Below are 57,671 nucleotides of genomic sequence, written 5' to 3'. Positions count from 1 at the left end.
GGCGGCCACGGCGGCCAGCCGCTCGGCCGGTTCGCGCTCCTCGGCGAGCGCGCGTTCGACTCCGTGCAGATAGCCGTCGGTCTCGCGGCGCAACAGGGCGCGGGCGAGGCCTTCCTTGCTGCCGAACTCGTTGTAGAGGGTCTGCCGGGACACCCCGGCGACGGCCGCGACGTCGACCATGCGCACACCCGGCCAGGGGCGCCGGGCGAGCGCCGTGTAGGCCGCGTCCAGTAAGGATTCCCGTGCTGCGGGCATCGTCGCCTCCCCGGGCCGATGCGGCTTTCGGTTGCCAGAGTTGACGCGCTCGGAGGCACTGTCAATAGCTCCGGCGTGAGCCCGCGCACCCCAGTGCGATATGGCGCTGTGGCTCGGGTGGATCGAGATCGATACTGTTCACCCATGCCCGACTACCACGATGATCTGCGTCTCGCCCATGTCCTCGCGGACGCCGCCGACGCCCAGACCATGGACCGGTTCAAGGCCCTCGACCTCAAGGTCGAGACCAAGCCGGACATGACGCCGGTGAGCGAGGCCGACAAGGCGGCCGAGGAGCTGATCCGCTCCCAGCTCCAGCGCGCGCGGCCGCGGGACGCGATCCTCGGCGAGGAGTACGGCGTCGAGGGCACGGGGCCGCGCCGCTGGGTGATCGACCCGATCGACGGCACCAAGAACTACGTACGCGGTGTTCCGGTCTGGGCCACGCTCATCTCTCTGATGGAGGCGGTCGAGGGGGGCTACCAGCCGGTGGTCGGCGTCGTCTCCGCGCCCGCGCTCGGCCGCCGCTGGTGGGCGGCGAAGGGCGGCGGTGCCTACACGGGGCGCAGCCTGACCTCGGCGACCCGGCTGCATGTGTCGAAGGTCTCCCGGCTCGCGGACGCGTCGCTGGCGTACTCCTCGCTCTCGGGCTGGGAGGAGCAGGGCCGCCTGGACGGCTTCATGGACCTGACCCGCGCGGTCTGGCGCACCCGTGGCTACGGCGACTTCTGGCCGTACATGATGGTGGCCGAGGGCGCGGTCGACATCTGCGCGGAGCCCGAGCTCTCGCTCTGGGACATGGCGGCGCCCGCGATCGTGGTCACGGAGGCGGGCGGCAGCTTCACCGGCCTCGACGGCAGGCCCGGCCCGCACAGCGGGAACGCGGCGGCGTCGAACGGCCTGCTCCACGACGAGCTGCTCGGCTACCTCAACCAGCGTTACTGATCCCGAACCGACCGCGCACGCCCCCTTGTTGGCCGCCGCTGCGGCTGCGACATTGAGAGTCCCCCCACTTGTGAACTTGTGAAATAGTTCTCCAAGTCGGTGGCGGAGGCAATCCTTCGCCCACCGGGAGGTCACCGTTTCACCAAGGAGGTGGCTCACGCCCATGCTCGTCCGCGACGCCATGAGCACGGTGGTCCTGACCATCGGCCCCACCCATACCCTGCGCCAGGCGGCCAGGCTGATGTCCGAGCGCCGCATCGGCGCCGCCGTCGTCCTCGACCCCGACACCTGCGGGCTCGGGATCCTGACCGAGCGCGACGTCCTCAACTCCCTGGGCCGCGGCCAGAGTCCGGACACCGAGATCGCAGGCACCCACACCACGACCGACGTCGTCTTCGCCACCCCGGCGTGGACCCTGGAGGACGCGGCGGACGCCATGGCGCACGGCGGCTTCCGGCACCTGATCGTGATGGACGGGGGCGAGCCCACGGGCATCGTCTCGGTCCGCGACATCATCCGCTGCTGGGCACCGGTCCGGCGTGCGGCGGCACAGGAGCTGGCGGTCTGAGGGGGCCGGGAAACGGCGGCGGGCCGGACCCCCGGGGGAATCCGGCCCGCCGTCACTCTTCGGCAAGAGGCACTGGTCAGCCGCGCAGGGCCTGGACCGCGGCCTCCAGCCGCTTGCCGAAGTCACCGTCCGCCTGGCGGAAGTTGTTGATCGCGCGCTCGGCGATCTCATCGCGCGAGACCTTGGCGATGAAGCCCGACAGGTTCTCGATCAGGCGGTTCTTCTCGTCCTCGGACATCAGGCGGTAGAGGTTGCCCGCCTGCACGAAGTCGTTGTCCTCGGCGTGCCGCGGCGTCTCGTGGTTGCCGGTGCCGCCCGTGACGGGGACGGACTGCCACAGCGGCCGGTCCGTCTGGAACGGGCCGCCGAAGCTGTTCGGCTCGTAGTTCTTCGCGCCCTTGTGGCGGCCGTCGTACAGGAAGCCGTCGCGGGAGTGGGTGCGCGCCTCGGTGGCGTGCGGGCGGTTCACCGGCAGGTGGTCGGCGTTGATGCCGACGCGGTAGCGGTGGGCGTCGCCGTACGCGAAGAGGCGGCCCTGGAGCATCTTGTCCGGGGAGGGACCGATGCCCGGCACGAAGTGGGCGGGACTGAAGATGGCCTGCTCGACCTCCGCGAAGACGTTCTCCGGGTTGCGGTTGAGCTCCAGCTTGCCGATCTCGATGACCGGGTAGTCCGCGTGCGGCCACACCTTGGTGAGGTCGAACGGGTTGAAGCGGTACGTCGCCGCCTCGGCCGCCGGCATGACCTGCACGCCCACGGTCCAGGTCGGGTACTCGCCCCGCTCGATGGCCTCGCGCAGGTCGCGCTGGTGGGAGTCGGGGTCCTCACCGGCGAGCTTGTTGGCCTCGGCCTGGGTGAGGTTCTTGATGCCCTGGTCGGTCTTGAAGTGGTACTTGACCCAGAAGACCTCGCCGGCCTCGTTGTTCCACTGGTAGGTGTGCGAGCCGAAGCCGTCCATGTGGCGGTACGACGCGGGGATGCCGCGGTCACCGAAGAGCCAGGTCACCTGATGGGTGCTCTCCGGGCTGAGCCCCCAGAAGTCCCAGACGTTGTCCGCCTCCTGCGAGCCCGTGTAGGGGTCCCGCTTCTGGGTGTGGATGAAGTCGGGGAACTTGATGGCGTCCCGGATGAAGAAGACCGGGGTGTTGTTGCCGACGAGGTCGTAGTTGCCCTCTTCGGTGTAGAACTTCAGCGCCCAGCCGCGCGGGTCGCGCACCGCGTCGGCCGCGCCGAGGTTGCCCGCCACGGTGGAGAACCGCAGGAACGTCTCGGTCTGCTTGCCGACCTCGGAGAGGAAGTTCGCCCGCGTCCACTGCGAGACGTCACGGGTGAGCGTGAAGGTGCCGTAGGCCCCCGCGCCGCGTGCGTGCACGACGCGCTCCGGGATCCGCTCGCGGTTGAAGTGGGCGAGCTTCTCCAGCAGCAGCTGATCCTGCACCAGGACCGGCCCGCCGACGCCCGCGGTCTCACTGTTCTGGTTGTCGGCTACCGGCGCGCCGGCCTCCGTGGTGAGCGGTCCCTGCGTCACGTGCGCCTCCTGCGTATTCAAAACCTGCGGGTCCTGTCCCTTGGCCAATGCCATACCTGATCCTACAATGGACACTGTCTAAGTCAAGCAATCATCCAAAGTCACACCCGTTCGGGACTGGCTCCCCTGCCTGTTAGGCTGGTTTTCATGAGTGACCTGTTGGAACGACTGCGCGGACGCGGCTGGCGCATGACCGCACAGCGGCGCGTCGTGGCCGAGGTCCTCAACGGGGACCACGTCCACCTCACGGCGGACGAGGTGCACGCCCGCGCCGCGGACAAGCTGCCCGAGATCTCCCGGGCGACCGTCTACAACACCCTGGGCGAGCTGGTGAGCCTCGGCGAGATCCTCGAAGTCTCGACGGACCGCCGCGCGAAGCGGTACGACCCGAACGCCCACCGCCCCCACCACCACCTGGTCTGCGCCCGCTGCGGCGCGATCCGTGACGTGCACCCCACGGGCAACCCCCTGACCAGCCTCCCCGACTCCGAGCGCTTCGGCTTCACGGTCGAGGGCGTCGAGGTCACCTACCGCGGCGTCTGCCCTAGCTGCGCGGCGGCCTAGCGCTTTTGCGTACGCCCCCGAAGGGCCCGGCACCGAAAGGCGCCGGGCCCTTCGGCGTGCGGCTCCACGGTGGCCGATCCCGGCCGGGACCTTCCGGAAACTGACGGTGCGTCATATGGTCGGCGGCGCCCGGACCATCCGCCCGCACTCCGCGAGGAGGCCCCGTTGAGCCCCGTGGGAGACCCGCACCCCAAACTGGAAGCACACGCACTGACCAGGACCTTCGGCCGCGCCGCCAAGGCGGTGCACGCGCTCGGACCCGTGGACCTGAAGATCGCCCCCGGCGAGTTCACCTGCGTGGTGGGCCCCTCCGGCTGCGGCAAATCGACCCTCCTGCGCATCGCCGCCGGCATCCTGCGCCCCAGCGGCGGCAAGCTGACCATCCGCACCAAGGCACAGCACCCGGCGGCGATGATCTTCCAGGACTACGGCATCTACGACTGGAAGACCGTCCAGGCCAACGTCAGATTCGGCCTGGACATCCAACGCGTCCCCCACGAAGAGGCCGACGCCAGAGCCACGCACTGGCTGAGCCGCATGGGCCTCGCCGACTTCGCGGACGCCTACCCGGCCGCCCTCTCCGGCGGCATGCGCCAACGCGTCGCCATCGCCCGCGCCCTGGCCGTGGAGCCCGAGATCCTGCTGATGGACGAGCCGTTCGCGGCGCTCGACGCCCAGCTGCGCACGATCCTCCAGGACGAGCTCCTCGCCCTCACCCAGGCCACCCGCACGACCACCCTCTTCATCACGCACAGCCTCGAAGAGGCGATCGTCCTCGGCGACCGCGTCCTGGTGATGTCGGCCCGGCCCGGCCGCGTCATCGCCGAGCGCCGCCCGCCGTTCCCCCGTCCCCGAACCGGCGAGGTCCGCGCGACCGGCGAGTTCACCGCGCTGAAGAGCGAGTTGTGGCAACTGCTGCGGGACGAGGTCGGCACGGAGGCGGCGGCATGAGCCGCCTCACCGGCGACCGCACCGGCAAGACCTCACGAGTCGAGCGGGAAGAGCGGGAAGGGCGCGACGAGCGGGACGAGCGGGACGAGGAAGGCGTACTGGTCAGAAGGCCGGGCCCGCACGAACTGCGCCCCGTGCGCACCCACCGCAGACGACGCGCCCTCGAACTCGCGCTCGCCGTCGGCGTACCGCTCGCCCTGGTCCTGCTCTGGCAGCTCGCGGCCGTCAGCGGCTGGATCGACGACCGCGTCTACCCCGCGCCCCAGACGATCATCGAGGACGGCTGGCGGCGCGCGGCGGACGGCGACCTGTGGCCGGACGTGTGGGCGACACTCAAGCGCGTACTCGCCGGGTACGCCGTCGGCACGGTCGCGGGCTATGCGCTCGGCCTGCTGATGGGCTCCCTCTCCCTGGTGCGCGCCGCCCTCGAACCGACGCTGGACGCTTTGTACGTCGTACCGAAGCTCGCGCTCCTGCCCGTCTTCCTGAACATGTTCGGCCTCGGCGAGGGGCCGCAGATCGCCCTGGTGGCGACCACCGTCTTCTTCTTCGTCTGGATCTCGACGATGGCGGCGGTCCTCGCCGTGCCGTCCGGGCACCGTGACGCGGGCCGCGTCTTCGGCGCCTCGCCGTGGCAGATGTTCCGCCACGTCCTGCTGCCCGCGTCGCTCCCCGCGGTGCTGGTCGGCGCCCGGATCGCCGCCGGGGTCGCGGTCCTGGTGATCGTCGCCTCGGAGCAGATCGCGGCGGCCGACGGCCTCGGCCACCTCATCTTCGACTCCCGCGCGCTCTTCCAGAACGACGTGATGTTCGTCGGCATCGTCTGTGTCGCCGTGCTCGGCGTGGTCTTCTCCGAGCTGGTGCGCGTCGTGGGCCGGTTGCTCACGCCCTGGGCCCCGCGCGACCGGGGCCGGAGCCAGTCATGACAACGACGTCCGTACGTCGGTACGTCTGTACGTCCGTATGTCCATGGGGATCTGCGCCCGGGACGAGTACCGGAGGCACCATGCGCCCTCGCACCACCGCGCTCACGCTGCTCCTCACCGGCGCCCTGCTCGCCGCGTCGGCCTGCGCGAAGGAGGACGACACGGGAGCGTCCGCCCCTGCGAAGCCCCGCACCGTCACCCCGGTCTCCGGCTGCGGCAAGGGCAGCTGGACCGACCCCGCCGACCTGGCGCCCGACCGCGAGCCCGCACGCTGCGCCCCGGGCACACCCGCGCCCAAGCCGCTGCCCGAGGAGCGCCGCCTCACGATCGCGACCGGCACGCTGAGCGCCGAGTACGTCGCGCCGCTCCAGATGGCGGTGGACAAGGGCGAGTTCGAGAAGGAGGGCCTGGACGTCGAGCTGAAGGTCCTGCCCACGCCCGACGCGCTCCCCCTCCTCGCCAAGGGCGACCTCGACGCCCAGTGGGCGGCCCCCGAGGCCGCCGTGATGAACGGCATCACCAGCGGCTTCGACATCAAGTGGACGGCCGGCAACTTCTCCCCCGACCCCCGTTCCAAGAGCGGGCTGTGGGTGAAGCTCAAAAAGGGCGAGAGCGCCGCCCACGTCCCGATGGCGGGCCGCAAGATGGGCACGATGATCGGCAAGGGGTCCGTCATCGCGTACCCCATGAACAAGGCCCTGAAGAAGCACGGCGGCGGCCTGGACGAGATCCGGTTCCAGCAACTGGGCTCGGCGGACGTCCTCACCGCCCTCCGGCAGGGCGGCACCGACTCGGCCTGGCTGCTCGACCCGGTGTGGCGCAAGGTCGACGGCGACAAGCGGTACGCGTTCCTCGGCGGCCAGCCCCAGGGCGAACCGCTGGGCGGCCTCCTCTTCGGGCCGAACCTCCTCAAGAAGGACCCGGACGCGGGCGTCGCCCTGCTGCGCGCGTACATCAGGACGGTGAACACGTACTTCGCCGGCGACTACAAGGCCGACAAGGCCTTCGCCGGGGAGCTGGCCGAGCTGCTCAAGACGGACGAGGATGTCCTGCTCGCCACGCCGTCCCTGCGCATGGACTGGGAGATCCGCGCGGGCACGACGGACCGCCTCCAGGACGCCTACCGCGCGGAGGGCGTCTCCGAGGGCGACAAGGTCCCGGAGGAGCAGGTGGTCGACCGCGAGCTGTACGAGGAGGCGGTCGGCCATCAGTGAGGGCGCATGCCGAAGGCCCGGAGTCCATTCGGACTCCGGGCCTTCGGTTTCAGTAGCGGGGACAGGATTTGAACCTGCGACCTCTGGGTTATGAGCCCAGCGAGCTACCGAGCTGCTCCACCCCGCGTCGGTGAACCCAACAGTACGTCAGGGCCACGACCAGCGCAAATCCGTTCCGCGACGGGCCCGCGGGCCGGAGGTTCCGCGTCACCGGCGGGGCAGCTAGGCGGAAAACCCTGCTACAGCCGTTCAGCGACAGGCCCACGGGCCGGAGGTTCCGGGGCTCTCGCGGGGCAGCTACGCGGAATGCCGCAGCCCTTCCGCCACAGGCCCCTAGGCCGGAGATTCCGCAACGCCGACGGGGCAGCCAGGCGGAAAACTCCCGCCGCAACCCTTCCGCCACAGGCCCCCTGCCCAGAGACTCCGCAACGCCGACGGGGCAACTACGCGGAAAGCTCCTGCCGCAGCGCCTCGCGCAGGCGTCCCGCCCGCTCGGAGACCTCCGCGGGTCCGAGGTCGACCGCTCGCGACGCCCACCGCTGGCCCTGCGCCAGCTGCCCGCGCCGGGCGTAGAGGAGGGCGAGCCGCAGGGCCGCCCTGCCGTGTCCCGCGTCGGCGGCCCGCGTCCACCAGAGCGCGGCCTCGGGCTCGCTCCCCTCGCGGGCGAGCAGCAGCCCGAGGTTGAACGCGCCGTTGCGGCTGCCGGCCTCGGCGGCCTTGCGGTACCACCGCGCGGCCTCGACGACGTCGCCCCGCCCGGCGGCCAGCATGCCCACGCGGACCTGGGCCCGGCGGTGGCCCTGCTCGGCCGCCCGCTCGTACCACTCCTCGCACTCGGTCTTCTCCGCCGCGGGCTCGCCGAGGGCGGGCGGCGCCGCCGCGGGCGCCGCGCGTCCAGCAGCGTCCCGAGCCGGTACGCCGCTTCCGCGCTGCCGCCCCCGGCCGCGCACCGCAGATGCCGCTCGGCCTCCTGCTCGTCGCCCTCGCGCAGTCGCGCGGTGCCGACCTGGAGGGCCGCGTCGGTGTGCCCGTCGGCCGCCGCGCGCTCGTACCAGCGCAGGGCGGAGGCCTCGTCGCCCCTGCTCGCGTACAGGATGCCGAGGTTGAACGCCGCGTCGACGCTGCCCGCCTCCGCGGCCTTGGAGAACCACGGCTCGGCCCCGGCCGCGTCCCCGCCCTGGAGCAGCAGCACGGCGAGCGCGTTGGCGGCCTCGCGGTGCCCGGCGTACGCGGCGCGGCGGTACCACTGGTCGGCCTGCGCGGTGCGGCCCTGCTCGGCGCAGAGCAGCCCGAGGTTGTACGCGCCGTTCACATCGCCCGCGTCCATGGCGGCGCGGTACCACCGCTCGGCGGTCTGCGTCTCCCCGCGCTCGGCGTGCAGCGCGCCCAGCGCGTTCGCGGCGTTGCCGTCGCCGTCCTGCGCGGCCTTGAGCCACCACACGGCGGCGCTCTCCTCGTCCCCCGCGTCCCGCAGCAGGAACCCGAGGGCGCAGGCCGCCCGGGGCTCACCGTCCTTGGCGGAGTTGAGGTACCAGCGCCCGGCCTCCTTCAGCTCGCCGCGGTGCTCCAGGATCGCGCCGAGGTGCAGCGCGGCCCGCCGGTGCCCGCGCGCGGCGGCCTGGCGGTACCACTGCTCGGCCTCGCGGGGTGCGCACGTCCTCCCCGCGGCGCGCGCGGCACGGCGGACCGGCAGGGCTCGCCGCACTCCGCGGGCTCACCGCGCTCCGCGGCGGCCCTGCGGTCGAGCGCACGGGCCAGGCGGTACGCGGCCTCGCGGTGGCCGCGCTCGGCGGCGACCCGCATCCAGCGCTCGGCGCCGACGTCACCGCGGTGCTCCAGGAGGTCGGCGAGCGCGTACGCCCCGAGGGTGTGGCCCTGCTCGGCGGACTGGCGCAGCCAGTACTCGGCGGCGGGCTCGTCGCCGCGCTCGCGGTGGTAGCGGCCGAGCGCGTGCGCGGCCGCGGCGGAACCGGCGACGGCGGCGACCCGCCACCAGCCGGCCGCCTCGTCCGCGTATCCGCGCTGGTGAAGGAGGACGCCGAGGTTGTTGGCGGCGGCGCGGTCACCCTCGGCGGTCGCCGCGCGCAGCAGGGATTCGGCTCCGTCGAGGTCACCGCGGCGCAGCAGAAGGCTTCCCAGGACGCTCATCGCGTCGACATCCCCGGCCTCGGCGGCCAGCCGATGGCGCATCTCTTCGGCGGCCGTCCCGGGATCTTCCTCCCGGTCGACCGCCTGCACAAACCGCCCTGTATCCAACAGAGTTGCCTTGTCCCCCATAACGTCCATCGTCGCACCACCTGCAACCTGGGTATACCTGATATACCGCAGCCAGTGAGGTCACTTCAGCGTTTTGTCGACATGCCCACAGAGAGATAAGTGAAACACAGATCCCCCAACTCTCCCCCGTCACCGCGCCGTTCACATGACTTGGCATAGGACACCCGCACAAGACGGCATCGGCCCACGGCACACGACGAAGGCCCGGATCCATAAGGATCCGGGCCTTCACCTTGCAGTAGCGGGGACAGGATTTGAACCTGCGACCTCTGGGTTATGAGCCCAGCGAGCTACCGAGCTGCTCCACCCCGCGCCGTTGTGTTCAAACCGTACCACGGCGCGGGGTGCCCCTCTGACCAGCTGCTCAGCCGCCGCTGCCCGCTTCCTGATCGCCGCCCTTGTCGGCGCCGTCGTCAGCGTTCTTGTCAGCGGCCTTGTCGGTCTTGCCACCGTCGCCGTCGCCGGCCTTGTCAGCGCTCTTGTCGGCGCCCTTGTCGGCAGCCTTGTCGGCGTTCTTGTCGGCGTTCTTGTCGGCGTTCTTCTCCGCCGCCTTGGCCGACGCCTCCTCGGCCCGCTCCAGTGCTTCCTGGAGGCGGTCCTGAGCCTCGCCGTACTTCTTCCAGTCGCCTTCCTTCATGGCCTTCTCGCCGTCCTCGAACGCCTTCTGGGCGTCATCGAGGGCGGCCTGGACCGTCGGGTCGTTCGTCCTGGGCGGCTTGGTCGGCTCGTCCGTGTCCGCGTCCCCGTCCTGGTCCTGGGCCGGCGGCTTCGTGCCGCCCGCCGCGCCGAAGACCTGATCGAGGCCCTCGCCCAGGGAGTCCGCGAAGACGGTCTCCGTGCCGTACGACACGGCGACCTTCTTCAGCAGCGGATACGCCGACTTGCGGCCCTGTACGTAGACGGGCTCGACGTAGAGGAAGCCGTCGTCCAGTGGCACGGTCAGCAGATTGCCGTAGAGGACGTCGGAATCGGCGCCCTTCATGTCCCGGACGAAGTTACCGACCTCCGTCATGGAGTTCAGCTTGTTCTGCACCTGTTCAGGGCCGTCGACGTCGCCGGTCACTCTCAGCAGCTTCATCTGGCCGTAGTTCTTGCTCCTGGCGTCGGCGTCGACCGTCATGAAGGCCCGCAGGTTGGGCCGCTCACTGGGGGTGAACGTCGTCGTCAGCGCGAACTGCTGCTGGTCCTGGCCCGGCGCCTTCAAGGACAGGTAGTACGGCGGGACCGCGCTGTCGTCCTTCTTCGTCGGGTCGTTCGGCACCTGCCAGGCGTCACTCGCGTTGTAGAACTGGCCGGGATCCGTGACGTGGTAGAGCGTCAGGAGCTCACGCTGCACCTTGAACATGTCCTGCGGGTAGCGCAGGTGGTCGTTGAGCGCCGCCGGGATCTCGCTCTTGTCCTTGACGGTGCCCGGGAACGCCTTCTTCCAGGTCTTGAGGACCGGGTCCTTCTCGTCCCAGGTGTAGAGCTTGACGTCGCCGGTGTACGCGTCGACGGTCGCCTTCACCGAGTTCCGGATGTAGTTGACCTGGTTCTGCTGGGCGATCACCGTGCGCTGGCTGTCCGCCTGCGACAAGGAGTCCGCCGTGGTGTCACCGAGCGTGGTGCGCGAGGCGTACGGATAGCCGTTGGTGGTCGTGTAGGCGTCGACCACCCACTGGATGCGGCCGTCGACCACCGTCGGGTAGACGTCGCCGTCGATCGTCAGCCAGGGGGCAACCGCTTCGACGCGCTCCTTGGGGGTGCGGTTGTAGAGGATCCGCGAGCCCTCGCCGATCGCCCCGGAGTACAGGATCTGCGGCTCCCCGAAGGACACCGCGTACGCGGCCCGGTTGATCGGGTTGGAGAGGTTGACCCCGCTGTCGCCCTTGTAGCTGTACGTCTTCTGACCGCCGCCGTCCTCCTCGTAGTCGAGCTCCTTCTGGGGCCCGCCCACGATCGAGTACTGCGTCGTCTTCTCGCCGTAGTAGATCCGCTGCTCGTACTCGCCGAGGTTGCCCTTGGTCGGCAGGCCGGACTCGGTGAACGCCGGGGCACCCTTGGAGCCCTTCTTGGTCTCCGTGCCCTTGGCGGCGACGACGCCATAGCCGTGCGTGTACGCGAAGTGGTCGTTGATCCAGTTCCGCTTGTCGAGCTTGTTCACGTTCAGCTCGCGCAGGCCGACGATGGTGTCCTGGCCGTTGTAGCGGTCCACGTCCAGCGTCGTCGGGAACTGGTAGTAACTGCGCTCCTGCTCCAGCTGCTGGAACGTCGGCGAGACGATGTTCGGGTCGTTCAGCCGGTAGTTGGCCGCCGTGTCGGCGTCCTCGCGCTTCTTCTGGCGGTCCTCGTCGACCTTGCCCGCACCCCGGTAGTCCTCGGGCTTCACACCGCTGATGCCGTAGGCGTCGCGGGTGGCCTCGATGTTCTTCTCGATGTAGGGCGCTTCCTTGGCCTGCTCGTTCGGCTGGACCTGGAACTTCTGGACGATCGCGGGGTAGAGCCCGCCGATGAGGATCGCCGAGAGGACCATCAGGCCGAAGCCGATGACCGGCAGCTGCCAGGTACGCCGCCACAGCGTCGCGAAGAAGAGCAGGGCACAGATGACGGCGATGCAGAAGAGGATCGTCTTCGCCGGCAGGTAGGCGTTGGCGTCGACGTACCGCAGACCGGTCCAGTTGCCCGTCGCCTTGAAGTCACTGGACTTCACCGCGAGGCCGTACCGGTCGAGCCAGTACGCGATGGCCTTGAGCGAGACGAAGACGCCGAGCAGCACCGAGAGGTGGCCGGTCGCCGCCGCGGTCGCGCGCGCGCCGGGGCTGGTGATCCGCAGCCCGCCGTACAGGTAGTGCGTCAGGGCGGCGGCCACCAGGGAGAGCACCGCCGCCGCGAAGCCGAAGCCCAGCAGGAAGCGGTACCAGGGCAGGTCGAACGCGAAGAACGACACGTCCATGTGGAACTGCGGGTCCTTCTGGCCGAAGGGCACGCCGTTGACCCACATGAGCCAGGTGCGCCACTGTCCCGCCGCGGAGGCGCCCGCGATCAGTCCCACCAGCGCGGTGATCCCGATCAGCAGCCACTTCTTGTAGGGGGCGATGCCCATGCGGTACCGGTCGAGGCTCTGCTGCTCCATCGACATGGCGCTGAGCGGCGGGCGCAGCCGGTGCGCCAGCCAGATGTTCACGCCGACCGCGGCCGCCATGAGGAGGCCGAAGACGAAGAACAAGCCGATCTTGGTCCACAGGGTCGTCTTGAAGACCGATGAGTAATTGACCGAGCGGTACCACAACCAGTCCGTCCAGAACCCGGAGAACATGACGAAGGCCATGGCCAGCACGGCCAACACGCCCAACGTCATGAGCAGGGTCCGGACGCGACGGGAGGGTCGGCCCACTCTGATCCGTGGCCCCGTCGGGCCTCCGCCGCGGTCCGGCATCTGGAAAGCCAAGGTGCGCACCTCGAAGTTCGCTGTCGATACGTCAGGCCCCCGAGATCGTGGAGCCACACCTATGCAACTTACTCACGCTTTACTCGGTTCCCGATTCTCGGGACTAACGAGGCAGGATTGTGACCATGTCCAACACTCCCATGGCAGCGAGCCCCCTCACCCGGGCCGTGCTCGAGATCGATGAGTACGTGTCCGGCCTGGGCTGGGACCGGCCCGCCCGCCTCTTCGCGCTCGTCGACACGGCGCGACTGCGCACCCAAGAACCCGGCCTCGCCTCCCAGCTCGGCCTTGACGACGGCGTGGAACACGCCGGTCTCACCCCCATCGAGCAGGAGGAGATCCCCGCGGACAAGCCGCTGGACGAGTTCCTCGGCACCATCGCCTGGCCGGACGCCGTGACGGGCTGCGCCCTCACGGTGGAGCGCCTGATGCTGCCGCCGTCCGCCGAGACGTCCGTACCCGAGGGCCTCAGCGAGGCCCAGCTGGCGCAGTGGGTGGCGAAGCACCCCGACCGCCAGGAGGTCCGCATGACCGTGGCGGTGCTCCGTGACGGCGCGCGCGAGTCGGCGCTGCGGCTGCGCGAGAAGGACTCGCCGACCGAGGTCCTCACGGGCTCCGACCTGGTGCCCGGCCTCGCGGACGCGCTGGCGGCGACCTTCGCGTAGCACCCGCTCTCGTACGTAGGCGGGTGGGGCGGGCCTCCGGGCTCCCCCGCCCGCGTACGGCTGCCCGCGTGCGGCTGCCTGGTCCCGTGGGTCGAGCCGCTACTTCGCGGCGCAGCTCGGCAGGGCGTCGGTGTCGCCCTTGCGGATCTTCTCCAGGGACTTCACCGCGTCGTCGATGGTGTCGACCTTGACCAGGGTGAGGCCGTCCGGGACGTCGCTCGCGGCCGCCGCGCAGTTGGCCTTCGGCGTCAGGAAGTACTCGGCGCCCTTCTCGCGCGCGCCGACGGTCTTCATTTCGATGCCGCCGATCGGGCCGACCTTGCCCTTCTCGTCGATGGTGCCGGTGCCGGCCACGAAATTGCCGCCGGTGAGGTCCTTCGGGGTCAGCTTGTCGACGATACCGAGGGCGAACATCAGTCCGGCGCTGGGGCCGCCCACGTCGGCCAGCTTGATGTCGATCGTGAACGGGAAGGTGTGGTCGGTGCCCGCCTTGATCCCGACGATCGCCCGGTCGCCGTCCTCCGCCTTCTTCGTCGTGATCTTGATCTCCTCGGTCCTCGTCGGCTCCTTGCCCGACTTCTCGGCGGCGGCCGCTTCCTTGACCGGGACGATCGTGAACGTGACGCTGTCGCCGGGCTTGCGCTCGGTGACGAGTTCGGCGACGTCCGTCATCTCCTTGACGGGCTTCCCGTCGACCTTCTTGATGACGTCGCCCGCGTGCAGCTTGCCCTCGGCCGGGTCGCCCTTGATGACGGTGGAGACGATGACCTGGGACTCCACCGGGAGCTTGAGCTCCCTGAGCGCCGCCACCTTGGCGCTCTCCTGGGACTGACTGAACTCCTCGGCGTTCTCCTGCGTGGACTGCTGCTCGGTCTTGCCGTCCGGGTAGAGCGTGTCGTGCGGCACCACGATGTTGTCGTGGGCCAGCCAGCCGTAGACGGCCTCCGCGAGGTTCATGTTGTAGTCGGCGCTGGTCACCCTGACCGTCGTCATGTTGAGGTTGCCGGTCGTGGGATACGTCTTGTGGCCGGAGATCTGCAGCACCGGCTCGCCGTCGTGATCACCGAGAGTGTTCACCGTGGGGCCCGGGGACATCTCCGAGTAGGGCACTTTGATGAGCACTCCGGCGCAGAGCAGCGCGATCAGCATCAGGGTGGAGGCGAGCATCGTCGCAGTGCGGCGTGGCATGGAACGACAGTACGGGACGGGCCTGTCGACGCACCTGTGGGGCCGGTCCGTACGGGGACATCACGTACCGGAGCGGGACTTCTCCATCGCCTCGCGGAAGGCGGCGTAGCCGTTCAGTTCCGTGTGGTCGCCGGTCCTGCCGGACTTGCGGTTACGGGCGGCCCAGCCGCCCCACAGTCCCGCCCCGACGGCCGCCAGAAGCGGAATCAGCAACCAGGCAAGTGATGCCATGTCGAACTCCCGACCCCATGAGCGACCCCAACTGACTGATCAGCAGATTAATCAGCCACATGGTCAACGCTCACAGCAGGGGTCGAGTTACGCAACTGGAGCCGCACGGGTCATCGCCGGGTACGACGCCGGTCCTGCCCCTCGGCCGCTCTCAACAGGCGCCGACCCACTCCTCCTTGCCGTCGGAGAACCGCTGGTGCTTCCAGATCGGCACTTCGTGCTTGAGGTCGTCGATCAGCTTGCGGCAGGCGGCGAAGGCCTCGCCACGGTGCGGACAGGAGACCGCCACGACCACCGCGAGGTCGCCGACCGCGAGATCACCCACGCGGTGCACGGCGGCCAGGGCGCGCACCGGGAACTCGGCGACGACCTTCTCGGCCACACGGCGCATCTCGGCCTCGGCCGTGGGATGCGTCGAATAGCCCAGCTCGTCGACGTCCGCGCCGCCGTCGTGGTTGCGCACGGTCCCCACGAAGAGCGCCGTGCCGCCCGCCGCGTCGTCGCCGACGGCACGGAAGACCTCGTCCAGGGAGAGCGGGGTGTCGCGGATCGCGAGGAGGCGGATCGGGTCCTGTGCGCCCTGCTCGCCGGGGTGGTCCATCGTGGTGCTAGCCATGCGGCCATGGTGCCGCACGGCAAGCCCCACACGGAATAGGACGTCCCTACAGCGGTCCTACAACCGAACAGGCATTGCACACGGCGCCACTCGCTGTGGGCAGGCGTTCCGCAGGGCGGAACGGGTGGGCACAGCGCCAACCGCCGGGTGCGGTGCAGCGAGGCGGTCCCGCCAAGGACCCGCGGGGCGCCGACAGCAAGGGCGGCACCCTCCAAGGCACCCGGAACCGCTCAGATCCGCCGCCGCGCCTTCCGCGCCCTGCGCACGACAGCCGCCGCCCCGAGCAGAGCCACCGTCGCCCCCGCGGCCCCCGCAGCCGTCGCATCCTTGCGTCCAAGGCGCCGCCCGGCCACGGTCCGCCGCCCGGACACCTCTTCGAGCAGCTCCGCGAGGACCTCCTCGTTGGTCCACTGCGGCCGCCACCCGGCATCGTGCAAGCGGCTGACGCTGACCACCCAGGGGTACATCGTGTAGGCGAGGTCACCGGCCGGGGACGGCGTGAGCCCGATGCGGTGCAGCCGGGCCGCCGCACCGAGCGCCACGGTCGAGGGCAGCTCCATCCGGCGGATCCCGCTGAGCTCCTCGACCTCCTCCTGCTCCAGCCAGCCGTCGCAGCCGACGGCGAGCTCTCCGTCGACCTTCTCCAGGACGGCGTACTCCAGGGCACTGCACAGATCCTCGACGTGACAGAACTGCCAGGCAGGCCGGGAGCCCGCCACGACGAGCAGGCGAGGCGACTCGAAGTAGCGCGTCAGGGCCGTGTCGGTACCGCCCACCAGGGTCGCCGGCCGTACGACGGTGACGTTGAGCCCGGGGTGCGCGCGGGGCGCCCGGCGTGCGAGCCGCTCGACCTCCAGAAGGTCACCGACCCCCGTTGCCTCCGCGGTCGCCCGCAACTCGGCGTCTTCGGAGAGGGGCAGTTCGTTCTCGGGCAGCGCTCCGTAGACCATCGCCGAGGTGCACAGGACGACGCGGTGGACGCCTGCGGCGGCGGCAGCGGTCAGGACGGTCTGGGTGCCACGTACGTTGTACGCGGTGCGGGCCGCGCCATCGGTCTCCAGGTCGAGATCGAGCGCCAGGTGCACGACGACGTCCGCGCCCCGCAGCTTCTCGGCGATCGCCGGGTCCCGCACGTCCAGGATGTGCCACTGGACCTGCGAGCACTCGCCTCGGCGCTCGTCGATGGCGATGACCTGCTTGATCTCCTCCGAGGCGGCAAGGCGCTCGGTCAGCAGCGCACCCACGCCGGAGGCGGCGCCGGTGACGGCTACTACGGGCCCACGGGCGGGCGCCGGGGTTGACGGGTTTCGCGCTGCGCGAACCTGTGGATCTGGGGAACTCACCGGGCGTCTCCAGCGGTTGTCTTCAGTACGTACGCGAATGACGCGTACGTACCAGGTGGCATCCATCCTGCCGCAGGCCATCAGTCGGCGAAGCACCGAGGCCCGAACCCGTCACGGTGTCTACGCTGGGTGGTGTTGTAGGGCAGCCGCCGCCGGAACGATACCGGCGGCCTGACGAGCCGAGGAATCCCGTGAGTGACACCCCATTCGGATTCGGCCTTCCGCCGGAGGAGCCGGAAGACGGCGACGAGGGCAAGAAGAAGGAATCCCCCGGACAGGGCCAGGGCGGGGGCCAGGGTGCCGGCGGCCCCGGAAACCCGTTCGGTTTCGGGTTCCCCGGCGCGGGCGGCCCGGGCGGCGGGGACAACCCGTTCGCCGCCATGTTCGGCTCCATGAACCCGAACGACCTGGGGGCCGCCTTCCAGCAGCTCGGCCAGATGCTCTCGTACGAGGGCGGCCCGGTGAACTGGGACATGGCCAAGGACATCGCCCGCCAGACCGTCGCCCAGGGCACGGCGGACGGCACCAAGGACGCCAGCGTCGGCCCCGCCGAGCGCTCCGCCGTCGAGGAGGCCGTGCGCCTGGCCGACCTGTGGCTTGACGACGCGACGTCACTGCCGTCCGGGTCCGGCACGGCCGTGGCGTGGAGCCGCGCCGAGTGGGTCGAGGCGACCCTGCCGGTGTGGAAGGAGCTCGTCGACCCGGTGGCCGAGCGGGTGGGCCTCGCCATGGGCGACGTCCTGCCCGAGGAGATGCAGGCCATGGCCGGCCCGCTGATCGGCATGATGCGCTCCATGGGCGGCGCCATGTTCGGCCAGCAGATCGGGCAGGCCGTCGGTGTGCTCGCCGGTGAGGTCGTCGGCTCCACCGACATCGGTCTGCCGCTCGGCCCCTCCGGGAAGGCCGCGCTGCTCCCGGTGAACATCGAGACGTTCGGCAAGGACCTCGGCGTCGACAAGGACGAGGTGCGGCTCTACCTCGCGCTGCGCGAGGCCGCCCACCAGCGGCTCTTCTCCCACGTCCCGTGGCTGCGCTCGCATCTGTTCGGCGCCGTCGAGGGGTACGCCCGGGGGATCAAGGTCGACACGGCCAAGCTGGAGGACGTCGTCGGCCAGCTCGACCCGCAGAACCCCGAGCAGTTGCAGGAAGCCCTCCAGCAGGGCATGTTCCAGCCGGAGGACAGCCCGGCCCAGAAGGCCGCCCTGGCGCGCCTGGAGACCGCTCTGGCGCTCGTCGAGGGCTGGGTGGACGCCGTGGTGCACGCCGCGGCCAAGCCCCGCCTGTCGTCCGCCGACGCCCTCCGGGAGACGCTGCGCCGCCGCCGTGCCTCGGGCGGCCCAGCGGAGCAGACGTTCGCCACGCTGATCGGCCTGGAGCTGCGCCCGCGCCGCCTGCGGGACGCCTCGCGCCTGTGGGCCTCGCTCACCGACGCGCGCGGTGTCGACGGCCGCGACGGCCTGTGGGAGCACCCGGACATGCTGCCGACGGCGTCCGACCTGGACGACCCGGACGGCTTCGTCCACCGCGAGCAGATGGACTTCTCCGAGCTGGACAAGATGCTCGGCGAGGCGGCGGGCGGCGGCTCCTCCACGAAGCCGGACCTCACGAAGGACCAGGGCGACGACGAGTCCCCCGAGGACGGCGGTAAGTGAGCCTTCACGACGACGCCGTCCTCGTGCTCAAGGCGTACGAGGGGCGGGCCGACCAGGCCGAGCTGCGCCAGACGTATCTGGACCACCTGTCCGCGCACGGCGAGGACGGCATGTGGAAGGCCTGCACCGCGGGCCATGTGACGGCGAGCGCCCTGGTGGTCGACCCGTCCCGCGGGCGGGTCCTGCTCACCCTGCACAAGAAGCTGCGGATGTGGCTTCAGATGGGCGGCCACTGCGAGCCTGCGGACACGTCGCTGGCCGTGGCCGCGTTGCGCGAGGCCACGGAGGAGTCCGGTGTGCCGGGCCTGACGCTGCTCCCGGGCGGCCCCGTACGCCTGGACCAGCACCCGATTCCGGGGCCCTGTACGCAGCATCTGGACGTGCAGTACGCGGCGATGGCCCCGGCCGACGCCGTGGAGGCGATCAGCGACGAGTCCCTGGACCTGCGCTGGTTCGCGTACGACGAGGTGGCGGACGTGGCCGACGAGTCGGTCGTACGCCTGATGGAGGCGACGAGGGCACGTCTGTAAGAAGGCGCCCCGAAGGGACGCGGGGAACTGCGCGACCAGCCACAGCCGGCCCGCAGTTCCCCGCGTTCTGAAGTCCTCCGGAGCGCTCAGCTCCAGACGTTGCCCTGGTTCTGCCCACGGGCACCCTGCTGTCCCACGCCGAACTGCGCCCCGGCGCCCCGCCCTATGACCGCGTTCTGCGGCGGCAGCAGCTCGCTCGGCTGGACGAGCGCGTAGCCCTGTCCCATGAAGCTGAGCTCCCAGCCCTCGCCGGTGTTGCCGCGGCGCCGCCAGACGCCCGAGGAGTGGGTCTGGGCCTGCATCTGCACGCGCAGCCCGTTGGACCAGGCGACGATGGCGTCCGCGTCCGCATTGACGTACCGGTCGGGCGTGACCTGGAGCATCAGCGGCTGACCGGACGTCATCAGGGCGACCTTGCCCCGCCCGGAGATGTTGAGCTGGTACTTGCCCGAGCCGGAGATGCCGTACTGGCTGTCCACGGCGATGACCTGGTGAGTCAGCGACGAGTCCATCGCGAGGACATAGCTGCTGTCCACGGTCAGACCGTCCTGGTCGACGTCCACGACGTGGACGTACTGGGCGAGGTTCGCCAAGTAGACGGTGCCCTGGCCGTGGCAGCGCATCAGGTCCAGGCCCTCACCGGTCTGCGCGCGGGCGCGCTGGTTGCCCTGGCTCTGGTACTCGGCGTCGAACTCGATCAGCCCCTGGTAGGCGACCATGGCGCCCTTGCGGGCCAGGACGTCGTCGTGCCCCTCAAGGGCGACCCGCAGCAGCTGCGGGTTCTGGACGGAGTAACGCTCCTGGGTCTGCTGTTCTGCGTGCGCGAAAAGTGGGCTCTGCATGGTGTTGCTCCCCCTCAGCCCCGTGCTCGGAGACGGTCGGTGCTGTCCTCACTGGGCTGTACGACGACGATGCCCTCTCCGGAGAAGCCCATCTGATAGGCCTCGCCGCTGCCGCGCCCGATGAGGGAGCCGGCCTTGAAGCTGCGCTTGCCCTTCACCTTGAGGTTCGGGGACCAGGCGATCAGGGCGTCCGGGTCGACGTACGTCTCGTCCTCGCCGCGACCGCAGTCGACGACGATGGGAGTGCCGCGGGAGGTCAGGGCGACCCACCCCTGGCCGGAGATCGTGATGTTCCACAGGCCCTGGCCGGCGAACTTGGCCATGCCCTTGACCCGCTCGACACCCCACTGGAGGGACGTGTCGAAGGCGAGCAGATTGGTGCCGTTCACCGAGAGGGACTCACCCGCCAGGTTGATGACGACGACGTCCGCTCCGTAGTCGGCGAGGTAGAGCAGGCCGTCTCCGGAGCACTTCATCAACGGTGCGCCCTCGCCGGTCATCCACTCGCGCGCGACCTGGCGGACGGCGGGCGGGTTCGGCTCGTACTGCACGAACCCTTCGTAGGCGACCATCGAGCCCACGCGCGCGAGAAGGTCGTTGCCGGTCTGCATGGCGACCTTGACCATGTGGTGGCCGTGGTTCTCCATGCGGGCGGCGACGGGTGCGGGAGCGAAGCCCGCGAGCTGCTGATTCATGTGCTGATTCATGACGGGCTCCCTCAGACCTCGTACGGCTGGACGACGATGAAATTGCCGGGCGCGCCACGGAACTGGAGGTTCACGCTCTCTCCCGTGGAGCCCGCGTACGCGTTGCTGCGCATCCTGACCTGGCTGGAAACGATCGCCTGCGCGGCGGCCGACCAGGCGACCACGGCATGGCAGTCGGCGAACGTCGTCGGCGTGACCGGCAGCACCACGGGCACGCCGTGGGTCTTCACGATGACCGTGCCGTTGCCCTGGAACTGCATGACGAACAGCGCGCCGCCGGGGATGCCGTGGCCCTCGATCCTGCGCACCTCGTGCTGGAGGGACTCGTCGAAGGCGAGGACGTTCTCCGCGGAGACGCAGATCGCGTCGCCCTGGAGTTCGATGGGGTGCAGGTGCGTGCCCTCCTCGGCGAGGAAGACCTGACCGCGGCCGGAGCAGCGCATCAGCTGCATCTCCTGGCCGGTGGCATTGCCGACGATGCGGCCGGCGAAGCCCGCGCCCTTGTAGCTGAACTCGACCTTGCCCTGGTAGAGCACCATCGAGCCCTGGCGGGCCAGGATCGGCTGGTCGGCCACGCCCAGGTCGACGCGGACCAGCTTCTCGTTCTGCTGCGTCCAGCGCTGGCCGGTGGGGGCCTCGCGGTACTTCTGGAGAGCGGCGGCGACACCGGCGCCCTGGGGCATGCCGCCGTGCGGGGCGGGGGCCTGGCCGGGGAACTGGCCGCCCGGCGGCTGCTGGCCGTAACCAGGCGGCATCGGAGCCTGCGGCTGCTGGCCGTAGCCCGGCGGCATCGGGGCCTGGGGATGCTGGGCGTAGCCCGGCGGCAGGGGCGCGGTCTGGCCGGGGGCCTGCTGGCCGGGCACCTGACCGTACTGCGGCTGCTGCGGGGGCTGCTGACCGGGCCGGCCGTACGGCGCGGGGACCGGCGGGGGCGGCATCGTGCCGCCGGGCGGCTGGTTCACCGGCGCCACGATGGTCTGCGCTGCGTGCGCCGGCTCGGCCGGGGCGGGCGCCGGGGCGGGTGGCGCCCTGTGGCGGCGCGAAGCTCTGCGCGGGGCGGGCGCGGGTGCCTGGGGCTGCGCGGCAGCCGCCGGGGCGCCGAACGCGGGCGGGGCCGCGGCCTGCGCCGGGGCGCGAACGAGGGCGCCGCGGCCTGCGGCTGCGCGGGGGCGGGCTCCTCCTCGGCGACCTCGCCGCCGAAGTTCCTCAGCAGGGCGTCGAGTCCGCCGTCGAAGCCCTGGCCGATCGCGGCGAACCGCCAGACGTCCTTCAGGTAGAAGTCGCCCAGCATGACGGCGCGCTCCGTGGAGAACTCCGCGCCGGTGAAGGCGTAACGCGCCACTTCCTCGCCGCCCGCGACGATGCGGATGTATCCGGAGGCGACCTGCGACATCTGCCCGGCGCCGTCGATCGTCGCCGTGAACGAGAGCCGCTGGATCTGCGGCGGTATGCGGTCGAGCGTGACGCGGAAGGACTCGGTGTCGCCCGCCTGCGCGCCCAGGAGCTGGATCGACTCCTCGGGAGACTTCGGCTGGTTGAAGAAGATGAAGTAACGGTCGTCCGACAGTCGCTCGCTCGCGTCGAGGCCGAAGCAGCTGATGTCGAAGGTCAGCCCGGGTGCCGAGATCTGTACGCCTACGTACAGATCCGTCCCCGCGGTGAGGTCACTGATCTTGGCCTTGTGGCCGCGCTGGAATTCCCTGGCCATACGTAACGACCGTCCCCCATCCCGAATGTGAATGCGTCGCGCCAGGCTAACCGCAAAGTCTGACAGCGGACGAAGCCGGTACGGACCCGCTACACAACCGTCGGACGCGGCGGACGTTCACTCCTCGCGGGCGGCCGGCAGCTGCGGCAGCCGGCCGGCGGCGACCACACCTTCGAGGTAGCCCCTGGCCCGCTCCGTACGCGGATAGGCCTCCAGCAGGCGCCAGAAACGCGGCCCGTGCCCGGGGACCAGGAGGTGGGCGAGCTCGTGGACGAGGACGTAGTCCACGACGTACTCGGGCATGCCCTGCAGCCGGTGCGAAAGGCGGATACTGCCCTCCGACGGCGTGCAGGATCCCCAGCGGGTGTTCTGGTTCGTGACCCAGCGAACGGAGGCGGGCCTCGCGCGGCCGTCGAAGTACTGGTCGGAGAGCTGCCTGGCCCGCTCGCAGAGCTCCGCGTCACCGAGGAGCCGCTTGCTCTCCTGCGCCGCGAGCTTGTCGAGCATCACGTTGACCCAGCGCTGCTCCTCCGCCTCGGACATGCGGGCGGGGATGAGGACGACCGTGCGGTCGCCCTCGCGGTACGCCGAGACCGTTCTGCGCCGGCGGGCGCTGCGTCTGACCTCGACCGCGCTGGGGCCCGCGCCGGACGGCGGCGGACTGGGCGTGCTGCGCTGTGGAGTTCCGGCGCGACGCGCTGAGGTCTCCCCAGCGACGCGAGAGGACGGGTCGGCGGGCACGCCCCGACGTTACCCGCTGGGCGTGGGGGAAGTCCCGCCTCCGGGACGGTTCGGCGGCGATCCGCCGCCCGGTCGTTCGACGCATACGACCGATTGGTTCGACCAGTACGACTGATCGTCACGACCCGTACGACTAATTAGTACGACAAGCACTCCGTGCCTGTGGACAACGCGACGCGGACAAGTGGCGGGGCGGGCATTCTGGCAGTCGATCGGCGCGGCGGACGGGACCGCGCCGGGCTGACGACGGGGGACCACCATGCATCCGACCTTGAAGCCCGCGCTGCGGCGCGGCTGGCGGGACCTGAGCACCGTGCAGTTCGGGGTCGCGCCCGCGCACGCCATGGCGCTCGGCCCGATGGACACCGCGACCGGCAGTTTCCTCTCCCTGTTGGACGGCACCCGGGGCTTGCCGCTCCTGCGCGAGGAGGCCCGGCGGATGGGTCTGCCGGACGGTCACGTGGACAGGCTCCTTGGCGAGCTGTCGCGGGCCGGCCTGCTCGACGACGCGACGGGCGGCGGCCCCGCGGCCGACGCCCTGCGCAAGCGGAGCGGAGCCATGGACCGGCTGCGGTCCGACCTGGCCTCGGTGTCGCTTCTCACCTCGGAGCCGGGTGAGGCGATCGAGAGGCTGGCGGCGCGCCGGGCCATGCGCGTCCGCGTCCAGGGAGCGGGGCGAGTGGGCGCCGTCGTGGCCTCGGTCCTGGCGGGGGCCGGGGTAGGGCGGGTCGAGGTGCTGGACGGCGGGCAGGTGGAGCCTTGGGACGTCGCGCCCGGCGGGCTGCCTGCGGAGGCGATCGGGGAGCGCCGGGACACGACCGCGCGCCGGCTGGTGCGGCAGTCGGCGCCGGACCGGCCCCCGCGCACGGACCGCGCCGCGTCGCCCGGGCCACCGTCAGCTGGGCCGTCGCTCTGGCAGGCCCCGACGGCCGAGGACCGGGCCGGGCTGTCGCTCGTGGTCATCGCCCCGCGTGAAGGCCTGGACGCGTACGCCCCCGACCCCGTCCACGCCGAGGACCTCCTCGCGGCCGGCATCCCTCATCTCTACGCCGGGGTGATCGAAGGTACGGGCGTGGTCGGCCCTTTGGTCCTGCCCGGCTCGACCGCCTGCGCGGGCTGCCTCTTCCGGCAGCGCGCGGACCGCGATCCCACCTGGGCCCGGATGCTGGCGCAGTGGCGATCGGGGCGTTCGCGGCACGTGCCCGCGTGCGACCTCGCCCTGTCGACCTCGGTCGCCGGGCTGGTCGCGGGGCATGCGCTCGCCTTCCTGGACGGGGCGTCCACTGCTGCCACAGGAGTCCGCTGGGAGGCGTCCGTACCGGGATTCGACTGGCACGCGCGTCCGGTTTGGCCGCATCCCGCATGCCCGTGCGGGGCGGGCGCGGACGTTAAGGGGGATCGGCTCACCACAGAGAAGGAGCGGCACGCAACAATGGCCGGGTAACCGCCTGAGAAGGCGTGGCTGTCTGGGACTTGGAGGGGCGCATGTCTGATCTTCCCCGGAAGGCGGTCACCCGAACCGCCAAACTGGCCGCGCTGCCACTCGGCTTCGCGGGACGCGCGACCTGGGGACTCGGGAAGCGGATCGGGGGCAAGTCGGCGGAGATCGTCGGGCGCGAGTTGCAACAGCGCACGGCGGAGCAGCTGTTCAAGGTTCTCGGCGAGCTCAAGGGCGGCGCCATGAAGTTCGGGCAGGCTCTGTCCGTCTTCGAGTCGGCGCTGCCTGAGGAGGTCGCCGGGCCCTATCGCGCGGCGCTCACGAAGTTGCAGGAGGCAGCGCCACCGATGCCGACGAGCACCGTGCACTCGGTGCTCGTGGAGCGGCTCGGTGAGGACTGGCGCGACCTGTTCCTGGAGTTCGAGGACAAGCCCGCTGCCGCCGCGTCGATCGGCCAGGTGCACCGGGCGGTCTGGGCGGACGGACGCGAAGTCGCGGTCAAGGTGCAGTATCCGGGAGCGGGCGAGGCGCTGCTGTCCGACCTGACCCAACTCAGCCGGTTTGCCCGTCTTCTGGGGCCGCTGATTCCCGGGATGGACATCAAGCCGCTCATCGCGGAGTTGCGCGACCGGGTGTCGGAAGAGCTCGACTACGGCCTGGAGGCGCAGGCGCAGCAGGCGCACGCGTCGGAGTTCGCCGACGACCCCGACGTGGTGGTGCCCGAGGTGGTGCACCAGGGCGAGCAGGTCCTGGTCACGGAGTGGATCGACGGCACCCCGCTGTCGGAGGTGATCGCCGACGGCACTCAGGAGCAGCGCGACCGGGCGGGCCAGCTGCTGGCCCGCTTCCTCTTCTCCGGCCCGGCACGCACGGGACTCCTGCACGCCGATCCGCACCCGGGCAACTTCCGTCTGCTGCCCGATGAGAAGGGTGGCTGGCGCCTCGGGGTCCTGGACTTCGGCACGGTGGACCGGCTGCCGGGTGGCCTGCCCACGACCATCGGTGAATCGCTGCGGATGACGCTGGACGGCGAGGCCGACGCGGTGTACGACATGTTGTGCGAGGAAGGCTTCGTCAAGAAGACCGTCGACCTCGAACCTGACGCGGTGCTCGACTACCTCCTGCCGATCATCGAGCCGATGCTGGTGGAAGAGTTCACGTTCACCCGCGGCTGGATGCGCAGCCAGGCGGCCCGGGTGGCCGACCCCCGCTCCCCCGCCTACCAGTTGGGCAAGCGGCTGAACCTCCCGCCGTCGTATCTCCTGATACACCGTGTGACGCTGAGCACGATCGGGGTGCTGTGCCAGCTGAACGCCACGGTGCGGATGCGGGCCGAGCTGGAGGAGTGGCTGCCCGGTTTCGTCATCGAGGAGGGCGAGGCCGTGGCTGGCGCCTGAGACCGAGCCCTGAAGCCTGACGCATCGAAGGCATCGGAGGCATCGGCACTGGACGCCTCAGGCTTCTCGGGGGCTACGGCTACGGCTACCACCAGTCGATGTCGAGGCGGCCCTCGATGGCTCTGATGTTCTCCCGCGCGCAAGCTTCGCAGTAGTAGCGGCGGACGCCGTTCTCCACGGAGCAGGTCCAGGTCGGCGGTGTGCCTTCGGCGACCGTGCCGCAGCGGGCGCACACCCGGTTCTCCGCGGCGGTGTGCTGAGGCTTCTGCTCGTCCACCCGGCGACCATATCGCCGGGCGGAAGGGCTCGCGGAGCACAACGCACCACGGGGCCGGTCCGTTCGGACCGGCCCCGCTCTTGCTGCCTCTTACTGCATGACCGCCATGGCGAGCGCGCGCCGGGCACGCCGCGAGGCGCGCTCCGCGCGGCGCTGCATGCGGCGGGCCGCCATCAGGCGATCGGCCGGGCGTTGCGCCTCGGCTTCGCGCAGTCGTTCGTGCATATGCGCACGAGCCATGGCTTCTGGGATGAGTTGCATCTCTCGGGTCCTGTTCTGGCGCGAGGTGTGCGCGCCGGCGGTGGTGAAGTCTCGGGTCGCGGAGCCTGTGGGCTCGCGGGTGGCTGCCTTCATCGGGGCCTGCTTCTTGGGGTCGTGCGTCAGGGGGCGGTCGATGGTTCCGGCGGTGCTCATGCGACGACCGGGTTCTTGCGCGGGCGGCCACGGGGCCGCTTGCGGGCAACGACCACGCCCTGGACGAACAGCTCGCCGCCCCAGACGCCCCACGGCTCACGCCGCTCCTTGGCGCCGGCGAGGCAGGCCTCCATCAGGGGGCAGGTACGGCAGAGGGACTTCGCGTACTCGACGTCGGCCGGGGACTCGGCGAAGAAGACCTCGGGGTCGTAGGCGCGGCAGGGGACGGGTACGCCGAGGTTCTCGATGGCGTCGTCGAGCGCGGTGAGCGCGGTGAGGGGAGTCAAGGTCGGGTCCTCCGTGGGAGTGGGCGGGGAGATCACCTGTGAAGGCGGTACGGACGGGGCGTGCGCTTCGAGTTGCACGGTGGTGTTTTCCTCGTCTGGTCGTGCCGGCCTGGGTCGGCCGGTTGGCGGCTGGTACCGGGTCTTGCTCTTGGCCCTTCGCTCTGTCTCCCTGTTTCGGGGAAAACAGAAGGGCCGCGGATCCCGGGTGGGGTTCCGCGGCCCTGAAGGCGCCTGTCTGATCGAGATCAGACTGGATCACTCCAGGGTTCGAGCCCACGGAAGGCCCACATCGTGTGGTGCTGCGTCGTCTGCTTCCGGAATCCGGCACCGGCCGCCGCAAAGGCATAGGCCTGGGCCTGCGCCTCCGCTACTGCTGCTTCCGGTGCCTTGGTCGGTCGCTCATTGCCCTCATTGGCCTCACGAATGGAGAGACCGGCGAGAGGCAGGGAGGAGGACAGCGGAAGAACGGCGGGGATGCCGCCGGACAGACCGGTGCCCTGGTTCGAGAAGCCGAGCAGGCAGGAAGCGACGACCGAGCGATCGGTCATTTTGGCGGTGCTGATGAAGCTCTCGTTGATGCTGATCACTGGAATTCGCCTCCTCTCGGCGTCTAGGGGATCGACCGGAACCGATCCTGCGGACTGACAAGTACAGCACGGCCCAGGGCTTCGGAGAAGCCGCTGTTCCGTGCTTAAGAACCTATGGGTCTTCCTTGCGCATGCGCAAACTATTTTTTCGACGAGTTTGAATCATTCTTCCTCGGCGCCCCTTACACGCTCCTGACCTGCGCAGATGGCAAGCACCTCGGCGCCGAAGCGGTGAAACTTGCGGACGCCGACGCCCGGGATCCGCGCCAGCTCGCCCTCGTCGTCGGGCACGGCCTCCGCGATGGCGATCAAGGTCTTGTCCGTGAAAACGCAGTACGCGGGTTGTCCCAGCTGCCTCGCCTGGTCCGACCGCCACTCCCGCAACCGCTCGTAGAGTCCTTCGTCCATGTCGGACGGGCAGTCCTCGCACCGCATGAGCTTCATCTCGCCGGCGTCGGTGAGAGTCCGGCCGCAGACGCGGCAGCGGGCCGGGGTGCGGCTCTTGCGCTGGCGGCGGCCGACCGCCGGGCCGCCGTACTCACCGGCGCTGCCGCGCTCGACACCGCCGGGACCGCCGCCCGCGGCCCGGCCCGCCGCGCCCGCTCCGGAGCCCGGGCGCAGACCGTCCAGGAAGCGGCTGGGGCGGCGGTTCGGACGCCCGCCCGGCGAGCGGGACAGGGCCCAGGAGAGCGAGAGGTGGACGCGGGCGCGGGTCACTCCCACATAGAGGAGACGGCGCTCCTCCTCGATCTGCTCATCGGTCTTGGCGTAGGTGATCGGCATCATGCCCTCGGCCAGACCGACCAGGAACACGGCATCCCACTCCAGTCCCTTGGCCGCGTGCAGGGAGGCCAGGGTGACGCCTTCGACGGTGGGGGCGTGCTGGGCGTTGGCCCGCTCGTCGAGCTCGGCCACGAGGTCGGCGAGCGTCGCCTCCGGCTTGGCCCGCACGAAGTCCTCGGCGAGGCGCACCAGCGCGGCCAGGGATTCCCAGCGGTCACGGGCCGCGCCGGAACCCGCCGGGGGCTGCGAGGTCCAGCCCTTGGTCGAGAGCACGGCCCGCACCTGGGAGGGCAGGTCGACCACGTCGTCCAGGAGCGCGTCGTTGCCGCCGAAGCGGGCGGCGCCGCGCAGGGCCGCGCCCGCTTCCCGGACCTCGGTGCGCTCGAAGAACCGCTCGGCGCCGCGCAGCTGGTAGGGCACGCCCGCGTCGGCGAGCGCCTGTTCATAGATCTCCGACTGGGAGTTCGTCCGGAAGAGGACGGCGATCTCGCTGGCGGGGACGCCGTCGGCGAGCAGGGCGCGGATGCGGCGGGCCGCGCCTTCGGCTTCGGCCGGTTCGTCCGCGTACTCCGTATAGACCGGCTCCGTTCCGGGGTCGCGCTGGGAGATCAGTTCCAGCCGGTGGTCGGCGGCGCGGCCGCGGGCCTGGGAAAGGAGGCCGTTGGCCAGGTGGACGACCTGGGGCGTGGAGCGGTAGTCGCGGACCAGTTTGACGACCGTCGCCCCCGGGTGGCGGGTGCGGAAGTTCAGCAGGTGGTCCGGGGTCGCGCCGGTGAAGGAGTAGATCGTCTGGCTGGCGTCGCCGACGACGCAGAGGCTGTCGCGGTCGCCGAGCCACAGCTCCAGGAGGCGCTGCTGGAGGGGGCTCACGTCCTGGTACTCGTCGACCACGAAGTGCTGGTACTGGGCGCGGACCTGCTCGGCGATGTCATGCCGGTCCTGGAGGATGCCGACGGCGAGGAGCAGGACGTCCTCGAAGTCGATGACCGCGCGGTCACGCTTGAGGTCCTCGTACGCCGCGTAGAGCTGGGCGATCTCGGCGGGGTCGCGCGGGACGTCGCGGCCGGACTTGGCGGCTGCCGCGGCGTAGTCCGAGGGGACGGTCTGGGTGACCTTGGACCACTCGATCTCGCTGGTCAGGTCCCGCAGCTCATTGCGGTCCAGGCGGATGCGGCAGGCGGCGGCCGCGTCCGCGACGAGCTTGATCTTGCGGTCGACGATCCTGGGCAGGGACCCACCGACTGCTTTCGGCCAGAAGAACTGGAGCTGACGCAGGGCCGCGGAGTGGAACGTGCGGGCCTGGACGCCGGAGGCGCCGAGCTGGCGCAGGCGGCCGCGCATCTCGCCCGCGGCGCGGTTGGTGAACGTGACGGCCAGCACGCTGGCGGGCTGGAGGATTCCGGCACGCACCCCATAGGCGATCCGGTGGGTGATCGCCCGTGTCTTGCCGGTGCCGGCGCCCGCGAGGACGCACACCGGCCCGTGCAGGGCGGTGGCCACCTCGCGCTGCTCGGGGTCGAGCCCGGCGAGCACCGCGTCGGCAGAGTCCGGGATCTGCGGGAAGAGGGTGGAGCGCGTTGCTGATGTCACCCCGCCATGCTGTCAGGTCGCCAGGGGCGGATGAGCCGGTTGTCCACAGGGGAGCCTCGGCAGTCGTATTAATGCGGGAATGGGGGCCGGGTCTCGTACGTTCGATTCATTGCGATGATGACGGACCCCCGCGTCATCGCGATGACGCACCCCGAGCGACGAAGGAGCACAAGAGACATGCCGGGCACTGTGACGATGTACAGCACCACGTGGTGCGGCTACTGCCGCCGCCTCAAGGGCCAGATGGACCGCGAGGGCATCGCGTACACCGAGATCAACATCGAGCAGGACCCGGACTCGGCGGCCTTCGTCGAGAAGGCGAACGGCGGAAACCAGACGGTTCCCACCGTTCTCTTCCCGGACGGTTCGACGCTCACGAACCCTTCGCTGGCGCAGGTCAAGCAGAAGCTTGGTGCCTGAGCGACTCAGCCCACGGTCCCCGGCTTCGGCAGGGGCTTGCCGTACCAGAGTTCGATCAGCCGGGCCGCAATCGAGATGCCGTAGGGAGGCAGGACCTCCCCGGACTCGAATGCGGCCCGCAGCTCTTCCCGGGAGAACCAGCGGGCCTCGTGAATCTCCTCACCGTCGACGTTGATCTCCGAAGAGATCGCGTCGGCCATGAAGCCCAGCATCAGGCTGGAGGGGAACGGCCAGGGCTGGCTCGCGACGTACTCTACGTCGCCGACCGTGACGCCCGCCTCCTCGAAGACCTCGCGGCGCACCGACTGCTCGATGGACTCCCCCGGCTCGACGAAGCCGGCGAGGGTCGAGAAGCGCCCCTCGGGCCAGTGCACCTGCCGGCCGAGGAGGATGCGGTCCTCGCTGTCCCGGACCGCCATGATCACGGCGGGGTCCGTGCGCGGGTAGTGCTCGGCGCCGCACGCCTGGCAGCGGCGGATGTGGCCCGCCGCGGCGATGACGGTGCGCTCGCCGCAGCGCGAGCAGAAGCGGTGCAGACGCTGCCAGTTCTCCAGGGCGACTGCGTGCACCATCAGGCCCGCGTCCCGGGGCGAGAGCAGCAGGCCCGCCTCGCGCAGTCCCGCGGGGCGCGCCGACTGGTCCATGCGGCCCGGCAGCGTGTCCTTCTGGAGCGCGAAGTAGCTGACGCCGTCGTCGTCCGTGCCCAGGAAGTAGCGGTGCTCCTCGGTGAGCGGCGCCTCGAAGGCCGGGGTCATCAGCAGCTCGGTGCGGCCCTCGGGGGTCTCGTCGATGAGCACCTGACCGCCGGACACCACGAAGACCCGGGTCGTCGGGTGGCTCCAGGCGGCGGCGAGCCACGCCTCGTCCATGCGGTGGTGCGCCGCGCGGTCGATGCCGCTCGGCGCGGTCAGCGAGACGGGGCGGTCTGCGGTGCGGTCGGTCCAGGTGGTCACAGGTGCTTCCAACTCCCCCGATGGAATGGGTGGTTCAGTTCGGCAGGGCGTGCGGCGGGACGGGCTCGGCGTTGCGGGGACGGTCAGCGGGCACGGGCGTCGCGCCAGTTCTCCGCGAGGTCGCCCCACAGGTAGGCGGTCGTCTCGACGCCCTTGAGGAGCAGGTCGATCTCGACCTTCTCGTTCGGCGCGTGCCACCCGTCGGACGGGACGGAGATGCCGAGGAAGAGCACGGGTGCGGCGAGGACGTCCTGGAGGTCGGCGGCCGGCCCCGAGCCGCCCTCGCGCGTGAAGAGGATCGGCTGCTCGAAGGCGCGGCCCATCGCGCGGACCACGGACTGGAGGGCCGGGTGGTCCAGCGGGGTCAGGCACGGGCGGGTGCCGGGGCTGAAGGTGACGGTGTGCCGGATCCCGGCGGGCACGGTGGCCGCCACCCAGGCGCGCACGGCCTCCTCCAGCCGGTCCGGGTCCTGGCCCGCGACCAGCCGGAAGGAGAGCTTCACGAGGGCGGACGACGGGATGATCGTCTTGCTGCCCGCTCCCTGGTAGCCGCCGCCGATGCCGTTGACCTCGGCCGTGGGGCGGGCCCAGATGCGCTCCAGGGTGGTGTACCCGGCCTCTCCGTGGGCGCCGTGCGACTTGGCCGTACGCAGCCAGCGCTCCTCGTCGAAGGGCAGCTCGGCGAAGAGCGCGCGCTCCGCGTCGGTGAGTTCCGTGATGCCTTCGTAGAAGCCGGGGATCGCCACGCGCGCGTGCTCGTCGTGGAGGGCGGCGACCAGGCGGGCGACCTCGGTGGCGGGGTTGGGCACGGCGCCGCCGAAGGAGCCGGAGTGGATGTCCTGGTCGGGGCCGTGCAGCTCGATCTCGCACTCGGCGAGGCCGCGCATGCCGGTGCAGACGGTCGGGGTGTCCTCCGACCACATGCCGGTGTCGGAGACGATCACCGCGTCGGCGGCGATGCGGTCCTTGTGGGCCTCGACGAGCTCCCGGAAGTGCGGGGAGCCGGACTCCTCCTCGCCCTCGACGAGCAGCTTCAGATTCACGGCCGGGGTGGTGCGGCCCGTCGCGGCCAGGTGGGCGCGGACACCGAGGGTGTGGAAGAAGACCTGGCCCTTGTCGTCGGCTGCCCCGCGCGCGTGGAGGCGGTTTCCCTGGACGACGGGCTCGAAGGGGTCGGTGTGCCAGCCGTCCTCGCGGGCCGCGGGCTGGACGTCGTGGTGGCCGTAGACGAGCACGGTGGGCACCTGCGGGTCGTCCGAGGGCCACTCGGCGAAGACGGCGGGCGCCCCCGCGGTCTCCCAGACCTCCGCCGTCGGGAAGCCGGTCTCCTTGAGGCGAGCGGCGAGCCACTCGGCGCTGCGGCGCACGTCCCCGGCGTGGTCGGGCTGGGCCGACACGGACGGGATGCGCAGCCACTCGGCGAGGTCGTCGAGGAAGGCGGCACGGTGGTTCTCGATGTACGTGCGGACGGCGCTGTCCGGTGTCTCGCTCATGGTCACGAGCCTAGCCGCCATCCGGGGTGGGCTCGTGAGGCGGTTCGCCGCCCGGGACACCGGCCGGTTCTTCGAGCAGCAGCCGCTCGAGATCGGCGCGGCCCGGGAGGTTCCTGGGGCGGGCGACCTCCCCGCTGCGCACGTACAGGAAGGCGGCTCTCACCGACTCCGGCGGGACGCCCTGCTGCTCGGCCCAGGCGAGGCGGTAGACGGCCAACTGGAGGGGATCGGCGGTGCGGGTGCGGCTGGTCTTCCAGTCGACGATCTCGTACGTCGCGTCGTCGCCGTCCCCTTCTTTGTAGACGGCGTCGATGCGGCCCCGGATCACCCGGTTGGCGATGACGAACTGGAAGGGCACCTCGACGCGGTGGGGCGTGCGCCGGGCGTACTCGGTGCGCTCGAAGGCTTCCTTGAGTGCTTCCAGGTCCCGCTCGTCGGCGATCTCCGCCTCGCCGGGGCCGCCGCCCGGCAGGTCCTCGGGGGCGAGCACCGGCAGCGTGAGTTCTTCGAAGCGGGACTCGACCCAGGCGTGGAAGCGGGTGCCGCGACGGGCCGCGGGCTGCGGCGGGCGGGGCATGGGCCGGGCGAGCTCCTTGGCGAAGCCGTCGGGGTCGGCGGCCAGGTGCATCAGCTCGGACGCGGTGAGCGAGGGCGGTACGGGGATGTCCCTGACGGCCTCGCGGGCGCGCAGGAGCTCGCCGGTGAGCGCGTCGAGGTCACGGTCCCAGGAGGCGAGGGTGCGGGCCTCTTCCGGGGTGAGGCGGGTACGCGTGACCCGGCCGCCGTCCTGACCGTCGCCGTGGTCGGGGTCGGCCGGGTGCGGGCGGGCCTGCGAGGGCTGGGCGGGGAGCGGCACGCGCGCGTGGGCGGTGCCCCGTGGCTCCGGGGTCACCGGGTCTTCCGGGGCGCCGGCGGGGTGCGGGATCGTCGGGCGTTCCGTCGGCAGGGAGTCCCACTCGGCCAGGTCCAGATCGGCGTCCGGGTCGGCGAAAGCGGCGTCGGGGAGATCGCCGTCCGGGAATCCGGCGTCTCCGTAGGGCGCTTCCTCGTCCCGCGCCTCGTCGTCCTCCGGAGGGGGCGGCCACTCCGGGTCGTCGGCCGGGGGGACGTCGTCGTACGCCGAAGGGTGCGCCGCCTCGTGGGAGTGGGCGGTCTCCGGGTCCCCGGTCAGGCGCTCCAGGTGGTCGAGGACGGTGCGGGCGGCGGCGCGGCGACGGGCCAGGGAGGCGTCGTCCAGCGGGAGCGGCCACGCCTGCTCGGTGCCCGCCTCGCTCAGGGCGGGGTTCTCCTCGTCCTCGGCCGGTTCGTCCGCCCACGCCTCGATCTCGCCGTGGCCCGCCGCGCAGTGGTCGTGCAGGGCCCACAGGAAGTCCGAGGGGCCGCGCGGCTTCTTCTGGGAGGGGCCCCACCAGTGGCCGGAGCCCAGGAGCAGGGAGCGGGGGCGGGTGAAGGTCACGTAGCCGAGGCGGAGCTCCTCGGTGCGCTGGTGGTCCTTCATGGCTTCGTGGAAGGCCTTCATGCCCTTGGCGTCCCACGCGTCGATGTCGGGCAGGGTGGCCGCGTCGCCGCGCAGTTCGTGCGGGACGACCTTGGCCTGGGCGGTCCACTTCTCGCGGCCCTGCGCGCTCGGGAAGGTGCCGTTGACCAGCCCGGGGACGGCGACGACGTCCCACTCCAGGCCCTTGGACTTGTGGGCGGTGAGCACCTTGACGGTGTTCTCGCCGCCGGGCAGGGCGTTGTCGAGGCCCTTCTCGTACTGCGCGGCGGTGCGCAGGAAGCCGAGGAAGGCCAGCAGCGTCGCGCCGTTGTCGTTCGCGGCGAAGGAGGCGGCGACGTCCAGGAAGTTCGAGAGGGTCTCGCGGCGGCGGGCCGCCAGGGCGCCGGGCGACGCGGAGAGCTCCACCTCCAGGCCGGTGACCGCGAGCACGCGGTGCAGTACGTCCATCAGCGGGTCGGACAGCGAACGGCGCAGGTCGCGCAGTTCGGCGGCGAGCCGGGCGAAGCGCACCCTGGCGTCCGCCGAGAAGGGCAGGCCGTCGTCCCCCGAGGCGTCGCCCGGGTCGAGGGGCGACTCCAGGAACGTGTCGAGGGCGTCCGCGAGGGATATCACCTCGGCCGGGTCGACCCCTTCGACGGCTTCGGCGAGGCGGCGGTCCGGGTCGTCGGGGGCGGTGTGCCCGGGCCGGACGAGCAGGCGGGCCCGGCGACCCAAGAGAGCGAGGTCGCGGGCGCCGATCCGCCAGCGCGGTCCCGTGAGCAGCCGCACCAGCGAGGCGTTCGCCCCCGGGTCCTGGAGGACCTCGCAGACGGCGACGAGGTCGGCGACCTCCGGGAGGTGGAGGAGCCCGGAGAGGCCGACGACCTCCACGGGGATGTCGCGGGCGACGAGCGCGCCCTGGATCTCGGCGAAGTCCGTGGCCGTGCGGCACAGGACTGCGATCTCGCCGGGCGCCTTGCCGGTGCGCACGAGGTGGGCGATCGAGTCGCCCAGCCAGTCGATCTCCTCGGCGTGCGTGCGCAGCAGGGCGCAGCGGACCATGCCGTCGCGCTCGGCGCCCGGCGCGGGGCGCAGGGCCTCCACGCCCGCGTGCATCGCGCGCAGGGGCTCCGCGAGGCCGTTGGCGAGGTCCAGGAGGCGGCCCCCGCTGCGGCGGTTCTCGCTGAGCGCGTGGCGCCTGGCGGGGCGCCCGTCGGCGTACGCGAAGTGCTCCGGGAAGTCGTCGAGGTTGGCCACCGAGGCGCCACGCCAGCCGTAGATCGCCTGGCAGGGGTCGCCGACCGCGGTCACCGGGTGGCCCGTGCCGCCGCCGAAGAGGCCGGACAGGAGGATGCGCTGCGCCACCGACGTGTCCTGGTACTCGTCGAGGAGCACGACGCGGAACTCGTCCCGGAGGATCTCGCCGACCTCCGCGCGGGTGCGGGCGAGCGTCGCGGACAGGGCGATCTGGTCGCCGAAGTCGAGGAGGTCACGGGAGCGCTTGGCCGCGCGGTACCGCTCGACGAGCTCGGCCAGCTCCAGCCGGGCCGCCGCCGTCTCCGGAACCTTGCGCAGGTCGGCGTTGGTGAGCTTCGCGCCGTCCAGGGCGCGCAGCAGCTCGGTGTCGTACGCGCGGAGCCTGTCGGGGCGTACGAGGTGCTCGGCGAGCTCGCTGTCGAGGGCGAGGAGGTCACTGACGAGGTCGGGGAAGGACCGGGTCAGCGCGGGATAGGGCCCGGGGGCCTCGCGCAGCACGCGCGCGGCAAGCTGGAAGCGGGTGGCGTCGGCGAGGAGGCGGGAGGTCGGCTCCAGGCCGATGCGCAGGCCGTGGTCGGTCAGGAGGCGGCCCGCGAAGGCGTGGTACGTGGAGATGACCGGCTCACCCGGAGGGTTGTCCGGGTCGACGGCTTCGGGGTCGGTGACGCCCGCCTTGATCAAGGCTTGGCGCACGCGCTCGGCGAGCTCACCCGCCGCCTTGTTGGTGAACGTCAGGCCGAGGACCTGCTCGGGGGCGACCTGGCCGGTGCCGACCAGCCAGACCACGCGCGCCGCCATCACCGTCGTCTTGCCGGAGCCGGCTCCGGCGACGATCACCTGCGGGGCAGGCGGCGCGGTGATGCAGGCCGTCTGCTCCGGAGTGAACGGGATCCCGAGGAGCTCCTTGAGCTGCTCGGGGTCGGTGATACGAGGTGGCACGTCAGAGAGGCTAGCGGTGGCCACTGACAACCGGGGCGGGTGCGGTTGTCCGTGGCCACCGCTGCCTCAGGGGAAGCCTGGGATCAGGAGCCCGAGGCCAGCTTCTCCGGGTCGACGACCTCACTGGCCGGCGGGGCCTTGACGTCGACGGTCTTGCCGTAGTCGCTGAACGTCACGGTGCCGGGGCCGTCGCTGCCCTTGTTCACGACCTTCAGGAAGTACGGCTTGCCCTCCATCGCGACGTAGAAGGTGGTGGTCTCGCCGTCCTTCGTGCGGGTCAGGACGGCCGCCTTCGCGCCGCCGACCTCGGCGTCGTCCTTGCGCTTCAGCTTCTTGAGGTTCTTGTTGCTGAACATGTCGTCCGGGTTGCAGATGGCCTTGCCGCCCTTGTTGGGCTGCTTCACCCAGCGGCCCTTGAGGAGCTCGGCCGTGGAGCCACCGCCCTGGGCCTCCCAGAACTTGTCGTCCCCCTTGGAGTACGAGAACTCGCCGGCGGACAGGAACTCGGCCTTCCCCATCTTGGCCGAGCCCATCGTGCCCTTGCAGTCGCCGGACTTGGCGACCGAGAACTCGATGTCGCTCACCTCGCCCTTCTGCTTCATCTGGCCCTTCATCCGGTAGGACCCGGCGTCCTTGGAGGCCTTGGAGGCCTTCTCGGCGATCTTGTCGGCGCTCATGCCGTCGAAGGGGTCCTTGTTGCCGTCGCTGCTGCAGCCCGTTACGCCGATGACGGCGGCGGCACAGGCAACGGCCACTGCCAGGAGCTTCCGGTTGGCTGCCATATACGCGTACTCCTCAAAAAGGTGCGCCACGGTCGGCGCACAGCAAGTTCTTACCGTGACTTTAATTCGGCCATGCGGGTGCTGTGACCCCCGGGGCTACTCCACGACGTGCCGGCCCTCCGGGCGAGCGCTGCACGAGGCGCGGAAGGCGCAGTGCGTGCAGTGCTGTCCGGTGGTCGGGGTGAAGCGTTCGTCGAGCACCTTGCCCGCGGCTGTCGCGAGGAGGTCGCCGATCCACTCCCCGGAAAGGGGCTCCTGGGCCTGCACCTTGGGTAGGGCGTCACCGCCGTTCTTCTTGGCCGCGCCCTGACGCAGTTGCACCAGTTCGGCACCGCCCGGCTCGGGACGCACCCCTCCGAAGGCCTCGTCCGCGGCGCCCTCGCGGACCGCGAGCTGGTAGACGGCGAGCTGCGGGTGGCGGGCGACCTCCGCGGTGCTCGGGGCCTGCTTGCCGGTCTTGAAGTCCACTACGTAGGCGCGGCCTTCCGTGTCCTGTTCGACGCGGTCCATCGAACCTCGTACGCGTACTTCGTAGGGGCCCGCTTCGAGCGTCACGTCGAAGCCGTGTTCACTCGCGACGGGGGTGCGGCTGCCGCGGGCGCCGTTGGAGTCGACGTGCCACTGGAGGAAGCGTTCGAGCGCCACGCGCGCGTGCTCCTTCTCCTGAGCCGACTTCCACGGGGCGTCGAAGGCGAGGGCATCCCACACCGAGTCGAGGCGTGCCATGAGGACGTCCAGGTCGGCGGGTGTGCGCCCGGAGGCGACCTCGTCGGCCAGGACGTGCACCACGTTGCCGAAGCCCTGGGCGGCGGTCGCGGGGGCGTCCGCCTTCACCTCCCTGCCCAGGAACCATTGCAGGGAGCAGGTGTTGGCGAGCTGGTCGAGGGCGCTTCCGGAGAGCACGACGGGCTTGTCGCGGTCCCTCAGGGGCACCTCGCTCGCCGTCGGCTCGTACATGCCCCACCAGCGGTACGGGTGCGCGGACGGCACGAGCGGGCGGCCGTCCCCGTCGTTGAGCGCGGCGAGGCGGGCCAGCCGCTGGGCCGCCGCCTCGCGCAGGGTCTCCGAGACGCGCGGGTCGACGGTGGTGGCGCGCAGCTCGGCGACGAGCGCCGCGACGGACAGGGGGCGGCGCGGGCGGCCCGTCACGTCCTTGGGCTCGACGCCGAGTTCTGTGAGGAAGCGGGAGGGCTGGTCTCCGTCGTCCGCGGGCGCCTTCACCGCGGTCACGACGAGGCGTTCACGCGCGCGCGTGGTGGCCACGTAGAACAACCGGCGTTCTTCGGAGAGGAGCGCTCCGGGGGTGAGCGGTTCGGCGAGGCCGTCGCGGCCGATGCGATCGGCCTCCAGGAGGGAACCCCTGCGGCGCAGATCGGGCCAGAGGCCTTCCTGGACGCCCGCGACCACGACGAGGCGCCACTCGAGGCCCTTGGCGCGATGCGCCGTCATCAGGCGCACGGCGTCGGGACGTGCCGCGCGGCGCGTGAGCGTGTCGGCGGCGATGTCCTGCGCCTCGGTCTCCTCGAGGAAGTTGAGGGCGCCGCGGCCGCCCGTACGCTCCTCCGCGCGGGCCGCGGCGGCGAACAGGGCGCACACCGCGTCGAGGTCGCGGTCGGCGTTGCGTCCCGCCGCGCCACCGCGCCGCGCCGCGCGCTCCAGGCGCCAGGCCACGGCGTGCCGTCCCACAGCTCCCACAGCGCCTCCTCGGCCGTGCCACCGCCCGCGAGGCGCTCACGGGCCTTGCGGAGCAGCGCGCCGAGCCGCTGTGCGCCCCTGGCGTACGTCGGGTCGTGCGCCACGAGCCGCTCCGGCTCGGCGAGGGCGCGGGCCAGCAGCTCGTCGGATGGCGGCGGCAGGTGGTTTCCCGCCGCGCGCTCCTCCTCACGCAGGGCGCGGCCGAGGCGGCGCAGATCGGCGGCGTCCATCCCGGCCAGGGGCGAGGTCAGCAGGGTCAGCGCGGTCTCGGTGCCGAGCCAGGAGGGGGCGGTGCGGGCGACCGCGGCCGCGCCCTCTTCGGAGGCCGCTCCCTCTTCGGAGGCCGCTCCCTCGTCGGAGGCCGCTCCCTCGTCGGAGGCCGCTCCCTCCTCGGGTCCCGGGGCCGCTTCGGAGTCCGGAGCCGACTCCGAGATCACCGCCATGGCCACCACCCGCAGCGCCGTCAGGAGCGGCGTCACCGCCGGCTCATGGCGCAGCGCGATGTCGTCGCCGTCGATCTCCAGGGGGACGCCCGCCGCGCTGAGGCTGCGGCGGACCGCGGGGATCGTGCGGGCGCCGGCGCGGACCAGGACCGCCATGTCGCCCCAGGGCACCCCGTCCTCCAGGTGCGCGCGGCGCAGGATGTCCGCGATGTTGTCCAGCTCGGTGCCGGCCGTCGGGTACGTGTACACCTCGACCCGGCCGCCGTCCCTGACCGGCGTCAGCTCGCGGTGGGCCCGCACCCTCTCCGCGGGCAGCCTGGTCAGCGGCATGCGCCGGGTGAGCAGCCGGGTGGCGGCGAGCAGCTGCGCGCCGGACCTGCGGGACGTCGTCAGGACCTCGACCGGCGCCGGGGTGCCGTCCGCGCGCGGGAAGTCGTACGGGAACTCAAGGATGCCGTTCACGTCGGCGCCCCGGAAGGTGTAGATCGACTGATCGGGGTCTCCGAAGGCGACGAGTGTCCGGCCGCCTCCGGCCAGCGCGTGCAGCAGCCGTACCTGCGCCGGGTCGGTGTCCTGGTACTCGTCCACGAAGACGGCGTCGTACTGCGCGCCCAGGGCGCGCGCCACCTCGGGGCGGCGCGCGAGCAGGACCGCGCGGTGCACCAGTTCCGCGTAGTCGAGGACTCCTTGCAGGTCGAGTACGTCCAGGTACTCGGCGAGGAAGGCCGCGGCCGCCCCCCAGTCCGGGCGGCCGCTGCGGCGGGCGAAGGCGTCGAGGGCGGCCGGGCCGAGGCCCAGCTCGCGGCTGCGGGCGAGCACCGCGCGCACCTCGTCGGCGAAGCCGCGGGTGGTGAGGCAGGCCCGCAGTTCGTCCGGCCAGCGGACGTGCCCGCGGCCTTCCTTCGCGAGGTCGATCTGGCCCGCGAGCAGCTCACGTACGGCCACGTCCTGCTCAGGACCCGACAGGAGCCGCAGCGGCTCGACGAACAGGTCGGCGTCCTGGTGGGCCCTGACGAGGGCGTAGCAGAAGGAGTGGAACGTCGTGGCCTGCGGGGCGCGCGCCGCCCCTATGCGCAGCGCCATGCGGTCGCGCAGCTCGACCGCGGCCTTGCGGCTGAAGGTGAGGACCAGCAGCCGCGCGGGGTCCGCGCCGCGGGCGACGCGTTCGGCGACGGCCTCCACGAGGGTGGTCGTCTTGCCGGTGCCGGGACCCGCCAGAACGAGGAGCGGGCCGCCCTTGTGGTCAACCACCGCGCGCTGACCTGCGTCCAAGCGAAGGGGCTCCAACGGGGCCGGCGGCGTACGCACCAGTCGGTAGGCACCCGGAGTCCCCTGTCGTACCTGGTGGTGCGACGGGTGCCGAACGTGCCGGGCAGAAGAGGGGGAACTCACGTGGGTCGCCGGTCCTGGTGGGTGTGCTGGTCGAGAAGTGGCCGCGCGGGAGCCGCGGGGTGATGGGGATGTGTGCTGTCGACGCTACGCCAGTGGGCGAGGTGGACGCGTGGCTTCCCCCGTACGGGCCACCGGTCCCCCGTCGGGCCGCCGGATGCCGGAAGCTGTCAGGTGTGAGCCTCCGGAGCCTGCGGGCGGGCGTCTCCCGCGGCGTCGCCTCCCGCGCCGCCGTCCCACCGCGCCCGCCGCATGTCGAGCTTCGGCACGTGGCCCTGGGCGGCGCGCGAAGCCTGGCGCAAGGGGGTGCCCTCCTCGCGGTACCGCTCCAGGGCCCGCAGTTCGTGGCCCGGCAGCAGGACACCGTCCGAGCGGACGACACGCCACCACGGGACAGCGCCTCCGTAGAGGGCCATGACCCGGCCCACCTGGCGCGGGCCGCCCTCCTCCAGCCACTCGGCGACGTCCCCGTACGTCATCACGCGCCCCGGGGGGATCAGTTCCGCGACTTCCAGGACCCGCTCCGCGTACTCGGGGTACTCCGACGGCGACGCGTCGCCCGCGGCCTCGGTCGGCGCCCGTCGCTCTCGCCTCTCCTCGCTCATCCGGACCATCCTGCCGTACGCCACCGACACCGTGACAGGCCCGCCACAGAGCGTCCCGCCGGGCGGCCGGCGCGGCACAAAGTGTCGTTTCGTGACCACTTCGCATCCTTGCGTTGCCCCCTGCTGCCCCCCTGTAGCGATCCGGCATGCCACCATCGTGCGGGCGGTGACTGGTGATACGAGATCAAGAAGAGACGACGGAGCAGCAGGGCGTGCATCCCGATGACAAGGCGGGCAGCTCTGCTTCCGAGTCGCACCTGGACGCCGGTGAGCCTGCCCTGAACACCGAGAACGACGGCGACAGCGACGACTGCGCCGAGGGCAGCGGAGCCCACACCGACCAGCTCGAGCGGGACGAACCGCTCCTCTCCGCGCGCGTGCACCGACCTTCCGACCTCATGCGGCTGCTCGTCGGCATCCTCGCGATCGTCGTGCTCCTCGCGATCGCCGCCTTCGCGCACGGCACGACGTCCGGGCTCGAACAGGACATCGACAAGGGCACGGACCAAGCGCCCGACCTGCTGATCAAGGTGGCTGGCCTGGTCGCCAGCATCGGGGTGCTCCTCGTCCCGGTCGCCTTCGCGATCGAACGACTGATCAAACGGGACGGCCTGCGCATCGCCGACGGCGTCCTCGCGGCCGTCCTCGCGCACGGTGTGACGCTGGCCACCGATCTGTGGGTCGCCAAGGGCGCCCCCGACTCCATCCAGGACGCGCTGACCAAGCCGTCCCCCGCGGACCTGCACGCGTTCACCGATCCGGTGCACGGCTACCTCGCGCCCGTCATCGCGTACATGACGGCCGTCGGCATGTCCCGCAGACCGCGCTGGCGCCTGGTCCTCTTCGTGGTGCTGCTGCTCGACGCGTTCACGATGCTGGTCACCGGCTACACGACGCCGTTCTCGATCCTCCTGACGGTGCTCATCGGCTGGGCCGTGGCGTACGGAACGCTCTATGCCGTCGGCTCGCCGAACGTACGGCCCACCGGGCAGACGCTCCTGGCGGGCCTGCGGCACGTCGGTTTCCGCCCCGTGAGCGCCTCCCGCGAGGAGTCCCCGGACAGCGAGCACGGCGACCGCGGACGCCGCTATTTCGTCACTCTGGAGGACGGTCCACCTCTGGACGTCACGGTCATCGACCGCGAGCAGCAGGCGCAGGGCTTCTTCTACCGCGTCTGGCGCCGGCTGACGCTGCGCGGCATCACGCAGCGGCGCAGCCTCCAGTCACTGCGTCAGGCCCTGGAGCAGGAGGCCCTCCTCGCGTACGCGGCGATCGCCGCCGGGGCCAACGCGCCCAAGCTGATCGCCACCTCCGAGCTCGGTCCCGACGCGGTGATGCTCGTCTACGAGCACACCGGCGGCCGCTCCCTGGACTCCCTGCCGGACGACGCCATCACCGACGAGCTGCTGCGCGACACCTGGCGGCAGGTGCGGGCGCTCCAGTCCCGGCGGATCGCGCACCGCAGGCTCGCGGGCGACGCCGTCCTGGTGGATCGTTCCGGCACGGTGATCCTCACGGACCTGCGCGGCGGCGAGATCGCCGCGGGCGACCTGGTCCTGCGGATGGACATCGCCCAGCTCCTGACCGCGCTCGGACTGCGCGTGGGCGCCGAGCGCGCGGTCGCCTGCGCCGTCGAGATCCTCGGCCCGGACGCGGTGGCCGACTGTCTGCCGCTGCTCCAGCCGATCGCCCTCACCCGGTCCACCCGCGGCACGCTGCGCAAGCTGGCCCGGGAACGGTCGCAGCGCGAGCGCGAGGCGGTCCTGGAGGCCTCCCGCAGGTCCAGGCAGGCCGTACGCGCGGAGGTGCCCGAGGAGCCCCGTACGGACAAGCAGGCCCAGAAGCAGGAGAAGCAGGCCGCCAAGCAGGAGCGGCAGGCCGAGAAGCAGGCCATAGACGAGGCTCTGGAGCAGGCGCGCGAGGAGGATCTGCTCACCCAGATCCGCCACCAGGTGCTGCTGATCCGCCCGACGGCGCCGGTCGAGCCGGCGCAGCTGGAGCGGATCAGGCCTCGCACGCTGATCAGTTTCATCGCCGGTGCCATCGGCGCGTACTTCCTGCTGTCGCAGCTCACGCACGTCGAGTTCGGCACGCTCTTCCAGGAGGCCGAGTGGGGCTGGGTGGCCGCCGCCGTCGGGTTCTCGGCGCTGAGCTACTTCGCCGCGGCGATGAGCCTGCTGGGCTTCGTACCGGAACGGGTGCCGTTCCTGCGGGCGGTGGCGGCGCAGGTCGCCGGGTCGTTCGTGAAGATCGTGGCGCCCGCCGCGGTCGGCGGTGTCGCGCTGAACACGCGGTTCCTCCAGCGGTCCGGGGTGCGCTCCGGGCTCGCGGTGGCGAGCGTCGGGGCCTCACAGCTCTTCGGGCTCGGCTCGCACATCCTGCTGCTGCTCGTCTTCGGCTATCTGACGGGGACGGAGAAGACTCCGTCGTTCACGCCTTCCCGCACGGTCATCGCCGGTCTCCTGTCGGTCGCGGTGCTCGTCCTCGTGGTCACGGCGATTCCGTTCCTGCGGAAATTCGTCGTCACGCGCGTGCGGTCGCTTTTCGCGGGTGTCGTGCCGCGCATGCTGGACGTGTTGCAGCGGCCGCAGAAGCTGCTCACCGGCATCGGCGGCATGCTGCTGCTGACGCTCATGTTCGTGCTCTGCCTGGACGCTTCGGTACGAGCCTTCGGCAATGAGGAGATGGCGACGCTGAGCCTCGCCAGCGTCGCGGTGGTCTTCCTCGCGGGCAACGCGCTGGGCTCGGCGGCGCCGACGCCGGGCGGCGTGGGCGCGGTCGAGGCGACGCTGACCTTCGGCCTGATCGCGGTCGGCGTCCCGAAGGACGTGGCGGCGCCCGCGGTGCTGCTCTACCGGCTGCTGACACTGTGGCTTCCGGTGCTCCCTGGGTGGCTGTTCTTCAACCACCTCACAAGGAAGGGGCTGCTCTAGCGCTCCGCCGGGGTCCTTTGGGGTCGCGGAGGGCTGGGGCCGCCCCCAAACCTCACCCGCACGGCCCGCGCCCCGAGCGTCCCGTCAGGACCCGCCGCAGGATGGGCACATGCCCTCACAGTCCCAGCCACGCGCCGCCGCCCTGGCCGCCGCCACCCTGCTCCTGTCCGCCACGCTCACGGCGTGCGGCGGCAGCGACTCCAAGGACTCCAAGGACGACGGCCTGCCGGGTCAGAAGCTGAGCTGGAAGGACTGCCCCGCGCCCGCCGACTCCCAGGGCGGCGGCGAGGCCCCCTCACCGCTGCCCGGCGGCGCCGGATGGCAGTGCGCCACCATGAAGGCGCCACTCGACTGGGCGAAGCCGAAGGGCGACACGATCGACATCGCGTTGATCAGGGCGGCCGCGAGCGGCGACAAGGGGGAACGCATCGGGTCCCTCGTCTTCAACTTCGGCGGACCCGGCGGCTCCGGCGTCACCACGCTGCCCGCCTTCGGCCCGGAGTACGCCAAGCTGCGCACCCGCTACGACCTGGTGAGCTTCGACCCGCGCGGGGTCGGCCGTAGCGCCGGCATCGAGTGCGAGGACGCCGAGCAGCTGGACGCGTACTTCCAGGAGGACTCGACGCCCGACGACGACGCCGAGACGAAGAAGCTGCTCGACAACGTCAAGGCGTTCAACGACGCCTGCGAGAAGAACTCCGGCAGGACGCTCCCGCACGTCCGCACCACCGACGCGGCCCGCGACATGGACCTGATGCGCCAGGTCCTCGGCGACGACAAGCTGCACTACTTCGGCATCTCGTACGGCACCGAACTCGGCGGCGTCTACGCACACTTGTTCCCCGAGCGAGTGGGCCGAGCCGTCTTCGACGCCGTCGTCGACCCCACCCAGACCGCCGAGCAGGGCTCGCTCGGCCAGGCCGAGGGCTTCCAGCTCGCGCTCGACAACTTCGCCAAGGACTGCACCTCCCAGGTCGCGGACTGCCCCGTCGGCGACACCGAGCAGGACGTCAAGGACAGGATCGCGAAGCTTCTCAAGGACCTGGACGCCAAGCCGATCTCCGGCATCCCGCCGCGCCGGCTGACCCAGACCGCGGCCACCAACGGCATCGCGCAGTCCCTCTACTCCAAGGACTTCTGGCCGTACCTCACCCAGGGCCTCGAAGAGGCCTACGACGGTGACGGCAAGATCCTCATGCTGCTCTCCGACTCGATGAACGGGCGCAACGAGGACGGCGAGTACAGCAACATCCAGGCCGCCAACGTCGCCATCAACTGCGCCGACGACAGAGCGCGTTACTCCCGGCAGCACGTCGAGGAGAGGCTGCCCGCCTTCCGCAAGGCCTCGCCGCTGTTCGGCGAGTACCTGGCGTGGGGCATGCTCGGCTGCACCGACTGGGCGGTCGAGGGTCAGGCCGACCACCCGGACGTCAGCGCCGAGGGCGCGCCGCCCATCGTCGTCATCGGCAACACCGGTGACCCGGCCACTCCGTACGAGGGGGCGCGCAAGATGGCGCGGGCGCTCGGCGAGGGCGTCGGCGTCGAGCTGACGTACAAGGGCCAGGGGCACGGAGCCTACGACAGCAAGAACACCTGCGTGCGCGACGCGGTGGACGGCTACCTCCTCGACGGCAAGGTCCCGAAGTCGGGCACGGTCTGCTCCTGACCCCGCCACAGCCCGTCCACGTCACTGTCAGTGGCCCCGCCTACTATGGGCTGGACTGTCTTCCAAGGGGGGAAGCGCCTTCATGCAGCGTTACGTACGATCCGCGGCACTGGCCGCCGCAGGGGTTCTGGTGGCCGGCCTGGCCGTCGGCTGTGGCGGTTCGTCCGACGACGGCAAGAGTGGCGGGAAGGACGGCAAGGGGGACGAGAAGGGCGGCGGCCAGGGCCTCGCCTCCCAGAAGCTGGACTGGGACCGCTGCGACGCCCCCGAGGGCGGCACCGCGCCGGGCTCCGAATGGCAGTGCGCCACCCTCAAGGTCCCGTTGGACTACGCGAAGCCGGGCGGCGAGACCATCGACCTCGCCCTGATCCGCGCCAGGACCACCGGCAAGGGCGACCGCATCGGCTCCCTCGTCTTCAACTTCGGCGGACCCGGCGGCTCCGGCGTCTCGAGCCTGCCCTCCTTCGCCGACATGTACGACTCGCTGCGTGAGCGGTACGACCTGGTCAGCTTCGACCCGCGGGGGGTCGGTGCCAGCGAGGGCGTGCGCTGCCGCGACGACAAGGCCACCCAGGCCGCCGAGGAGAAGGTCGACCTCACGCCGGACACCCCGGCCGAGGAGAAGGCGTACTTCAAGGACGCGGCGGACTTCGGCGCCGGCTGTGCACGCGGCGCGAAGAAGCTCATCGGTCATATCTCGACCGCCGACGCCGCCCGCGACATGGACCTGATGCGCCAGGTCCTCGGCGACGACAAGCTGCACTACATGGGCATCTCGTACGGCACCGAACTCGGCGGTACGTACGCCCACCTGTTCCCCAAGCGCGTCGGCCGCCTCGCCATGGACGCGGTCGTCGACCCCAGTGCGGACTCGGTCGGCCACGCGGAGAACCAGGCGCGGGGCTTCCAACGCGCCCTCGACAACTACTTCAAGTCCCGCGGCCAGGACCCGAAGGCGGGCACCAAGAAGATCGCGAAGCTGTTCGAGCGCCTGGACGCCGAGCCGATGCGCACCTCGGGCGACCGGAAGCTGACGGAGTCCCTGGCGAGTACGGGGGTCCTGGTCACCCTGTACAGCAAGGAGACCTGGCCCATGCTGACCAGCGCCCTCGCTGACGCCGAGAAGGGCGACGGCACGGCACTGCTCCGGCTCGCCGACGCCTACAACGAACGCGACCCCTCCGGGCGTTACAGCACGCAGAGCCACTCGCAGCGGGCTATCTCCTGCCTGGACACCAAGGCGCGCTCCACTCCGGAGGAGGCCAAGAAGCGCCTGGACCGGTTCCGGGAGATATCACCGGTCTTCGGGGGCTTCCTGGGCTGGGACACGGCGGGCTGGTGCTACGACTGGCCGGTGGCCGGACAGCACGACTCCCCCGAGGTCAGCGCGCCGGGCGCCGCCCCGATCCTGGTCATCGGCAACACCGGCGACCCCGCCACGCCCTACGAGGGCGCCCGCAAGATGGCCGACGAGCTCGGCAAGGGCGTCGGTGTCCACCTGACCTGGAAGGGCGAGGGCCACGGCGCGTACGGCAACGGCAGCGACTGCGTGGACGACACGGTCGACGGTTACCTGCTGAAGGGCGAGGTGCCAAAGGACGGCAAGGTCTGCGAGTCCTGACCAGCGCCTGACCCGCACATGGCAGTGGCCCCGCAGCATCGCTGCGGGGCCACTGCTCAGGCGCTACGCCTAGTAGACCGGCTTCTCGGGCTCGATCTGGTGGACCCAGCCGATCACGCCGCCGCCGACGTGGACCGCGTCGGAGAAGCCCGCGGACTTCAGGACGGCGAGGACTTCCGCACTGCGGACACCCGTCTTGCAGTGCAAGACGATCTTCTTGTCCTGCGGGAGGCTCTCCAGGGCGGTGCCCATGAGGAACTCGTTCTTCGGGATCAGCTTGGCGCCGGGGATCGAGACGATCTCGTACTCGTTGATCTCGCGGACGTCGATGATCTCGATGTTCTCGCCGTCGTCAATCCACTCCTTGAGCTGCTTGGGAGTGATCGTCGAACCGGCCGCCGCCTCCTGGGCCTCCTCGGACACGACGCCGCAGAAGGCCTCGTAGTCGATGAGCTCGGTGACGGTGGGGTTCTCGCCGCAGACCGCGCAGTCGGGGTCCTTGCGGACCTTGACCTGGCGGTACTGCATCTCCAGGGCGTCGTAGATCATCAGGCGGCCGACCAGCGGCTCGCCCGTGCCCGTGAGGACCTTGATCGCCTCGGTGACCTGGATGGAGCCGATGGACGCGCACAGCACGCCGAGGACGCCGCCCTCGGCGCAGGAGGGGACCATGCCGGGCGGCGGGGGCTCCGGGTAGAGGCAGCGGTAGCAGGGGCCGTGCTCGGACCAGAAGACGGAGGCCTGGCCGTCGAAGCGGTAGATCGAACCCCAGACGTACGGCTTGTTCAGGAGCACGCACGCGTCGTTGACCAGGTAGCGCGTCGCGAAGTTGTCCGTGCCGTCGACGATCAGGTCGTACTGGCTGAAGATGTCCATCACGTTGTCGGCCTCGAGCCGCTCTTCGTGGAGGATCACGTTCACGTACGGGTTGATGCCGAGGACCGAGTCCTTCGCGGACTCCGCCTTGGAGCGGCCGATGTCCGCCTGGCTGTGGATGATCTGCCGCTGGAGGTTGGACTCGTCGACCTCGTCGAACTCGACGATGCCGAGCGTGCCGACACCGGCCGCGGCGAGGTACATCAGCGCCGGGGACCCGAGGCCTCCGGCGCCCACACAGAGCACCTTGGCGTTCTTCAGCCGCTTCTGCCCGTCCATCCCGACATCCGGGATGATCAGGTGGCGGGAGTACCGGCGGACCTCGTCGACGGTGAGCTCAGATGCGGGCTCGACCAGGGGTGGCAGCGACACGGGGACTCCGTTGGTCGGTTCCTACGTACGGTTGTTCTCCGCGTAACACTGCCACGCCCTTCTTCATTCCGAGACACCTGTTCCGACCCGCGAGACGATGTCGTCCCAGTAGCCGGGCATGGCCTCCCAGGGGCCGCCAGCGCCGCCCCCGTCGACGTGGTCGGTGAAGTAGATCGTCGAGGCTCCCTGCCAGCGGGCGATGCGCAGCGCCTCGTCCAGATGTCCGCGCGGCATGCCGTGCACGAAGTGGCAGAAGCGCTCGGGCGGGTGGTCGGCGGTCCACTCGGCCACCTGCGACCAGCGGTAATCGCTCCACGGGCCCGCGAAGGTCACCAACTGGTCGCCCGTTTCCGCGTATCCGGGATGCGGGTGCGTCCCGTGGCCGAGCACGATGTGCGCGTCGTCGACGAGGGCGCGCAGGGTGGTGACGGTCCTGCGCACCTCCGGGAGCGCCGTCCGCCCGGCCGGGCAGCGGTCCAGGGAGAAACCGTCGACGAGGTACCAGTCGAGGTAGCGGTGCGCGTCGGAGATCAGCTCTCCGAAGGGCCGGGCGCCGTACATCGTGTCGAGGTGGCCGAGGACGCGGATGCCCGCGTTCCGCAGGCGGCCCGCCGCCTCCAGGCAGTGCGGGTCGGGCCGCTCGCCCGGACCGTTCGCGACATTCAGGACAACCCACTTCAAAGGGGTGCCGGGTCGGGTCAGTTCGGCCCATTCGACGGGGGCGACGAGGGGGTGGGCGAAGCCCGGGATACCGAAGCCGATGCGTACGTCCGTGCTGGCGGCGCCCCGTGTGGACCTGGTCAGATGCGGCATGCGGCCTCCATCCAGATGTCGGCGAGCGACTCCTCGAGGTTGATGCGGGGCCGCCAGCCGAGCCGGTCGCGTGCGGTGCGCACATCGGCCTGCTGCCAGCTGCCGCAGCCGTCGGGGTAGGGGTACGCGGCCGGCATGCCGTGTTCCGAATCGGCGCGGGGATGGCCGAGGGCCGCCCGCATGGGCACCTGGTCGAGTTCGTGCAGGGCGCCGCCGTACCCGGCGACGCGGGCGAGCACGGCGGCCGCGTCCCGCAGGCGTACGGCACGGCCCGAGCCGATGTTGACGACGCCCTGGGCGGCGGAGAGCGAGGCGGCGTGGACGGCCCGCGCGACGTCGCGTACGTCGATGAAGTCCCGCTGCACGCCGAGTCCGCCGAGTTTGAGCTCACCGTCCCCCGCCTGCATCGCGCGCCGCATGGCCTCCGCGAGGCGGCCGAGCGGTGAGCCGGCGGGGGTGCCGGGCCCGGCGGGCGAGAACACCCGCAGGACGACGGCGTCGAGCCCGGAGCCGAGCACCAGTTCCGTGGCGGCCAGTTTGCTGACGCCGTAGGGGCCGCCGGGGCGCGGCACGGCGTCCTCCGCGGTGGAGGAGCCGGGCTGGCTCGGCCCGTACTCGGCGCCGCAGCCGAGCTGGACGAGCCGCGCCCCGCACCCGCTGCGGCGCAGGGCCTCGCAGACGGTGGCGACGGCGACGGTGTTGTGCCGGGTCAGCTCGCGGGCGCCGCCCCGGGTGGCACCGGCGCAGTTGATGACGACGCCCGGGTGCACGGCGTTCAGGAAGCGGGTGAGCGCGCCGGGACTGCCGCTGGCGAGGTCGAACCGTACGTCCGAGTCGTCGCCGCGGCCGAGCGCGGTGAGCTGCACCGCGGGGTCGGCGAGCAGCCGGTCTGCTACGAACCGGCCGAGGTATCCATTGGCTCCGATCAGCAGCACCCTCATCGGGCGCCTCCTGGAGTGGCCGCTCGGGGGCGGAGACGGCTGCGGGTGGTCATCTGGTGTTCTCCTTCGAGATATCGCCGTGGGTCACGGGATCTGGCCCGCGGTGTCGGCCCCGCGGGAGAGTGGTCTGGCGGGCCTGTGGCGATCGGATCATGGCCTGTCGCCGGGACCGGGGTGGGGGTGCGGCGGGGCCTTGGCGTGGGGGGCGCTTTCCGAGGGGGGTGGGGTGCGCCCGGCGTGGGGCGGGGTGCTGCCCGCGGGGGCCGGGGTGCCGTCAGGCTGGAGCAGGGCGCCGGCTTGGGGTGGGGCGCTACTGAGGTGGAGCGAGTCACCGCCGCCCCGGGCCAAGGCACCTCCGGCCCCGCACGAGGCCCCGCCGACATAACCCAAGTCACCGCCCGCGTGGGCCGAGGCCAGTGGCAGGGTTCTGGTCGCGTGGATCAGGAGGGCTAGGGCGGCTGTCCCGCACGCCGCGGTGGGGACGGCGCCCGGGCCCCAGGTGTCGACCGCCGCCGTCACGGGTGCCGCCGCCGCGTCGCAGCCCGGCAGGCGTCCCGCGAACACCAGGGCCAGGGAAGCCATTTCGCAGGCACCCGCGGCACCGAGCAGCAGGGCGGGCGCGCGCGTGAAACCGTGGACGCCGAGCAGCCGGGCGAGCAGCAGCAGCGCGCCGAGCGCCCCGGCCCCGGCGAGGGCCGAAGGGTCGCCAGGAGCCGCGCCGAGCACCGCGTCCGTCGCCGCGAGCAAGGCCCCGAGCGCGGCGAGGAACAGCGCGACGACGCCGAGCAGCAAGGGCCTTGCCGAGGCGGTGAATTCGTCGAGCCTCCGGCTGGCCCGCAGTCGCCGACCTGCCCGTACGGCGAAGAGGCGGGCGCACCAGGCCGCGGGCGCGACGGCAAGGGCGAGGCCGAGGAGCGTGACGGTGGCGGGTTGCCAGAGCTCGCCCGCCTCGTCGGGTCCGCCCGAGACGGCGCCCGTCAGCAGTGCGTCGCCGAGCAGTGCGTACGTGAGGAGCCAGCACACCCACGCGCGCATGGCGGGCGTCAGGGGGGCGACGGTACGCAGCGGCCCGTTCCGCAGGGCGGTCCGCAGCGCCAGGGCCACGGCGAGCGCTCCGCCGAGCACGACCGCGAGCCGCGCGCCCCGGTGGTCGCGCCGAGCCCGGCCACGGCCGCCGCGCACACGGCGCCGGGCAGCAGCGCGAACAGGGCCCATCCGGCGCGTACGTCAACTCCCGGGCGGGGCACGCCCCTGATCCGTGCCGCGGTGCCGGGCCGCAGCCACCCACCGCTGTCGTCGTCGCCGCGCGGCACGCGCGCGTACATCTCCTCGGCGAGGGCGAACACGTCCCGGTGCCGATAGCGCACGGCGGCCCGATCGGTCACGCCATGCGCCTCAAGTCCCGCCGCGATCTCCAATGGATCAACGGCCCGCTCACACAGCGCACGGTGCTGGTGCATCAGGGCCTTCACCGGGTCGGCGGCGCCACTTCGCGGAGCCGTGAGGATCCCCCCGGCGTCCGGCAGGCCCGAGGCCCCCGGCACCTCCACCACACCCGCGGCCTCAGAAGCCGCCGCACCGCCCTCCTGCCGCGTCATACGCCGACCCCCTTCAACTGCACCCGCACGTCCGCCTCCTGGGCGGCCCAGCTGGGCACCCCCGCGCTCTCCGCGCCGGACGACGTCGGACCCGCCGCCCACCGCCCCGGCACGGACGCCTCAGCCGGGTTCGCGAACGGCACCGGCCCGCCCGCCTCGTCCAGCGCGTCGCGCCGCACCGGACAGTGCGAGACGATCTCCAGGTAAATGCCGCGAAATGCCGCGACGTTCTGCTCGACGGTGAAGAGTTCGAGGGCTCGCGCCCGCGCCGCCGCGCCCAGGCGTGCGCGCCGCTCGGGGTCGCGCAGCAGCGCCACGCACGCCTCCGCGAGCGCCCGCGGATTGCGCGGCGGTACGACGAGTCCCGTGCCGCCGATGACCTCCACCACCGCGCCGACGTCCGTCGAGACGGTCGCCCGCCCGCAGAACATGGCCTCGACCAGGCTGATCGGAAAGCCCTCGATGACACTGGAGAGCACCACCACCGCGCCCACGGCGTACGCGTCGGCGAGCTCGGGCACCTCGGGTCCGCCGACCTCCTCGAAGGAGACGGGGTTGTCGCCGACGGAGTGCGCCCCCGCCGCCTCGTCCGGAAAGAGCTGCGCGGCGAGCGCCCGGCACTGGGCGAAGTAGTCCTCGGCCCCGCGCCCTTCCGCCGAGGTCCCGACGATCAGCAGGCGTGCCCTCGGCTGTTCCTTGCGCACCTCGGCGAAGGCGTGGAGCAGTGAGATCAGGTCCTTGGCGGGCTCGACGCGACCCACCCACAGCAGCGTGTCCGGCCCGGCGGCGGAGTGGGCGGAAGCGGAGGAAGAGGCGGAAGAGGCGGAAGAGGCGGAAGCGGAGCCGACGGAGTCTCCGTAGCCCCTCTCGCCGATCTCCGCGAAACGCCCGGCATCCATGCCGGGATGGACCGTGCGCAGCTTGCCCCGCTCGGCGCCGCAGCGCTCCTGCCAGCGGCGGGCGTGGGCGTTGCCGGGGGTGATCAGCGCGGCCTGGTGGTACACCTCGGCGGCGAGGAGGCCGTGGAAGGAGGCGAGCAGCGCCCGCGCCGGCGCGCTCAGCCCCATGTCGCCCGCGGCGAGGTGGTGCGCGCGCAGGTGCACGCCGTACTCGGTCAGGAGGAGCGGTACTCCCGCGAAGTGCTTGGCGAGCAGCCCGGACAGCGCCGCGGGCCCGCCGGAGGTGGCGTGGCACAGGTCGGCCGCGCCGAGCCCGTCGTCGTCGTACCAGTCGAGGGAGAGCGGGCGCAGCGCCCGCTCCATCAGGCCCGCGGCGACGAGCAGGTCGGAGACTCGCGCACCGCGGGCGGCCCGCAGCGCGCCAGGCGCGCGGCAGGCGCTCTCCAGGGTGCGTGCGGCGACCTCGGAGCGCAGCGCGCCGACCAGGCGGCCCTCGTCGCGGGCGAGTTCGGCGAGCCCGTACAGCGCGTTGGCGAAACGGTCCGCCACCACCTCGGAGTGGTCCTCCGGGGCGGCGTCCGCACTCTCCGGGAGTCCCACCGCGCCGCATCCAGGCGCGCCACCGGCCCCGGCGGAGCCCCGCCGGCAGACCACATCGGCCAACTCCGCGAAACACTCCGCGAACCGCCGCCGAGCCTTGCGCCCGCGCCAACGCCAACGCCCTGAGTCTTCTGCGGTGCCCGCATTCCACAGGGGAGCCGTGCGCACCCGCGCGACATGGGGCGGGAGTTCGAGCTGCCCGAGGGCCTCCTGCCGCTCGTCACGGCTGAGCGCGTAGACGTCGAACTCATGCTGCTCGAGCCCGCGCACGAGCCGGTCGCACCAGAGTCGGCCCTCACCACTCACATACGGATAGCCACCCTCCGTAAGCAGTGCAACGCGCACGAGTGCACCCCCGATCTCCCGTTTGGGGAGCCGCCGTTGGGTCGGCGGCTCGCAGCGGGACGAACGTATGCGGTCATGCCGGTGGCGCGACGGACGGTTGTCCATCGCGCCACCAAAAGGGGTGAACGGTCGTAACTTTCCCGTGCCAGTGGCGTTCCGTTGCGCTACGGCGTCCCGAGCACCCTCTTCCGCTACGGAGAGTCAGGCCACGGAGAGTCAGCCACGGGGCGTCAGACCGCGGCCAGCTCCCCGCGCGCCGTCCGCCGCCGCGCGGCCGCCTCCGGATCGAGCGACGGCACCGCCGCCAGCAGTTGCCGCGTGTACGGGTCCCGCGGCGAGCCGTAGACCTCGCCCACGCTTCCGTACTCGACGATCCGCCCCCGTCTCATCACCGCGACCCGGTCGCTGACTTGGCGTACGACCGCCAGATCGTGCGCGATGAAGACGAGCGCGAGGCCCAGCTCCCGCTGCAACTCGGCAAGGAGGGCGACCACTTGGGCCTGTGTCGTCACGTCGAGCGCGGACACGGGTTCGTCGCACACGATGATCCGCGGCTCGGCGGCCAGGGCGCGGGCGATACCGACGCGCTGCCGCTGTCCGCCGCTGAACTCGTGCGGATAGCGGCCGTAGTGCGCCGGTTCGAGCCCCACGCGCTCCAGGAGCTCGCGCGCACGCCCCCGTACGAAGGTGTCGCTCTCGCCCCGCGCGCGCAGCGGGTCGGCGATGGACTCGCCGATGGAGCGCCGCGGGTTGAGGGAGGAGACGGGGTCCTGGAAGACCATCTGCACCTTGGGGTCCACCCGGCCGCCGGGCCGCTCGGCGCCCTCGTGCAGCAACCGTCCCGCGCTCGGCTCCAGCAGGCCCACGAGCATGCGCCCCAGTGTGGTCTTGCCGCTGCCGCTCTCGCCCACGACGCCGAGGGTCTCCCCGGGCCGGACGCCCAGCGAGACGTCGTCGACGGCGGTGACGGCGCGCTTCCCGCGCCCGAACTCCCGTCGCAGCCCGACGGCTTCGAGCACGAACTCATCCTCGCCCCCGCCCACATCCCTGGATGGCGTCAGAAGCGGCGCGTCGACCCTCGGCACGGCGCCCAGGAGCTCGCGCGTGTACGCCTCCCTCGGCGCCGCGAGGACGTCCCGCACCGCGCCCCGCTCCACCGCGCGCCCGCCCCGCATGACCAGGACCTCGTCGGCGCTCTCCGCCGCGACGCCCACGTCATGGGTGACCAGGAGCAGCCCCATGCCGGTCTCGTCCCGCAGCGTGTGCAGCAGGTCGAGGATCTGGGCCTGGACGGTGACGTCGAGCGCGGTGGTCGGCTCGTCGGCGATCAGGAGCGCGGGTTCGCACGCCAGGGCCATGGCGATGAGCGTGCGCTGACGCATGCCGCCGCTGAACTCGTGCGGGCGCGAGCGCGAGCGGCGTGCGGCGTCGGGAATGCCGACCCGGCCGAGCACGTCCACGGCACGCGCGCGTGCCGCACGCCGGGACGCCCCGGTGTGCACGCGGTACACCTCGGCGATCTGGTCGCCCACGGCGTAGTACGGATCGAGGGAGGAGAGCGGGTCCTGGAAGACCATCGCGGCCTTCCCGCCGCGCAGCCGCCGCAGCTCGGCCTCGGACGCCTCTTGTACGTCGATGCCGTCGACCCGCACGGCACCGGTGACGCGCGCCCCCGTGCCCCGGTGGAGCCCGAGGAGCGCCGACGCCACGGTCGACTTGCCGGACCCCGACTCGCCGACGAGAGCGAGGGCGCCGCCCGCCTCCAGGGCGAAGGAGAGCCCGTCGACCGCATGTACCCCGGAGGCGAACTCCACGCTCAGATCACGCACTTCGACGAGACTCACGACAGCACCACCCTCCGGTCGGCCACCGCGTACAGCACGTCCGCGACGGCGTTGGCGAACACCACGAAGAAGCCGGTGACCAGGACCATCCCGACCACCACCGGCAGGTCGACGGCCTTGACCGCGTGCACGAGTTCACGCCCGATCCCGGGGAGGCCGAACAGCGTCTCGGTGAGCACGGCACCGCCGAACATCGATCCGACGTCGTTGGCGGTCAGCGCGATGACCGGCGCCACGGCGCCCCGCAGCGCGTGCCTGCCGATGATCGACCGCTCCCCCACGCCGTACGCGCGAAAGGTCCGCACGTGGTCGTCGGCGAGGGTCTCCAGCATCGAGGAGCGGGTCAGCCGCGCGTACTTGGCGGCCTCGATCAGCGCGAGCGACAGCCAGGGCAGCAGCAGATTCCACGCCCACTGCGTCGGGTCGTCGCCGAGGGCCACGTACTGCGGGAACGGCAGCCACTGGAGCCGGCCGCAGACGAGGATCATCAGCAGCAGGCCGATCACGAAGACCGGCGTGGCGGTGCCCGCGAGGGTGAGGGCGGTCAGGACGCGCTCGCTGACCCGGCCGCGCCGCCAGGCGGAGAGCACGCCGGTGCCCACGCCGAGGACCAGCCACATCACCATCGCGCCGAGCGCCAGCGACGCCGTGACCGGCAGCTTCGTCACGATCAGCGCGGTGACCTGCTGGTCGCTCTGGTACGAGATGCCGAGGCACGGCACGCCGCAGTGCTCGGTGCCCGTGCCGGTCGAGTAGTCATGGCCGACGAAGAGGCCCTGGAGGAACTCCCAGTAGCGTACGTACAGCGGGTCGTCGAGGCGCAGCTGCTCGGCGACCTGCTGGACCTGGGCGGGTGAGCAGCGTGGGCCGCAGGTGATCTGGGCGACGTCGCCGGGGGCGGCGTAGAACACCCCGTAGATGATCACGGAGAGGGCGAGGAGAGTGACGAGGGCGCCGGTGAGGCGCCGCAGCAGGAAGCCGGCAAGCCGCGTGAACGCCGTCATGAGTGGGCCTCCCGCCCGTGCCCGCTCCCGGTCCCGATCCGCAGCCGGGAGGCGGCCCGCGGGTCGAGCGCCGTGCGCACCCCGTCGCCGAGGACGGTGAGCGCGAGCACGGTCACGAACAGCGCGCCCGCCGGGTAGAGCAGGTACTGCGGCGCCGCCTGGTACCAGACGTCCGCGGAGGTGAGCATCTGCCCCCACGAGGCGGTCGGCGGCTTCACGCCGACGCCGAGGAAGGAGAGCGCGGCCTCGACCGTGATGTTCGCGGGGAACAGCAGCGCGGCGTACGTGATGACGGGCGCGGCGAGCGCGGGCAGTAGCTCGCGCCGGGCGATCCGCACGGAACCCCAGCCGCTGAGGCGCGCCGCGGCGACGTGGTCGAGTTCCTTGAGCGTGACCGTCTGCGCGCGGACGATCTTGGCCAGGTAGCCCCAGGCGACGAGCCCGATGACCAGGGCCACGAGCACCGGCCGCGGGAACCCGCTCGGCACGACCGCCATCAGCGCGAGCGCCAGGACCATCAGCGGCAGGGCCACGATGGCGTCGGTGGCGCGGCTGAGCACCTGGTCCAGCCAGCGGTTGCCGAACCCGGCCGCGATGCCGACGGCCACCCCGATGAACACCTGGACGACGGTCGCCGCGAGCGCGACGCCGAGCGAGACCCGCGCCCCGTACACGAGGCGCGCGAACAGGTCGCGCCCCGTCTGCGGTTCGACGCCGAGCCAGTGCTCGCCGCTGATCCCGCCGAACGGCCCGACCGGCACGCCACCGCGCGCCGAGTCGATCAGTTCGGGGTGGTACGTGGTGGGGTCCTGTCCCTCCAGGGCCGTGAGCAGCGGCGCGGCGAGCGCCACGAGGGCGAGCAGCGCGACGACGCCCGCCGCGACGAGGACGGCGGGCTGCCGGCGCAGCCGCCGCCAGAAAGGCGTCACGACGACTTCACCGCGACCTGGGAGACGTCGAGGACGCCGGTCCAGTCGCTGATGACGACGTTCCGGACGTCCTTGCCGTACAGCCGCTTGTAGACCGGGTGGAAGAGCGGCACGGTCAGCGCCTTC

At 71.6% G+C, this 57,671-nt stretch carries 43 protein-coding genes, 2 tRNA genes and 4 pseudogenes (2 of these 49 running past the window's edge); 15 read left to right on the top strand and 34 right to left on the bottom strand.

Translation table 11 applies throughout. The features are described from left to right. Window positions 1-255, bottom strand: partial view of a TetR/AcrR family transcriptional regulator gene (locus KKZ08_RS25545; protein ID WP_223776662.1) — the 5' end (the start) only. Its footprint begins 351 nt before the window's first position; only the first 255 of its 606 coding nucleotides appear in the window; it begins with the start codon at window positions 253-255; its stop codon lies off the left edge, out of view. A gap of 144 nt (window positions 256-399) precedes the next feature. Here KKZ08_RS25545 and hisN point away from each other — a divergent pair, with 144 nt between their 5' ends. Together hisN and KKZ08_RS25535 are read left to right on the top strand one after the other, a co-directional pair. Further along, the gene (gene hisN, locus KKZ08_RS25540; RefSeq protein ID WP_223776661.1) at window positions 400-1,200 is read left to right on the top strand and encodes a histidinol-phosphatase; all 801 of its coding nucleotides are present in this window, start codon (window positions 400-402) and stop codon (window positions 1,198-1,200) included. Between the two features lie 163 nt (window positions 1,201-1,363). Then, on the top strand, window positions 1,364-1,768 hold the full coding sequence (locus tag KKZ08_RS25535) for a CBS domain-containing protein (RefSeq protein ID WP_223776660.1): 405 nt from the start codon (window positions 1,364-1,366) through the stop codon (window positions 1,766-1,768). A 76-nt stretch (window positions 1,769-1,844) separates the two neighbouring features. On the opposite strand, the gene KKZ08_RS25530 is transcribed toward KKZ08_RS25535, so the two are convergent. After that, window positions 1,845-3,350, bottom strand: a complete 1,506-nt coding sequence (locus KKZ08_RS25530; protein WP_276573905.1) for a catalase — start codon at window positions 3,348-3,350, stop codon at window positions 1,845-1,847. A 93-nt stretch (window positions 3,351-3,443) separates the two neighbouring features. Between KKZ08_RS25530 and KKZ08_RS25525 the strand changes: the two genes are divergently transcribed. The 4 genes from KKZ08_RS25525 (at window position 3,444) to KKZ08_RS25510 (ending at window position 6,951) form a co-directional block, all read left to right on the top strand. Beyond that, on the top strand, window positions 3,444-3,860 hold the full coding sequence (locus KKZ08_RS25525; RefSeq protein ID WP_223776658.1) for a Fur family transcriptional regulator: 417 nt from the start codon (window positions 3,444-3,446) through the stop codon (window positions 3,858-3,860). Between the two features lie 174 nt (window positions 3,861-4,034). Then, window positions 4,035-4,811, top strand: a complete 777-nt coding sequence (locus KKZ08_RS25520; protein WP_223779185.1) for an ABC transporter ATP-binding protein — start codon at window positions 4,035-4,037, stop codon at window positions 4,809-4,811. Continuing rightward, window positions 4,808-5,737 (top strand): ABC transporter permease, encoded by a 930-nt coding sequence (locus tag KKZ08_RS25515; protein ID WP_223776657.1) that lies wholly within the window; start codon window positions 4,808-4,810, stop codon window positions 5,735-5,737. Before KKZ08_RS25520 ends, KKZ08_RS25515 begins: the two co-directional genes overlap by 4 nt. 80 nt (window positions 5,738-5,817) lie before the next feature. After that, complete coding sequence (locus KKZ08_RS25510) at window positions 5,818-6,951, top strand: ABC transporter substrate-binding protein (protein ID WP_223776656.1); 1,134 nt, start codon at window positions 5,818-5,820, stop codon at window positions 6,949-6,951. Between the two features lie 53 nt (window positions 6,952-7,004). On the opposite strand, the gene KKZ08_RS25505 is transcribed toward KKZ08_RS25510, so the two are convergent. The 4 genes and pseudogenes from KKZ08_RS25505 to KKZ08_RS25490 form a co-directional block, all read right to left on the bottom strand. Beyond that, window positions 7,005-7,078 (bottom strand) — tRNA-Met (locus KKZ08_RS25505). 316 nt (window positions 7,079-7,394) lie between these two features. Further along, a pseudogene (locus tag KKZ08_RS25500) lies at window positions 7,395-9,237 on the bottom strand (sel1 repeat family protein). 230 nt (window positions 9,238-9,467) lie between these two features. Further along, window positions 9,468-9,541, bottom strand: a tRNA-Met gene (locus tag KKZ08_RS25495). 51 nt (window positions 9,542-9,592) lie between these two features. Further along, window positions 9,593-12,643 (bottom strand): UPF0182 family protein, encoded by a 3,051-nt coding sequence (locus KKZ08_RS25490; protein ID WP_223779184.1) that lies wholly within the window; start codon window positions 12,641-12,643, stop codon window positions 9,593-9,595. A 137-nt stretch (window positions 12,644-12,780) separates the two neighbouring features. On the opposite strand from KKZ08_RS25490, the gene KKZ08_RS25485 reads away from it, so the two are divergent. Beyond that, window positions 12,781-13,320, top strand: coding sequence for a PPA1309 family protein (locus KKZ08_RS25485; protein WP_030780960.1), 540 nt, complete (start codon window positions 12,781-12,783; stop codon window positions 13,318-13,320). 99 nt (window positions 13,321-13,419) lie between these two features. Here KKZ08_RS25485 and KKZ08_RS25480 read toward each other — a convergent pair whose 3' ends face one another. From KKZ08_RS25480 to KKZ08_RS25465, 4 genes are all read right to left on the bottom strand, one after another. After that, window positions 13,420-14,508, bottom strand: a complete 1,089-nt coding sequence (locus tag KKZ08_RS25480) for a PDZ domain-containing protein (protein ID WP_223776655.1) — start codon at window positions 14,506-14,508, stop codon at window positions 13,420-13,422. Between the two features lie 60 nt (window positions 14,509-14,568). Continuing rightward, window positions 14,569-14,739 carry a hypothetical protein gene (locus KKZ08_RS25475; protein WP_223776654.1) on the bottom strand — a complete coding sequence of 57 codons (171 nt, stop codon included), beginning with the start codon at window positions 14,737-14,739 and terminating at the stop codon, window positions 14,569-14,571. A gap of 151 nt (window positions 14,740-14,890) precedes the next feature. Next, window positions 14,891-15,355: a molybdenum cofactor biosynthesis protein MoaE gene (locus tag KKZ08_RS25470; protein ID WP_223776653.1), complete on the bottom strand. Its 465-nt coding sequence runs from the start codon at window positions 15,353-15,355 to the stop codon at window positions 14,891-14,893. A 230-nt stretch (window positions 15,356-15,585) separates the two neighbouring features. Beyond that, window positions 15,586-16,698: an SDR family oxidoreductase gene (locus KKZ08_RS25465; protein WP_223776652.1), complete on the bottom strand. Its 1,113-nt coding sequence runs from the start codon at window positions 16,696-16,698 to the stop codon at window positions 15,586-15,588. A 191-nt stretch (window positions 16,699-16,889) separates the two neighbouring features. On the opposite strand from KKZ08_RS25465, the gene KKZ08_RS25460 reads away from it, so the two are divergent. After that, entirely contained in the window at window positions 16,890-18,350 is a 1,461-nt protein-coding gene (locus KKZ08_RS25460) for a zinc-dependent metalloprotease (RefSeq protein ID WP_223776651.1), read from the top strand. Next, entirely contained in the window at window positions 18,347-18,880 is a 534-nt protein-coding gene (locus tag KKZ08_RS25455) for an NUDIX hydrolase (RefSeq protein ID WP_223776650.1), read from the top strand. The genes KKZ08_RS25460 and KKZ08_RS25455 overlap by 4 nt, the downstream gene beginning before the upstream one ends. An 86-nt stretch (window positions 18,881-18,966) precedes the next feature. On the opposite strand, the gene KKZ08_RS25450 is transcribed toward KKZ08_RS25455, so the two are convergent. The 4 genes and pseudogenes from KKZ08_RS25450 to KKZ08_RS25435 form a co-directional block, all read right to left on the bottom strand. Continuing rightward, window positions 18,967-19,722 (bottom strand): AIM24 family protein, encoded by a 756-nt coding sequence (locus KKZ08_RS25450; RefSeq protein WP_223776649.1) that lies wholly within the window; start codon window positions 19,720-19,722, stop codon window positions 18,967-18,969. Between the two features lie 14 nt (window positions 19,723-19,736). Beyond that, window positions 19,737-20,417 (bottom strand): AIM24 family protein, encoded by a 681-nt coding sequence (locus KKZ08_RS25445; protein ID WP_223779183.1) that lies wholly within the window; start codon window positions 20,415-20,417, stop codon window positions 19,737-19,739. A 23-nt stretch (window positions 20,418-20,440) separates the two neighbouring features. Next, window positions 20,441-22,137: pseudogene (locus KKZ08_RS25440) on the bottom strand (TerD family protein). A gap of 117 nt (window positions 22,138-22,254) precedes the next feature. Then, window positions 22,255-22,878: a M48 family metallopeptidase gene (locus tag KKZ08_RS25435; RefSeq protein WP_223776648.1), complete on the bottom strand. Its 624-nt coding sequence runs from the start codon at window positions 22,876-22,878 to the stop codon at window positions 22,255-22,257. 259 nt (window positions 22,879-23,137) lie between these two features. Here KKZ08_RS25435 and KKZ08_RS25430 point away from each other — a divergent pair, with 259 nt between their 5' ends. After that, window positions 23,138-24,322 carry a TOMM precursor leader peptide-binding protein gene (locus KKZ08_RS25430; RefSeq protein ID WP_223776647.1) on the top strand — a complete coding sequence of 395 codons (1,185 nt, stop codon included), beginning with the start codon at window positions 23,138-23,140 and terminating at the stop codon, window positions 24,320-24,322. 41 nt (window positions 24,323-24,363) lie between these two features. Then, window positions 24,364-25,713, top strand: a complete 1,350-nt coding sequence (locus tag KKZ08_RS25425; protein WP_223776646.1) for an AarF/ABC1/UbiB kinase family protein — start codon at window positions 24,364-24,366, stop codon at window positions 25,711-25,713. A gap of 85 nt (window positions 25,714-25,798) precedes the next feature. On the opposite strand, the gene KKZ08_RS25420 is transcribed toward KKZ08_RS25425, so the two are convergent. From KKZ08_RS25420 to KKZ08_RS25400, 5 genes are all read right to left on the bottom strand, one after another. Then, window positions 25,799-25,990 carry a hypothetical protein gene (locus KKZ08_RS25420; protein ID WP_223776645.1) on the bottom strand — a complete coding sequence of 64 codons (192 nt, stop codon included), beginning with the start codon at window positions 25,988-25,990 and terminating at the stop codon, window positions 25,799-25,801. A 90-nt stretch (window positions 25,991-26,080) separates the two neighbouring features. Then, the gene (locus tag KKZ08_RS25415) at window positions 26,081-26,404 is read right to left on the bottom strand and encodes a hypothetical protein (RefSeq protein ID WP_223776644.1); all 324 of its coding nucleotides are present in this window, start codon (window positions 26,402-26,404) and stop codon (window positions 26,081-26,083) included. Beyond that, a complete protein-coding gene (locus KKZ08_RS25410) occupies window positions 26,401-26,769 on the bottom strand; it encodes a WhiB family transcriptional regulator (RefSeq protein ID WP_223776643.1) in 369 nt (122 codons plus the stop codon). The genes KKZ08_RS25415 and KKZ08_RS25410 overlap by 4 nt, the downstream gene beginning before the upstream one ends. 167 nt (window positions 26,770-26,936) lie before the next feature. After that, on the bottom strand, window positions 26,937-27,278 hold the full coding sequence (locus tag KKZ08_RS25405; protein ID WP_223776642.1) for a hypothetical protein: 342 nt from the start codon (window positions 27,276-27,278) through the stop codon (window positions 26,937-26,939). Window positions 27,279-27,440: 162 nt separating this feature from the next. Next, a complete protein-coding gene (locus KKZ08_RS25400) occupies window positions 27,441-29,651 on the bottom strand; it encodes an ATP-dependent DNA helicase UvrD2 (RefSeq protein WP_276573904.1) in 2,211 nt (736 codons plus the stop codon). A 177-nt stretch (window positions 29,652-29,828) separates the two neighbouring features. Between KKZ08_RS25400 and KKZ08_RS25395 the strand changes: the two genes are divergently transcribed. Then, window positions 29,829-30,071 (top strand): mycoredoxin, encoded by a 243-nt coding sequence (locus KKZ08_RS25395; RefSeq protein ID WP_223776641.1) that lies wholly within the window; start codon window positions 29,829-29,831, stop codon window positions 30,069-30,071. A gap of 5 nt (window positions 30,072-30,076) precedes the next feature. Here KKZ08_RS25395 and nudC read toward each other — a convergent pair whose 3' ends face one another. The 6 genes and pseudogenes from nudC to KKZ08_RS25365 form a co-directional block, all read right to left on the bottom strand. Next, window positions 30,077-31,024 carry an NAD(+) diphosphatase gene (gene nudC / locus KKZ08_RS25390; protein ID WP_223776640.1) on the bottom strand — a complete coding sequence of 316 codons (948 nt, stop codon included), beginning with the start codon at window positions 31,022-31,024 and terminating at the stop codon, window positions 30,077-30,079. 83 nt (window positions 31,025-31,107) lie between these two features. After that, window positions 31,108-32,517, bottom strand: coding sequence for a dipeptidase (locus KKZ08_RS25385; RefSeq protein ID WP_223776639.1), 1,410 nt, complete (start codon window positions 32,515-32,517; stop codon window positions 31,108-31,110). Between the two features lie 10 nt (window positions 32,518-32,527). Continuing rightward, window positions 32,528-36,190 (bottom strand): UvrD-helicase domain-containing protein, encoded by a 3,663-nt coding sequence (locus KKZ08_RS25380; RefSeq protein WP_223776638.1) that lies wholly within the window; start codon window positions 36,188-36,190, stop codon window positions 32,528-32,530. 83 nt (window positions 36,191-36,273) lie between these two features. Then, window positions 36,274-36,972 (bottom strand): hypothetical protein, encoded by a 699-nt coding sequence (locus KKZ08_RS25375; RefSeq protein WP_223776637.1) that lies wholly within the window; start codon window positions 36,970-36,972, stop codon window positions 36,274-36,276. A 96-nt stretch (window positions 36,973-37,068) separates the two neighbouring features. Beyond that, window positions 37,069-40,502, bottom strand: a pseudogene (locus tag KKZ08_RS25370) (ATP-dependent DNA helicase). 167 nt (window positions 40,503-40,669) lie between these two features. After that, window positions 40,670-41,113 carry an MGMT family protein gene (locus KKZ08_RS25365; protein ID WP_276573922.1) on the bottom strand — a complete coding sequence of 148 codons (444 nt, stop codon included), beginning with the start codon at window positions 41,111-41,113 and terminating at the stop codon, window positions 40,670-40,672. Between the two features lie 164 nt (window positions 41,114-41,277). Between KKZ08_RS25365 and KKZ08_RS25360 the strand changes: the two genes are divergently transcribed. The 3 genes from KKZ08_RS25360 to KKZ08_RS25350 all read left to right on the top strand — a co-directional run bounded on the left by KKZ08_RS25360 (window position 41,278) and on the right by KKZ08_RS25350 (window position 47,324). Next, complete coding sequence (locus KKZ08_RS25360; RefSeq protein WP_223776635.1) at window positions 41,278-44,037, top strand: lysylphosphatidylglycerol synthase domain-containing protein; 2,760 nt, start codon at window positions 41,278-41,280, stop codon at window positions 44,035-44,037. Between the two features lie 109 nt (window positions 44,038-44,146). Beyond that, window positions 44,147-45,703, top strand: a complete 1,557-nt coding sequence (locus tag KKZ08_RS25355) for an alpha/beta hydrolase (RefSeq protein WP_223776634.1) — start codon at window positions 44,147-44,149, stop codon at window positions 45,701-45,703. 82 nt (window positions 45,704-45,785) lie between these two features. Next, on the top strand, window positions 45,786-47,324 hold the full coding sequence (locus tag KKZ08_RS25350; RefSeq protein WP_223776633.1) for an alpha/beta hydrolase: 1,539 nt from the start codon (window positions 45,786-45,788) through the stop codon (window positions 47,322-47,324). A gap of 69 nt (window positions 47,325-47,393) precedes the next feature. On the opposite strand, the gene moeZ is transcribed toward KKZ08_RS25350, so the two are convergent. The 9 genes and pseudogenes from moeZ to KKZ08_RS25305 form a co-directional block, all read right to left on the bottom strand. After that, the gene (gene moeZ, locus KKZ08_RS25345; RefSeq protein ID WP_127912672.1) at window positions 47,394-48,572 is read right to left on the bottom strand and encodes an adenylyltransferase/sulfurtransferase MoeZ; all 1,179 of its coding nucleotides are present in this window, start codon (window positions 48,570-48,572) and stop codon (window positions 47,394-47,396) included. Window positions 48,573-48,635: 63 nt separating this feature from the next. Next, window positions 48,636-49,385, bottom strand: a complete 750-nt coding sequence (locus tag KKZ08_RS25340; protein WP_223776632.1) for a spherulation-specific family 4 protein — start codon at window positions 49,383-49,385, stop codon at window positions 48,636-48,638. Then, a complete protein-coding gene (locus tag KKZ08_RS25335; protein ID WP_223776631.1) occupies window positions 49,373-50,326 on the bottom strand; it encodes an NAD-dependent epimerase/dehydratase family protein in 954 nt (317 codons plus the stop codon). Before KKZ08_RS25335 ends, KKZ08_RS25340 begins: the two co-directional genes overlap by 13 nt. Window positions 50,327-50,725: 399 nt before the next feature. Continuing rightward, window positions 50,726-51,924, bottom strand: a pseudogene (locus tag KKZ08_RS25330) (hypothetical protein); the annotation flags it as partial. Further along, window positions 51,921-53,768, bottom strand: coding sequence for a DUF3492 domain-containing protein (locus tag KKZ08_RS25325; protein WP_223776630.1), 1,848 nt, complete (start codon window positions 53,766-53,768; stop codon window positions 51,921-51,923). The pseudogene KKZ08_RS25330 and the gene KKZ08_RS25325, both read right to left, overlap by 4 nt. Before the next feature lie 230 nt (window positions 53,769-53,998). Continuing rightward, entirely contained in the window at window positions 53,999-55,612 is a 1,614-nt protein-coding gene (locus KKZ08_RS25320) for an ABC transporter ATP-binding protein (protein ID WP_223776629.1), read from the bottom strand. Then, on the bottom strand, window positions 55,609-56,616 hold the full coding sequence (locus tag KKZ08_RS25315) for an ABC transporter permease (RefSeq protein ID WP_223776628.1): 1,008 nt from the start codon (window positions 56,614-56,616) through the stop codon (window positions 55,609-55,611). Before KKZ08_RS25315 ends, KKZ08_RS25320 begins: the two co-directional genes overlap by 4 nt. Beyond that, complete coding sequence (locus KKZ08_RS25310) at window positions 56,613-57,545, bottom strand: ABC transporter permease (protein ID WP_223776627.1); 933 nt, start codon at window positions 57,543-57,545, stop codon at window positions 56,613-56,615. The genes KKZ08_RS25315 and KKZ08_RS25310 overlap by 4 nt, the downstream gene beginning before the upstream one ends. Next, on the bottom strand, window positions 57,542-57,671 hold the 3' portion of the coding sequence (locus KKZ08_RS25305) for an ABC transporter substrate-binding protein (protein WP_223776626.1). 1,601 nt of this gene lie beyond the right edge of the window; only the last 130 of its 1,731 coding nucleotides appear in the window; its start codon lies beyond the right edge, outside the window; its stop codon occupies window positions 57,542-57,544. The genes KKZ08_RS25310 and KKZ08_RS25305 overlap by 4 nt, the downstream gene beginning before the upstream one ends.

Origin of the sequence: Streptomyces sp. 135, assembly GCF_020026305.1 — a bacterium.
In the GTDB taxonomy this organism is placed as follows: Bacteria; Actinomycetota; Actinomycetes; order Streptomycetales; family Streptomycetaceae; genus Streptomyces.
This window is presented reverse-complemented; position numbering and strand designations above follow the sequence as displayed.

Bases quoted from the DNA above. Each gene is read 5' to 3' on its own strand.
- KKZ08_RS25430 (WP_223776647.1), top strand. From the start codon at position 23,138: ATGCATCCGACCTTGAAGCCCGCGCTGCGGCGCGGCTGGCGGGACCTG.
- KKZ08_RS25340 (WP_223776632.1), bottom strand. From the start codon at position 49,385: ATGCCGCATCTGACCAGGTCCACACGGGGCGCCGCCAGCACGGACGTA.
- KKZ08_RS25480 (WP_223776655.1), bottom strand. From the start codon at position 14,508: ATGCCACGCCGCACTGCGACGATGCTCGCCTCCACCCTGATGCTGATC.
- KKZ08_RS25490 (WP_223779184.1), bottom strand. From the start codon at position 12,643: ATGCCGGACCGCGGCGGAGGCCCGACGGGGCCACGGATCAGAGTGGGC.
- KKZ08_RS25415 (WP_223776644.1), bottom strand. From the start codon at position 26,404: ATGAGCACCGCCGGAACCATCGACCGCCCCCTGACGCACGACCCCAAG.
- KKZ08_RS25485 (WP_030780960.1), top strand. From the start codon at position 12,781: ATGTCCAACACTCCCATGGCAGCGAGCCCCCTCACCCGGGCCGTGCTC.
- KKZ08_RS25315 (WP_223776628.1), bottom strand. From the start codon at position 56,616: ATGACGGCGTTCACGCGGCTTGCCGGCTTCCTGCTGCGGCGCCTCACC.
- KKZ08_RS25335 (WP_223776631.1), bottom strand. From the start codon at position 50,326: ATGAGGGTGCTGCTGATCGGAGCCAATGGATACCTCGGCCGGTTCGTA.
- KKZ08_RS25355 (WP_223776634.1), top strand. From the start codon at position 44,147: ATGCCCTCACAGTCCCAGCCACGCGCCGCCGCCCTGGCCGCCGCCACC.
- KKZ08_RS25425 (WP_223776646.1), top strand. From the start codon at position 24,364: ATGTCTGATCTTCCCCGGAAGGCGGTCACCCGAACCGCCAAACTGGCC.
- KKZ08_RS25365 (WP_276573922.1), bottom strand. From the start codon at position 41,113: ATGGTCCGGATGAGCGAGGAGAGGCGAGAGCGACGGGCGCCGACCGAG.
- hisN (WP_223776661.1), top strand. From the start codon at position 400: ATGCCCGACTACCACGATGATCTGCGTCTCGCCCATGTCCTCGCGGAC.
- KKZ08_RS25350 (WP_223776633.1), top strand. From the start codon at position 45,786: ATGCAGCGTTACGTACGATCCGCGGCACTGGCCGCCGCAGGGGTTCTG.
- KKZ08_RS25470 (WP_223776653.1), bottom strand. From the start codon at position 15,355: ATGGCTAGCACCACGATGGACCACCCCGGCGAGCAGGGCGCACAGGAC.
- KKZ08_RS25475 (WP_223776654.1), bottom strand. From the start codon at position 14,739: ATGGCATCACTTGCCTGGTTGCTGATTCCGCTTCTGGCGGCCGTCGGG.
- KKZ08_RS25530 (WP_276573905.1), bottom strand. From the start codon at position 3,350: ATGGCATTGGCCAAGGGACAGGACCCGCAGGTTTTGAATACGCAGGAG.
- KKZ08_RS25515 (WP_223776657.1), top strand. From the start codon at position 4,808: ATGAGCCGCCTCACCGGCGACCGCACCGGCAAGACCTCACGAGTCGAG.
- KKZ08_RS25535 (WP_223776660.1), top strand. From the start codon at position 1,364: ATGCTCGTCCGCGACGCCATGAGCACGGTGGTCCTGACCATCGGCCCC.
- KKZ08_RS25375 (WP_223776637.1), bottom strand. From the start codon at position 36,972: ATGGCAGCCAACCGGAAGCTCCTGGCAGTGGCCGTTGCCTGTGCCGCC.
- KKZ08_RS25385 (WP_223776639.1), bottom strand. From the start codon at position 32,517: ATGAGCGAGACACCGGACAGCGCCGTCCGCACGTACATCGAGAACCAC.
- KKZ08_RS25450 (WP_223776649.1), bottom strand. From the start codon at position 19,722: ATGCAGAGCCCACTTTTCGCGCACGCAGAACAGCAGACCCAGGAGCGT.
- KKZ08_RS25395 (WP_223776641.1), top strand. From the start codon at position 29,829: ATGCCGGGCACTGTGACGATGTACAGCACCACGTGGTGCGGCTACTGC.
- KKZ08_RS25445 (WP_223779183.1), bottom strand. From the start codon at position 20,417: ATGAATCAGCAGCTCGCGGGCTTCGCTCCCGCACCCGTCGCCGCCCGC.
- KKZ08_RS25510 (WP_223776656.1), top strand. From the start codon at position 5,818: ATGCGCCCTCGCACCACCGCGCTCACGCTGCTCCTCACCGGCGCCCTG.
- KKZ08_RS25525 (WP_223776658.1), top strand. From the start codon at position 3,444: ATGAGTGACCTGTTGGAACGACTGCGCGGACGCGGCTGGCGCATGACC.